A 57,671-nucleotide genomic window follows, 5' to 3' on the forward strand; every position below is an offset into this window, starting at 1 on the left:
GATGGTACCACTCTGATCATGTATTTTTCAAACCTCAACCAGATGATTGTTGCCCCTGCAGATACCCTGCAGCAGGATATAACCTATTCCTTTTTCACCGGACAAAGCGATCTGCACCATGACTTTATCGTCAAGGAAGGACCCGAGCTTGAGGAGACCTCGGAGATAAACGATTATGCGTCAATACTGCTCGTTCCCCGGGAAACCAGGTCGCAGATCAAGGATATTCGCCTGTGGTTTTTGGATACTACTCAAATTAAGCGGATTGAAATCAGGGACACTTTCGATACCGTCACCCTGCTGAATCTCAGCAATATCAAAGAAAACAGTCTCACCGCAAGCGGTAAGCTGATTGATGAGGATTTCTTTCAGTTCACCCCACCGGAAGGCACCGAAATCATCCACCAGTAAGATGGCCGTCAGCGACACATCCTCGACTATAGCCCTGATCTCCATGCCCTGGTCCTTATTTAACCGACCATCCGTGCAACTGGGGGCGCTGAAGGCCTATATTGAAAATAACAGCGATATCGCTGTTGACTGTTTTCATCCCTATCTCTCCACTGCCAAACATATTGGAACTGATATCTATACCTATCTTTCTAAAAACAGCTGGTCAGGTGAAGCCATCTATGCCGCCATTCTTTTTCCGGAAAGGCGCGAGCAGGCCGCCAGGCTTTTCCACAGGAGCTGTGCAGACAATCCCGAAATCGCCGGGAAGTTCGATGCCATTTACAATTCACTGGAGAACCAGCTGAATGAATGGACCAGATCAACCGAATTTAAGGGTTACCGGCTCCTCGGCTTCAGTGTCTGCTTCAGTCAGCTCTTCGCTTCCCTGGCGGCGGCAGTCAGGATCAAAGAGATAACACCTGCTACTCCTGTGGTCTTCGGAGGTTCCTCCTGCGTCGGCAATATGGGAGATTCGATGAGCCGTGCTTTTTCTCAGATAGACTATGTCATCAAAGGAGAAGGCGAAAAGAAACTTCTGAATCTTTGTCGTGCCTTGGAAAAAGGCAATGCACCGCCTTCGCAGACGAGTGTTGCGGCAGCCGACGGAAAAACCAATGCCATCGCTGATTTGAATACCTTGCCAACACCTGATTACCATCCCTATTTTAATGAACTTGAACATGTCTTTCCCGGCAAACCCTTCAGTCCGGTGCTGCCGATAGAATTCTCCAGAGGGTGCTGGTGGCGGCACTGCACTTTCTGCAATCTCAACCTGCAATGGCATGGCTATCGTCGTAAATCTGCAGCTAAAATGAGCTCTGAGGTAAAGCAGCTGCATGACCGGCTCCACTCTCTTGATTTTACTTTCTGCGACAATGCCCTGCCTGTTTCGGAAACTGATATATTTTTTTCCACCATTCGGAAATGGGATATCGATCTGCATTTTTTTGCCGAGATTCGAGCGATTAAGGATCCGCAAAAACTTTCACTGTATCGCAGCGGCGGACTTACCACGGTCCAGGTGGGAATCGAATCTTTTTCCAACTCCCTGCTGGCGAAAATGAACAAGGGTACCACGGTTATCGAGAATCTGGCAGTGATGAAGCACTGTGCGGAAAACTCAATAACCCTGGATGGTAATCTGATCGTTGAATTTCCGGGTTCATCAGAACAAGAAGCAGCTGAGACCCTTGCAAATCTTGAGTACGCCCTACCCTTTCACCCACTTTCCGCAGCGACGTTTTTTCTGGGCTCGGGCTCTGCTATAGACATAAATCCCTCGGAATTCTCCATCCGTGCCGTAACTGCACATGCCCATTACAACGAGCTCTTTCCTTCAGCGATAATGGAGAAAATGGATCTGCTTATAAAAGATTATCGTGGTGATAAATCAATTCAGCGCATGCGGTGGCAACCGGTGCGGGAGATGATCCGGAAATGGCAGGATGTCCACAAAAAACGCTGTAAAGATTCCCCTCTCTTAAGTTACCGGGATGGAGGCTCGTTTCTTGTCATCAGGCAGGTTCGTTCCGAGGAAGCGCCACTGCTCCACCGACTGCGGGGAAAGTCCCGCAAGATTTATCTTTTCTGCCGAGTGATACGAAATTTAGATGAAATTACCCGGCAGTTTCCGGAACTGCCGCGGAAAACCCTCTTGAATTTTTTCGATGACCTCAGTAAAAAACAGCTTCTTTATCAGGAAAATAAACAATTTCTGGCTCTTGCGATTCGCTCGCATTAGCTTCAATAGAAAAAAATCTATCGGGTAAAAAACAATGGAAAATTTTAGTGACAGCTTTGAAGAGCTCTTTAAATCAGAAGAAAGCAGGAATCTGAAAAAGCTCTCCCCCGGAGAAAAAGTCAAAGCCGTTGTTGCCGGAGTGAGCGGAGAGAATATTTTTCTTGATGTAGGCGGAAAAAGCGAAGGAATTCTCGAAGCTGCCGAGCTGACCGATGAAGAAGGCAACATCACTGTTCAGCCCGGCGATACCGTCGAAGTTTATTTTCTTCAGGCCAAAAAATCGGAGCAGGTCTTCACCACCAGGCTCGGCTCAGGCGCCAGCCTGGCCCATCTTGAAGAGGCCTGGCGAAACCATATCCCCGTTGAAGGATATGTTAAGGCGGAGATAAAAGGTGGTTTTGAAATCACTTTATCCGGCAATGCCCGAGCTTTCTGTCCTTATTCTCAGATGGGACTACGCCGGGTTGAAGATGCGGCCGCTGCTTATCTCGATACCCGCATGACTTTTCTTATCACGCGTTTTGAAGAGAATGGACGCAATCTGGTAGTTTCCGCCCGCGCCGTTCAGGAAGAAGAGAGGGAGCGGCAGAAAGCGGCACTCCGGGAAACCCTTGAGGAGGGACAGATCGTCCAGGCCACTATCACCTCGATTAGAGATTTCGGTGCCTTTGCCGATATCGGCGGGGTCGACGGCCTCATTCCCATCTCCGAGGTCGGCTGGAGCAGAGTGGAGAACATCGACGATCATTTTTCAGTAGGCCAGCAAGTCAATGTTATGATCAAAAGCATCGACTGGGAAAAAGATCGTATTTCCCTGAGCCTGAAAGAGACCCTGGAAGACCCATGGGACAATTTCATCAAGAATTTCCCGGTCGGCTCAAAAATCCAGGCAAAGGTTTCCCGCCTCGCCCAGTTTGGCGCTTTTGTTACCTTGGTTGAGGGAGTAGATGGCCTGCTCCACATCTCCAAACTTGGCGGCGGTCGCAGAATCAACCATCCCCGGGAGGTTCTTGAGGAAGGGCAAGATATCGAGGTGATCATTGAGGGAATTGATGAGGATGAAAAACGAATAAGCCTTACGCCTTCGGATTACCAGACGCCGGAGGACGAGGCGGAGATCGAAAGGCAGGAATATACGAAATATAAAGCGGGCAGCAAGAAGAATGATGCGGATACAGGTAGCCTGGGAGCTCTTCTCAAGGCGAAACTCGAGGAAAAAAAGAAATAAGAAAATAAGAGGGCTCTTGCCGGCTTTCGAACCGCGTTACTTCTTGGCCATATTCTGACGCATCGCTTCAAACATGATAACAGCAGCGGCAACGGATGAGTTAAGTGAATCAAGCCGGCCGATCATGGGGATGGCGATCAGGAGATCACATTGTTTTCGCACCAGCGGCCGGATACCTTTGCCCTCGCCACCTACGACAATACAGGCGGGCAGGCACAGATCTGTTTGATAAAGCGACTGCGACTCGCTCTCCTTAACTGCCCCAAATACCCAGGCACCGGCGTCTTTCAGCTGCTGCAGTGCTGTGGCCAGATTTGTCACCTGACAGATATCGATATGAGATATGGCCCCGGCCGACGATTTTGCCGCTATGCCGCCGAGTGGCGCAGATTTCTCCCGGGTTATCACGACACCGGCCACACCCGATGCATGGGCTGAGCGGATGATGGCTCCCAGATTGTGAGGATCCTGCAGAGTGTCACAGGCCAGCAGTCTGGGCCGCTCACCCCGACTCACCATTTTCCTGAATTTTTCCACCAGTTCTGCAAAGGGCAGTAATGGTGTATGGCTCATTCTGGCAACAATTCCCTGATGACGAATCTGTGAGCTGTTTTCACCGGCAAGCTTGAGTGTTGAAACGAAGGAAAGCTTAATCCCATGGAGACGTGCACTTTCAATTATCTCTTCCCATTTTGTTCCCCGCTTCTCCTTGACCAGTATCAACTCGGCAATCCGCTCTGGTTCCTCCTGAAGTGCCTCAAAGACCGGATGAATTCCCCAGATAAGATCATCGCTGAGCGTTAACCGCCTCTCTCTATCGCCTGCGCCTGCTTGCCGGGATCGTTGATTTTTCATGAGCACCACGTCGTATAAGGTAAAGGTGATCCGGTGATATGCCGGCGATCTCTCGACCTCTGAGCAAGAATGACAGCTTCAAACATCCGCGCGGCCTCATCTATTTTTTCATTGATGATGACATACTCAAATTCATTAATGGCCTGCATTTCCCGGCGAGCGTTTTTAAGGCGCGTGATAATAGTCTCATCATCATCAAGTCCCCTTCCGCGAAGGCGTCTTTCCAGCTCCTCAAGGCTCGGCGGAGCAAGAAAAATATACAGCGCTTCGCTTTCCCCGGATTCACGAATGATCCCGGCACCCTGAACGTCAATATCCAGAATCACATCCAGACCTGCCGCTCTCTGCTCCTCGACCCCTCGCCTGCTTGTGCCATAGAGGTTTCCATGGACATTGGCGTCTTCGAGAAAATCCCCTTTCTCCTTCATGGACATGAAAACGCTGCGATCAATAAAATGGTAGTCCACCCCATCTTTTTCACCCTTGCGCGGCTCCCGCGTAGTATGGGAAATGGAAAAGGCTACGCCCTCCAGATCATTCATCACTTTTTTCAGGATGGTGGATTTTCCGGTCCCTGAAGGAGCGGACAATATAAAAAGTTTTCCAACGTTCATGACTAAGCTGATACCTTTTGTTTATGCGCAGTAACAAGGTCCTCGAGATGATAACGGGTTTGCAGCGCCAGCATGCGCTGACCGATAGTTTCCGTCTGCACGGAAGAGAGAACGATATGATCGGAATCCATGATGATGATTGAACGGGTACGTCTCCCTTCGGTCACATCCAGCAATTTTCCATTTTTCTTGGCGAGCTCCTTGAGCTTACGGGCAGGCGAAGAACCTGTGTTGATAACCGCAACGATTCTGTCGGCCATGACCGTGTTCCCATATCCCACATTCAGCAATTGCATATCTTTCTCTCTCACAGTCCTTATTCTATATTCTGGACCTGTTCACGTATCTTTTCAAGTTCGCTTTTCAGGTCGACGGTGAGGTGCGCCGTTTCAGCATCGTTGATTTTCGATCCCAGGGTATTGACCTCACGTAAAAATTCCTGGATAAGAAAATCCAGCTTTCTCCCGACACTGCCGTTTTCTTTAAGAAATCTTTCGAACTGATCAATATGGCTACGCAGTCTGACCAACTCCTCGGTGACGTCTGTCTTATCCGCCATTATCGCCACTTCCTGACTTAAACGCAGAGGATCAAGGTCAACATTTGCCAGCAGTTTTTCCAGTCGTTGACGCAGACTCTGTTCCCTTTTTTCAACCAATGTCGGTACTATTATCTCGATTCTGGCGATGTCGGCAACAAAAGCTCCAATCCTTTTTTGTAAATCGGCGCGAAGACTCTCCCCTTCCTGCTTTCGCATCTCCTCACATCCCTGAAGTGCTTCAGTCACGGCCTGCTCAATGACTACCCAGACACTCTCAAGGTCCTCGCTCTGCTGTTCCCTGACCAGAACATCGGGATATGAGGCAAGCTGAGAAAGGGTAGTATCATCCTTAATCTTGAGTTCTTTGGCCATTTGCGCCAGAGTCTCCCTATAGGATGCAGCAAGTGCGGCATTGACGGAGAGTTTCTGCAGATCGGAAAAATCTCCCTGAACATTGAGGACGAGGTCTACTCTGCCGCGCTGGTGATAGTCAGCAACTTTTTTGCGTATTCTCTCTTCCAGGGCAGTATACCCGCGCGGTAGCTTGATTTTAACGTCAAGAAAGCGGTTGTTGACACAGCGGATTTCAGTAGTCCAGACCCTTCCGCTTTTCTCAGACTCTCCCCGGCCGAAGCCGGTCATGCTTTTCACTGTCATCAGTTATACCTGCAGTTATTTATAATATCGTTAAGTGGCAATATTAAAACTCCCGATGGAGAGAAGATATAAGCCCGGAGAAAGGTAAGCCATCATAATCCGATGTCCAAATGGGATATGTATCTTCGTATAGAGAACAATTCACAGTTATCAGATACATTCATTATTCGTTTTTCTTTTTTTTCTGACAGTCTTCCAGGAGAAAGGGCTAAACATGGTTTTCCCTGCTCGAAACGAAACTATCAGCAATGAGCTAAAAACCAGCAGTTTACCATGAACGGTAACTGTTCAGATAGGATCCTGCTGAATAATCACCTCGAAACAACAAAACGATGCCGGAGAAACTCTCCGGCATCGTTTTCTGTTGGCGATTCTCTGAGCTGACCTCTGTCAGAGGTCATCTACTATTTCATAGCCTTATTCAGCTCTTCGATAAGAGCGTCACTGATATCCAGGTCTTTATTATAAAAAATAACACCATTCTTGGAATCCAGGATCATGGAGTAGCCATTTTTGTCACCGTATGTATCGACAACACCCTCAAGCACTTTAATAATGGGTTCAAGCTCTTTGTCCTGCAGTCTTTTCATTTCCATGCCGGCATCTTCGGTTTTGGTCTGCAGGTCACGGCGCTTTCTGTTAAACTCAAGAATTTGTTCTTCCTTCTTTTCCTTACTCCAGACAGAACTCTTCTTCTCTATCTCTTCCTGAAGTTTCTCCAACTCTTGCTGGTCCCCTCTGAAGGCAGCCTCCAGCTCGCTCTTTTTCTTCTCAAAAACCGCTTTCGCCTTTAAACCGGGCTCTGATTGAACCAGAACCTTCTGGACATTCATTATCCCAACTTTTAAAGCATCACCTTGGGCAGCAAGAGCACCCAAGCTGGTACAGAGGCTTAAGGAAAGACAAACAACAAGAATTTTCAGATACTTAAGGCACATATTTATCTCCGGCTTTGCTCTACTTTTTTTTAACTTCATCAAGCTATTTTTTTTCTTCAGATCCAATCAAATTATACGCTTCCAGGGAGCTTTCCGTTATTTTTCAAAAAAAATATCGTATTGCAGCTCACTCCCTGGCATGTCTGCCTGTTCAGCAGCTCATATGTTATTGGATCTAAAGAACTATAATTTACTCGATTATAACAAAATCATCTCTTCTGTTCTGGGCATAGGAAAGTTCATCATGACCATGAAGAAGAATTCTTTCCTCGCCGTAACTAATGGTGGTCAATCTGTTCTCATCAATACCGAGGTTTTGCAGATAATTTTTGGCACTGAGTGCACGGCGTTCACCCAAGGCCATATTATACTCATTGGTACCACGGGGATCGGTGTTACCTTCTATGCGGACGCTGACTTCATTGTTTTCCTTCATGAAATCACCATTAGTCACTATTCTGTCCACTTGATCGTCCCGGATGCTGGAATCATCAAAATCAAAATAGACCGGCAGCATAGGAGCGGATGTACGTCCTTCGGAAATGGTAGGATTCTCCGGGGAATCCAGCGATTCCGGTTGGCCCATGACCTGGCTTTCCGGATCTGTTGGAGCAAGCTCTTCGCCGGTACGGCTATCCGATCCACAACCTGAAAGAGTAAGAAAAGAAAAAACCACACCAGCGAGCAGCAACACCTGAATCCTGTTTGTCATAGTTAAAACCTCCGTTTGCTTAGTAATATATGAACAAAATCAACCAAGCCGATTAACTTGCTGTAGCATTATTTTTCAGATCAGTCAGCAGATTAGTGAGCGGCCTTCAGCCCACTAAATATAAAAGAAAACGTACTAATTTCAAGTACTATTTTCCGTTTGGACTTTTCTAAATATAATACCGTCTACCTCGATCACTCTAAATAAAAGATCATATTAGGAATTTCAAAAAAACTGAATCGTCCACGATGGACAACTTACCGCTTCATTCAACCCGCAATACCACCATTCTCTTGTAATTTGAGTATATTAAGTTTTAAACAGGCTATATAGTACTCATACCTTAAAAAATTACAATGGCTCACCGAAGGATTTTTTTATTGAGCAGCAGATCAGCCGTGTTGGACATTGCCGTAACTCTTTTTTTAAAAAAAGCACGGTCCCCGATATATTGAGTACCTCTTACGTAAAATTCTCTGTCCAGGCAGATTATCTTTACCGAGAAACATTTTGCAATATCACTTCCTGGTTTTTCTGGACAAAGGTATCTGATTTCTGTTAGTGAACGTACCAATTTTGTTGGTTTCGTAAAAAGTTGCCACGAAACTCTTAAATTGCTGGATACCAAATTCAATGATTCTAGCAACGACATCAATGGAGAAGCTGTCAGGAACTTCAGGAAAAATGAACTCCTGGGTTCAACTTTATTGTAGTGATAATTTTTCGATCGGTATAGAATGATTTTGAAGAAATAATTTTAACAATCTGCTAGGTAACCGAACAAAAATGGAGCTCGGCAACCTCAGGAGGAGATATACATGGCAAAAGCACACGTCAGTCATACACGCACCACAGATAAAACAATTCGGGCAATCGACAGGAAGCGGGAACAGGAAAGGCGCAAGATGTTCATTCTGGCGAGGGATAATTCGGAAACACTTGCCACCAAAATCGTACAGCGTCTTATTGATCGAAAAAATATTGAAACAACATCAGTCGAGTCTATCCAGAAAGTCTTTGAGAAACAACTGCGCAAGCTTGTCGACCTTGAGGATTTCGATCTGCAACTTAAACTTGCCCCCGTCAGGACGCTGGTTCAGGATCCCAATATAGTAAGTCTCTATCTGACTCAATTTATTATTGAAGATCTCATTGAACATGGTGATATTCAGGATATTTTCGGTGAAGATCTCGATATTTACAGATCACTTGATTCAGTACTTAAGGTCTTACGTCCCTAGGAGGCTGTCCAAGAATGCCCTTTTTTTCCGCCTCCGAGTTATTTTATAAAAACAATACTCGCAATGTCAAATACATAGCTGTGCTTATTTTTCAAAGTGGCCCCGGATTCTTACAAGTTCGCACCTGATCTGAGAAAAAATGCCTATTCTCGGACAACCATCTAATATGCATCCTGCCGTCTCTCCTTTTCTTGTTTTTGCAGACGGAAAAGGAAATATCTCCGATTTTTCCCCACTTGCCATGGCTGGCATGAGCAATGGTCGCTTCTTGTCTCCTGCCTTAGAAGATTTAATACCTCTTCCCGAAGGCAGCGAACTATTTCTCCTGCCGGATCGCCTCCCTGTCGGTATCGATCCTCAAACCGGTGAGCCGCTACTGCTTGAAGAAAATCCTTTTGATGCCGATCTTGGAATACAAGCGGTTGCCGCGTTCATGGCGCCGGCACATACAGCTATCCTCAACAGCGCCTTTCGGGAAAAGCAGGAAAACCTGGAACCATTGCCCCTCTTCGCCTACACGGCAGTAGGCTGGTATGACGGCAGATTCTGGGTCAGCGGATTTCGAAGCGACAGCGATATACGCCAGGACGCAGGGCAGTTCAAACAGTCGGTCCTGAATAAAAAGACACCAAAACTGATGGCGCAGTACCCTGATAATAGATTAATACAGCACTTGGGTAAATGTTGTTTAACCTATGCCTGCCCAGCGGCACGCAACTATTTTCTGGGACGTTGGGAGGCTCCCCTGCCGACGTCCCCCACCTGCAACGCCCACTGCATCGGCTGTATTTCACTGCAGCCGTCCGGCTGCTGTCCCTCTACCCAGGAACGCATCCGCTTTGTTCCCACTGCCGCTGAAATCCACGAACTTGCCGTGGAACATATCAAAAAGGCGGAACGGCCAATCGTCAGCTTTGGCCAGGGATGTGAAGGGGAACCGCTTCTTCAGGCGGAAACGATTGAAAAGGCTATCCGCAAAATACGCAACTCCACGAGTAGCGGCACAATTAACCTGAATTCCAACGCCAGTCTTCCCGCAAAGGTTAAAGTATTGGCGCAAAGCGGCCTTGACAGCCTTCGGGTCAGCCTGAATTCTGCCCAGGAAATATACTATACATCATACTATCGACCTTCTAATTACAGGTATGAGGACGTTGAACTCTCAATAAAAATCATGAAGGATGCCGGAAAATTCGTCTCCCTCAATTACTTTATCCTCCCGGGATTCACCGATTCTGTCACTGAATTCGATGCCTTAAGCAGACTGATTGAGCGCTGCTCACCAGACCTTATCCAACTGCGCAACCTGAATATGGATCCCTTATGGTATCTGCGCTGCATCAGCTTTCCTGGTGAGGCGCAAACCATGGGAATTCGGGCGTGGAGAGATGCGTTGCACAAAAGCTTTCCCTCTCTTGGCTTCGGCTATTTCAATCCATACCTGCAATAAACTAATTCGGTAATATCAGAGGGATCACTGTTGGCAGCATCGCTGACTTTCGGACGGAGACTCAAATTTATGGTTGAAATTTCCACTTTTTGATATACTATGCCATGTGATAAAGCTTATTACTATTCCCACCTTTATCTGGAAACACTCGGTTTTTTATCTCAAGGGCTGAAAACTGACGGAGCAATATCATTTGTGATTATCACATGAATCAGCGTTCAAATCCAGCCTTAGATAAACACACATGATTACTTCCGGATGAAACAGCCAATCAGAAGCAGGAAGAAATTCTATGGACCATTTACCCAATATGCGACTCACCACACAAAGGCAGATCATCCTGGAAGAGCTGAACAAAGTCACCTCACACCCTACGGCAAATGAAGTCTACGATATGGTAAGAAAAAGACTGCCGCGCATTGGCCTGGGCACTGTCTACAGAAACCTGGAGCTTATGGCCGAAAGCGGAATTATTCTCAAACTTGAAGTTGGTGGGACACAGAAGCGTTTCGATGCAACTACTGAATGCCATTACCATATTCGCTGCAATTGCTGTGACAAAGTAGATGATATTGATATTCCCGTCCAGCATCATATAAATGAGGGGGCCGCTGTGGCAACCAATTATCAGATTCTCGGGCACCACATCGAGTTCTCAGGGATCTGCAGTGACTGCCGGAAGAACAACAAGCTGCAGGAGGAAGATTCCATCAACTGAAATCAATCATCTTCTCATGATGCTGACAACCGGCCACTCCATCATGACTCCATGGGGCCTTCAGGCAAGAATAAAGGTATATCACTGAAAAAGAATTCTACAAAACCTTCTCTTGCCGACTCGGAGAAGTACCGCTCCCTCAGGTTCAACATTGATATTCATGTCCTGTATCTTTTCGCCATCTAGGGAAACAGCGTTCTGCTTTACCATCCTCCGCCCTTCGGAAGTCGATTTAACAAGCTGAGCATCAACCAGCAGCTGGGGCAGCCATACCGGTTCACTGCTGGTCACATGTACTTCCGGAATTTCATCGGGCAATCCTTTCTGCTGAAATACCTTCTCAAAATTTTCCTCCGCCCGGCGAGCCTCGCCTTCGGAATGAAACCGTGCCGTCAATTCCCGCGCCAGCTGCTTTTTCACCTCTTTAGGGTGAATGTCACCTCCTTCCATCCGCTGCTTCAGTTCCTCAATTTCGGCCGCACTCAAGTCACTGAGCAATTCGTAATAGCGGAACATAAGCTCATCCGAGATAGAAAGCACCTTGCCGTAGATATCATTGGCCGGTTCGGTAATACCGATGTAGTTCCCCAGGGATTTGCTCATTTTATTGACGCCATCCAATCCTTCCAGCAGAGGCATGGTCAGGACAACCTGTGGTTCCTGACCTCTGGAACGCTGCAGATCCCGGCCCATGAGAACATTAAAAAGCTGGTCCGTGCCGCCAAGCTCGACATCGGCCTCCATGGCCACGGAATCATACCCTTGAATCAACGGATAGAGAAACTCATGAATCGAGATTGGTTTCCCGGTATCAAAGCGATTTCTGAAATCTTCTCTTTCCAGCATGCGGGCCACGGTCAGCTCTGATGCCAGACGAATCATTTCGAAGGAGCTCAGCTTGCCGAGCCAGGTACTGTTGAAAACTATCTTGGTTTTTTCAGGATCAAGTATTTTAAAAACCTGTTCCTTATAGGTTTCCGCGTTCCTGGCGACATCCTCCTGGGTGAGCGCTTTCCTGGTCTCGGATTTGCCGGTCGGATCACCTATCATCCCGGTAAAATCACCGATGAGAAACTGAACCTCATGCCCCAGGTCTTGAAAATGCTTGAGTTTCTGCAGTAAAACCGTATGGCCGAGATGCAGATCAGGCGCTGTCGGATCAAAACCTGCCTTGATCTTCAGAGGGATGCCGGTCTTCGCTGATTTTTTAAGTTTTTCCAGCAGCTCCTCTCTGGAAATGCAGTCAACCGCACCACGTTCTATCAAGGCAATCTGTTCTTCTATGGAGCTCATTTCTTCTCTTTATTGATTATTTTGGTATTCATATCCTGTCCGGTAGATACAACGTCTACCTTGATTTGAAACAACGGCAATTCTCTGAAATTGCTCTTTCCCTGGCACTATGCTGCTCAACAGGACTCATTTAGCATATTCCACAGCTCTGGTTTCTCTGATAACCGTTACCCTGATCTGTCCGGGGTAAGTAAGCTGCTCTTCAATTTTTCTGGCAATATCCTGTCCCAGAAGAGTTGCATCACTATCTTTGATTTTGTTTGAATCGACAATAATACGCAACTCTCTACCCGCCTGAATGGCGTAGGATTTTTCAACTCCGTTGCAGGAGTTGGCTATTGCTTCAAGATCTTCAAGCCGCTTCACGTAGCTCTGCAGCATTTCTTTTCTCGCTCCCGGTCGAGCACCGGAAAGGGCATCAGCCGATTGCACCAGAACGTCAAGAACACTTTGAGGCGGAATATCTTCATGATGTGCGCCTATGGCATAGACTACCTCATTGACCTCGCCGTATTTCCTGGCCAGATCACGTCCGATGATAGCATGTGAGCCCTCAACTTCATGGTCGACGGCCTTGCCAATATCATGGAGAAGGCCGGCACGTTTGGCAATTTTTACATCAATACCCAATTCAGCAGCCATTATTCCACAGAGGAAAGCGACTTCGAGAGAGTGCTGCAATACATTCTGACCATAACTGGTCCTGTATTTCAATCTGCCGAGGATATTAATCAGATCAACGTGAACACCGTGGGCGCCGACATCGAATGTTGCCTGCTCACCTGCTTCACGCATGGTTATTTCAAGCTCCTTGGTTACCTTTTCGACAACCTCTTCTATTCGTCCGGGATGTATGCGGCCGTCGCTGATAAGCTGCAGCAGTGCCAGTCGCGCAACCTCCCTCCTGACCGGATTGAAACCCGAGAGAATAACAGCCTCGGGAGTATCATCTATGATGATATCAATGCCGGTGGCCGCTTCGATAGCCCGAATATTTCTTCCTTCACGGCCTATAATCCGGCCCTTCATTTCGTCGTTGGGCAACGGCACCATGGAAACGGTTTTATCGGCCACGTAATCTCCAGCATAGCGTGAAATGGCAAGAGCCAGAATGTTCTTCCCTTTGCGGTCCGCTTCCATTTTCATTTTGTTTTCAATCTGCGCCAGTTGTTTGCCGGCAGCAAGGCGTGCCTCGCTCTCAAGAGATTCCATCAGCATTTTTTTGGCATCTTCCTGACTTATCCCGGCAATACGGGATAGCTCATAACGCCGCTTCCCCACGAGCTGCTCAGCTTCCTTCAGGCAATTGCTTATATCCGTCTCGCGTATTTTTAGCTGTTTGTCGAAAATATCCTGTTCTTCACGCTTTTTATCAAATGAATCCCACTCTGCCTTGAGCAGTTCCCGCTTCTTGTTGAGCAATCTCTTTTCGTCCTTTAATTCCGCTCTATCCGCTTTCAGTTCTTTTTCAACCGACTGTTTAAGTTTGTATGCCTCTTCCTTGCTTTGCAGAAGGGCTTCCTTTTTGCGCTGCTCCGCCTCCACAATAGCATTTTCAATAATCTGCTTTCCCTGGGTCTGCAGATTTTGAAACTGGTTTTCTGCAATCTTCTTGCGCAGCAGAAATCCGGCGATCAAACCAGCCACCAGTCCACTAACGAGAAAGAGAGCAGAATACGTTGTCAAATCCATATATGATCCTATTAAGTAACGATTGCACAACAGATGAGGGGGAGGGAGATGGCCGCAGGACAAAATATTGTCTGCGCAGTAGAACAATCAGAGAAAAATCGGCCGTCGGCCATACCCGGCCAGCTCCCGGCAGGGTATCATTCAGCAGCGTGAATTATAGTCACACTTTAACGGTCGAAAAGAGAGCAGATCGTGGCAAAACAGTTATTCTAAAATTACAGATATCAAACGAGCGCTCTACATCCTTTATTATGAGATATTCTGTACTTGATATCGCTCCAATTACACCCTTTCATGATAGTCAGGGATGAATTATCATCAGCTATACCTGAAACCAATCCGAAAAAATGCACAACAGAAGACATTGTACGTCTTCATGGCACCTCGCTGCACAGCAGCGCGAATTCCAACGTTCCCCTTGCCGGAGCATGGTAGTGGAATCCAATTCTTTCGAACTGATAGAATAAAAAGCAGATCCAGCTTCACTTTTCCTAAACTTGTTCAATCAGCACCCCAGCTGTAATCAATCTTCTTTTCCAACCAAGTCGAAACCCCCACTATCCTGTTTGTTGTCTTGCAGGCCTAGTGAAAAACCTCGATATATAAAAAACAGAACTTGTACAAACCCAGCTGAGCTGGATGAGAACCTTGAGACAGACTATTTTCTCGCAAAGAAAAACATCTGTAAGGTACTAAATTCTGTAGAGCACGAAGGATTCCCCACCCTGCCGTGTCTTCGGGATAGTTAAACCTATCGAAATAGGTGGGCTGCTCGTATCAACCTCTGGTGAATCGCGTACGATTTTCCATTGGATGAAAGTGGTGCTGCCCTTTTTAAGAGAGTTGGCTCAACAAACACAGAAGATCACCAACAGCGCAGGGAAATATTCAATTTTCAAACCGGCTCGGGGACTGATCCTTCCTCGTTCCGGAGAAGAGAATACAGAACAATAACTACATATTTCCTGTTGTAGTTTTTCTCCTCTTCCTGTGGTGCATTATATCAGATATTCCATCAAACAAAAGCGTTTTTATACACCCTCTGATCATTTTTCAGCTGGGAGAGCAGCGCCTATCTTTTCTATCAGATCCGCCATCCTGGCATCGTTTTCCTTTCTATATTCATCATATTCCTGCTGCAGTCTGATATATCGTGATGCAATATTCAAACAGGCCATAATGGCCGCCTTACTAACCGGAATGGTACCACTCGTTCTTTCAGTTCCACCCTCGACCAGTTCCCGGACCAAAGCCAAAATTCGATTCATCTCCTCTTCCGGCGCCCCGGTATAAAAGGCATGATTCTGCCCAAGCAATGTAAAACTGACCAGACGTTCTTTTTCCGACATAACTTGTTCAGTCAGCCCCCGGGGTAAGCAACTTAGTTCCTTACAGATTGTTCTCTTGTTTTTTTTGCAGGAAAACGATCTGCCTCAAGGTTCTTATACCCCTCAAAGGGGTACTGTAAAGAGTTCAACTCAGCAGGGTTACACCATGATCTGAGGTCAATCACCGGACTCGCCATTTCCCCGCTGATCAACGTGAAAGAGATTCCTCTGCAGATTCGCCTCCCGATCTTCTTCCTGCATGTCATGTGAAACAGCATCCTGACCATATACAGCAGATTCTTCCACAACATTTTCGACATCTTCTTCGGATTCGAGGACGACGGATTGCCATTCTTCAATCTGATCAATCAGCCCTTTGATGCGACTGGAAATATCACCACGTTCCGAATCAGCAGTATTCAGTCTGTCCTTCAATTCCTGAATTTCATCTTCTTTTTGCTGCACCAACCCCTTTAGCTGTGTATTCTTATCAAGCAGTTGGTCATACTGTGTTAACAGTTTTCCGACAAATTGCTCAAGACGTTCAAACTCGCTTCCCTGGCTCATTCCCCACCTCTCAATATGATATCGGCAAAGCTTACCTGTTCAAAATTCATCCGGAAGAATATCCCATCTGCACAATTCCAAGGGTTGCACTTTGCTGTTCTTTTTCTGTAACAATCACCTTTCCATAAAAACCAACTATACCATGCTCGATCTTCTCTGCAACTCTTAACCTGCAGGCATTATTTATATGTCGTGGATATATGAGCGGCGAAATGTCCCGGCTAGATCCTGCTATACTGCCAACTGCGTGGTTTTCCATCGGCATAAGGCATTGACCCGTGAAACACTCTGGGATCACCATCAAAAACCAGGGGCAGAAAGAAGCGGTCTCCTTCCCACATCGGCAGGCTGGACAACCGGCTCACCTCCTGCCACATTAACTCCCCTTCATTGTTGCTGGTATACGGCGAACCATCGTAATTCTTGACGAGGAAGATAAAACCGAACCAGTCCTCGCCTTCTCCACCGAACCCCGACCAGTTCACCGTCCCCCGCAGGATAACATTGTTGGCTTCTATGCCTGCCTCTTCCCTGATTTCTCTTTTCAGGCAGGAGACAATATCCTCACCCGGTTCCAACTTACCGCCCAGACCATTAAATTTGCCAAAATGATAATCATCACGCCTTTTGTTCCTGTGCACCAGCAGCGTCATTTTCTCGTCCGGTGAAAGAATAAATCCCAGCGTAGCCAAAATTGGAGTGTACATCCTCTTCCCCTTATGCTTAAATAAAAATATTTATGGTATATACCTGTATCGCCAACAGGAGCATCCGGATATATATTTATTTGAAGATTTTTCCGGCGAACGACGATACTAAAAACATGATACAGATTGCAAGATATTCGATACCCGATAATCAGTAATTAGTGGGTGACTGGAAAGCAAAAGGCAATCAGCGGTAACCACTTCAATCTTAACCTCACAAGTAAGCGGTTTTATGTTATATTGGCGAAGCACTCCTCGCAACTTCAAGAATTACACTCTCCTACTCCTGTTTCTCACTCTTTTGCCTCAAGCCGTAAACAGCACTCCTTATAAAAATTATTTCCCTGAATTTCAATGCATAGCCGACAATGTCATCTTCTGGGAAAAAGTATATGGTGAATATTCGATCAATACAGCTGTTTTTCATGACAGAGAGAATCTGGCCATTATATACGAAGCCGTACATTTGCTGGACGGCTCTCTTCCAGGGGCCTCCAGAGTCAATCGGGTCTACCTGAAGACCATCAGAAATAAATATACTGTTATCCTTGACCGACTGGCCGATGGCAAAAAACCGGCAACATCCGAGGAAGAGCGTGTCCTAAAGATGTTTGCTCCCCCGGATATCAAGGAAAAACTGAAAAAGGCTTCGCAAAATATTCGTATCCAAACCGGCCTTAAGGAACGCTTTATCGAAGGCGTTGTTCGCTCCGGCGCCTATATGAAAGAGATGAAGCAGATTTTCAGGTCGTATAACCTTCCTGAAGAACTCGCCTACCTGCCCCACGTGGAGTCTTCTTTCGACACAAGGGCCTACAGCAAGTTCGGTGCCGCTGGGATGTGGCAGTTTACCCGCGCCACCGGCAAGAATTTCATGACCATCGACCATATTATTGACGAGCGGCGCGACCCTTTGACCTCCACCCACGCTGCCGCCCAGTATCTGAAAAAGAATTTTGACAACCTCGGTACCTGGCCCCTTGCCATCACTGCCTACAACTACGGGCATGCCGGTATGCAGCGGGCCGTACAGCAGGAAGGCAATTATACTGCTATCTTTAAAAATTACCGACAGGGTCACTTCAAGTTTGCCTCGCGCAATTTTTATGCCGAATTCCTCGCCGCCCTTCGTGTCGCCAAAAGACTGGAAATTCATCCAGCCGTCCTAAAAGAATCCTCGATAGCAAATTTCAGTATTGCCTTACCCGGATTCGCCAGTGCAGCAGCTCTTGCCGATCATTTCAATCTCAGCCACACAGAGATGCTGCGGCTCAATCCCTCGCTGGGCCAGCCAATCTGGCAGGGAGAAAAATATATCCCGAAAGGTTTTCATCTCCGCCTCCCACAAAATGCCGAAACAGTCCGATTAGCCGCAACTCTTCCCGGAACCATCTTCCAGGCAAATCAGAAGAGATCTGAGTTGTATCTGGTAAAACAAGGAGATACGGCAGGGAAAATAGCCCAGCGCTTCGGCATCTCTTTACAAAGCCTCATCAGTTCCAATAACCTGGACCGCCAGGCACTGGTTTATACCGGTCAGTCGCTGCGGATTCCTTCAGCGTCAACCACCTCAATCGTTGCCGATGCCAGCTCGCCCCGTCCCGGTTCGTCCGTGGAAGGAAGCGGTGCCATCATTCTAAAAGACGGCAAAAAGACACCACCAACCTGATATCCTTACCAAGACAAATCCCTGCCATATGGGTTATACGCCAAAAGCAGAGCCTTCCATGCCTGCCCCAAGAACGGCAGAACCAAATGCCCCTGCTTTTAACAGCCTCACCCATTTCATCTGGATAAAATTAAACCTGATTCCCCTAATCCTCAACTCAAGTTCGGGCCCGTGCTCTTTTCACGGGTCTCTGCAGCCCGGACAGCTGCAGCGGAGCCCCCAAGGACTGGGTTATGACGTCCAGATGAAATGAGGAATCCCGGTCTGGATCAGAAAATGCTGAATTTCAGGGGCAAATCAGAAAATTAAATATTTTATACTCTCCAGGCCGATGAGTATGTATAATGAGCCAATTGGTTATTCTCGCGAATAATTACCGCACTCACATTTTCTCAACGGGACCTTCGGGAAAGATCCGTATCCCGATTTCTACTCTTTGCTTAGACGGAGTCATCCATGTTCTCTGCAGCACAAAACCTTATAAGCAGATTTAATGAAATCAAAACGCTGCCTCATGTGGTGACCAAACTTTCAAAGCTTATCAATGATGAAGATTCCACCATGAAGGATTTCGAGGATGTTATCAAAATGGATCCTACCTTGGTGGTACGCCTTCTTCGGCTTGTAAACAGTCCGTATTACGGGCTGGCCCAGAAAGTGGATTCGATAAGCAGGGCTGTTGCTTTTATCGGCATGAAGAATCTGTACAACCTGGCTGTCACCGACGCCCTTAAAAATATGTTTACCTCTTTAGATGATTGTGGGGGTGGCGCATACTCCAGAAAAAATCTGTGGATGCATTGTGCCGCCGTCAGCATCTGCAGCAAGGTTCTGGCGGAGAGACTTTTCGGCATAAACGGCGACGATGCCTACCTCTGTGGAATTCTCCATGATTTCGGCATAATCGTTGAAGAACAGGTGGCCAGGGAAGAATTTATCGCAGCCTGCGAAACCGATGAGGACTCCATTGTCACTTCTGAACGGCAATACCTCCGCACTGACCATTGCGAAGTCGGCTATCTGCTGACCCGGGAGTGGCAAATGCAGGAAGATATTCAAAGGGCGATACGTGATCACCATCAGCTGCTCGACGTGGTGGCTCCTGACAGCCTGACTGGAATTCTGCAGATCGCCGAATATCTGGCGGCCCGGCTTGGCTATAGCGCTATCGCCGGTACGACGGTGATCCTCTCGCAGGATCTGGTCGATCATGTCAATGAAAATATGGAGGAGTATACCGTACTCCTGGAAGACCTTCCCGAGGAATTGGAAAAGGCCCATGATCTTTACGGGAACAACTGACTATGACAGATCCGCTCTCGCTCTTCAGCAAGGATTCGGGGTTTAAAGATGAAATTCAAACTCTACTGCACTATCTTGAAAAGAATCTTCCCGGTGGAGTCTGCCACTGCCTCGATAGCAATGAAAATTTAATATCTATCACCTCGGCTGCAGAAGCGGATACGATGCAGCGGAAGCTGCTGAGAAGCTTTGTGTCGCCTCGAATACCTGTCACTCCGGTTGAATCGGCACCAGGAGGATTTCTCTGTGTGGGAATTCCCGCCTACAGGTGTCACCTGTTTTACCGGGAACCTGATGGCGTGCCGATCTCGCCGGATCGGCTGCTGCTCTTCAAGACCATTCTTTCCCTCTATTTCACAACACTGGAAAGAGAAAAGCTGAGTCGCAAACTGACAATACAAAAAACGCAGTTTGGCAGAAAATTCCAGGTTCTCGATAATAAATATCAGGATATGCTCATCGAAACCCAAAAGGGTCATATGATGATCCAGGAGCAGCAGGAGAAATATTCAAGGACCTTGCAGTCGGAAATCGAACAGCAGACACAGCAACTCAGGAAGGCCAAAAGCGCTGCCGAAGCCGCTAATGTCGCCAAAAGTCAATTTCTCGCAGCCATGAGTCATGAAATCCGCACACCGATGAACGGAGTAATAGGATTTACCGATATCCTGCTCACGACCGAACTCGGTGAAGAACAGCAGGAAAGCGCACTGATCATAAAAAGAAGCGGAGAGGCACTACTCAATATTATCAATGATATTCTTGATTTTTCCAAGATCGAAGCGGGCCAGATGGAGCTTGAAAGTATCGATTTCGATCCCGATGTCATTGCCCATGACGTCTGTGAACTCATCAAGCCCCGCCTTGTCGGCAAACCCATCGACCTGCTCTGCCGTATTGATGACCGTCTTCCCTCCCAAATCTGCGGCGACGCCGGCCGATATCGCCAGGTGCTGCTCAACCTGCTCGGCAATTCAGCAAAGTTTACCGATAAAGGGGAGGTGGAACTAAGCATTCAGGTGGAAGAGGAAACCGAGAGTCACCTCACCTTGCATACCGCCATCCATGATACCGGTATCGGCATCGCAAGCGATAAACTCGACATCATCTTTGAACCATTTAAGCAGGCTGACGGCAGTACAACCCGCAAATATGGGGGCACCGGTCTGGGTCTGTCCATCTGTAGAAGAATTGCGCGACTGATGGACGGAATGATCTGGGCTGAAAACAATGCCGAGCAGGGAACTACCTTCCATTTTACAGCTCGACTGAAGAAGGCCGACGTAAGGCCTGAATCTGCCCCAACCTTTTCTGATTTACAGGATATCCGGGTGCTCATCGTTGACGACAATGCCCGAGGCTCAGCTATTATTGCCGATATGCTCAATAGTGCAGGCTTAAAGGTGGATGTTGCAAGAGACGGCAGCGCGGCTGTGCAAATGTTGAATAAAGCACATCGACAAAATGCTCCCCATGACCTTTGTATTATTGACCTGGAGATATCCGGTATGTCCGGCTATGAATTCGCTGAAAACGTCAGAGACCTTTCTTTTGGAGGCAAGACGATTCCACTGTTGGCCTATACATCCGCCACGGAAAATATCACCAAAAGAGGCAGGGAGAGCGGTATTACCGGTTTTCTTACCAGGCCGTCAAGAAAACAGGTAATGCTCAGGACAATTTCCCGGCTGCTGGGCGAATCCGACCTGGAGGAGAAGGATCGAAAAAATACAGCAGCCCGGTATATCGCTCCGAGGGAGCTCAAGCAACCGTTGAAACTGCTGCTGGCGGAAGATAATCCAGTGAACCGGAAACTTGCCAAAGTAATTCTGACAATGGCGGGATATTCTCTTGATATCGTCAATAACGGCAAAGAGGCGGTCGAGACCTATACACGATCACCCAAAGAATTCGATGCCATCCTTATGGATATCCAGATGCCGGAGATGGACGGTCTCACAGCCACCAGGAAGATTCGGCAGGCGGGTCACGATTCTATACCCATCATAGCGATGACGGCCAATGCCATGAAAGGGGATCGTAAAATTTGTCTCGAAGCCGGAATGACCGATTATATAACCAAGCCGATAAAACGGGAAATCGTCTATTCCGTGTTGGAAAAATGGCTCCTTGATAAACAGGAAAATTCTTTCTTAAATTAACCATGGTATCAAAATTCTCACCATCCCGATTGATCATTTGGGCGGATAAAGTACCCGACAAAAAATCTCTGCACTATAGAGTTATTCACACTTTCTGCCGTATTTTTCTCATAACTCTCCAGGAATTCAAGAGAAACGAGCTTGCCCTCAGAGCGGCGGCACTTACCTTTACCGTCATGCTCTCACTGGTACCCATACTTGCCATGAGCACTGCCGTGGTCAAAGGACTCGGAGGAACCGATCAACTGAAAGAAGTTATCTACAGTTATGTGAGAACGCTCGAGAGAGACCAGCCGACATCCCATCTCGATCCTGAACAGGGTATATCGCAGGACATTGAAATGCTGGAATCAAGCCTTACCCAACACCTCTACTCCGCCGTTGACCGGATCTTCGACTATGTAGAAAGAACAAATTTTACCACTCTGGGCACGGTTGGAGTTGCGGGAATACTGTTAAGCGTTGTTTTGGTTCTGGGCAACATCGAGATGGCCATGAATGCCATCTGGCATGTGGAGAGCGGTCGATCGGTGATGCGGAAAATATCCGACTACCTCGCCCTGATCGTCCTCATGCCTATCTCCATGAACATTGGTCTGGCAGCCAGTGCCGTACTGATGAACGAGTCTCTTCTCATCAAATTCTCAATTTTGATGCCTATGGACTGGATCCAGGCCATCATTCTCAACCTGATACCCATATTTTTTCTTGCCCTGACCCTCTATGTTATTTACCTCTTTTTTCCCAATACCAAGGTAAAAACCATACCTGCCGTTATCGGAGCCCTGTTTGCCGGATTTTTCTGGTTTGAAGTACAGAATCTTTATATGAGCCTGCAGATCGGTGTTTCCAAATACAACGCCATTTATGGCTCTTTTGCTACCCTGCCCCTCTTTCTGATGTGGATCTATTTCGGCTGGATTTTTATTCTCTTAGGCGCTCAAATTGCCTTTGCCTATCAAAACAAGGATGTCCTGCGATTAGTAGATCTCCAAACTCAGCCGAGCCTGAAGCTTGCGGTGGCTTTTGATCTTCTCGACTATGCCTATGACAGCTTTGATGAGGGAAAATCCGTCTCCGTAGAACTTTTTTCCAAACGATATCCGATGCATGATCTCACCCTGGTGCAGGATATTCTGGACCAGCTCAAGAAGAACAATCTTCTGCACACAGCCGCAGACAATTCCTCTATCAGACCTTCCATCCCCAGAGAAAAGCTTGATCAGCGCAGGATCATCAAAGCGATCATCGGTACTACCTACAGTGAGACAGAGGGTGGCAGAAAAAGCTGCAGAATATTGGAGAATGCGGCAAATTCGGCCGCAGGAGCTCCCGGAAACGAGGAAGCGAAAAAGATGTAAATTGCTTAACTTTCTGCCTGTTCAAGCCGAAAATACTGTAGGACAGATCATTTAAGAATATTATTCATCTTTGATGGACTCGTAAAAATTTCGACCTTCGTCGTTGTAGATCTGAAACGGTGATAACACTACCGTATGCGTATGTACTGCTAAATCGCCATTTCAGTTATAACACCAGAGATATTGAGCTTTCTCGAAGTCGGAATTTATGCCCGTATGGGTGCTTATCGCGGAGTCCATCTCGGCCACTTCGATGGTTTTTTTTACGAGATCATCATCTTTGGCTACAGGGACGGGCAGGGATAAAAAACCTATGGCAATTACTGTTTCAGTTGGTTCCGGAAAAGGCGGCACGGGGAAAAGCATGGTTCTGGCAAATCTGGCCTTGCTGCTCGCCAGGGAAGGCAGACGCGTATGTGTGGTCGATCTTGATGTCGGCGGGGCAAACGCGCATATATTCTTCGGTCTTTTTGAACCACAATACAGCCTAACCGACTTTCTCACCCGCAAAGTCGACAACTTAAATGATGTTGCTTATTGCCTCGATGCCTTTTACGATCTCAAGCTCATACCCGGCACGGGAGATACCCTGCAGAGCGCCAACATGAGTTATCAGGAGAAAATGAGACTGCTTAGAGGAATAAAGGCAATTGATGCCGATATTGTTCTGATAGATGTCGGTGCGGGAACAAATTACCACTCCCTTGATTTTTTTATGGCGGCCGATCTGCAGATCTGCATTACCATGCCGGAACCCACGGCAATTATGGATTTTTACAGGTTTATCCAACTGGCCACTCTGCGCAAAGCCCTCACCAGTTTTCTCTCCCAGAGTGAGGTCAGCAAAACCCTGAAGCAGCACAATTTCCAGACAATCACGGAAGTATTTGAGCTGGCGGAGGAAATAGAGGAAGGTTCCCGCGGGAAAATCCAGGATGAACTCCAGTCATTCCATCCTCTTCTCATTATCAATAAAGTCGTCCCGGGCTCCAAGCTCAACAGTTTGAAATTAAAAAAAATGGCCTCGAAATATCTGGGAATCTATCTTCCTGAACTGGGTGAGATTCCCGCCGATGCACTTGTGGGTGAATCCCTCCAGGCCTATATGCCGATCTGCGAATATTCTCCGAAAGCCGACGCCTCGCTGGCGCTTCTGGTAATATGGCAGAAATTGACAAAAATTATCGATCTCTGCAAGAAGTAACAGCGGCTGACGTCACTGCCCGGTCAAAGCCTCGAGCCGCTTTCGAAAATGGCGCAGCATCGAAGCGGCACCGCCCTGAAAGAAATAGTCACTATGTGCACTACCATTCCCTTGCACATTGGTCAGGGCAGTTTTGACGATATTGAACTCATAGATCATGCCTCCTGAAAGCTTGACCTGCTCCGGCAGAGCCGCGGCGGGGTAAACCTGTGCAGAAGTTCCAATCACCATGAGCAGATCGCAATGATGAAGAAGGTCATTGATTTCTTCATAGCAACGCACGTCTTCTCCGAAGAGCACCACATCGGGTTTTAGAATATGCCCACACCACCGGCAGCGCGGCAGACTGTTGTCCTCCAGCAATGATGCCGCAGGCTTACTGGTATCACCGCAGTTGAGGCACTGGAGATAACGGTGATTCCCATGAATCTCCAGAACATTTTCGCTACCGCTTTCCTGATGGAGATTATCTATATTCTGGGTTATAACACCGCGAAGAAAACCTTTTCTTTCCAGATCCGACAGGACCAGATGGGCGTGATTGGGCTTTTTCCCGAGAAGACCCCGGCCCAAAGCCCGGAAAAGTTTCCAGGACTTCTCTGGATTACGTCGAAAAACGGCGATGCTGCCATACTCTTCAGGCGGATATCTGGACCACAAGCCTCCGGGACTGCGAAAATCATCAATGCCGCTCTCCACGGAAACTCCCGCGCCGGTCAAGGCTACGGCCTTTTTGGCTTTGATGAAACAGTCAACGGCTTCATCGCAAAAGTTCTTCTCTGAAGATGTAATTATTTTCATACACGGAATACCGATATTTAGTTACAGGCGTCTTTTACTCACGATATCTTGTTCAATCCTCAGCGAATCGGGCTAAAACAGAAAAGAGCTCAGCCTTAATTCGCGCATGATTGTTATGAAGCAATCAAATGATGATCTCGTAAAAAGTCATCGAAGTTGCCGAGATGGACTCTCTCTCAATCTCCAGCCACATCGTTGTATCGTGCTGTTTACGAGTTTTTCAATCAATGACGATTGCGCAGGATGCGCATGCTCAGGACTCCAATTCCCGACAGTGCCAGGCCGACACAGAACAGCAGATAACCAAGCGGTGCCCCCTCACCCAATCCCCACAGGTTTTTAGTCTTCATAAAAAAGATAAGCCCGATACCGCTGAAAACAGCCAGTCCTCCAATAATATAAACGACGATGGAGACGGCCGATAAAATAATCACCTTGTCCATTTCCCACCCTGAAATCTCAGGACTGACAGAACGAGCCGACAGTCCTGATAATCATTGGCCACTAGAGATGTTGTCCACCTGCAACGAAGGCATAAAACATCAGCAAAAGCAGGATAATACCGACGAAAAGGGCCAGAAAACCAAAGCCTTTGATAAAGAAATCGTAGGCTATTCCGCTTGGCTTTTCTTTGATGTATCGATCCAAGATGCCCATTTCTTCGTAGCGTTTCCACTGATCCGTCCGTTCTTCGATAAACTCCTCCTTACTTATCTCACCGTTGAAGATGACAAAATCCATGGGAAACTTCTCAGGCCGCATATGAGTATTGAAAAAATGAATGGTAAAGATAAAGCCGGTTGCCAACAGGGCTTCATCCGAATGAACAATGGTTGCCACATTAAGCGCCCAGCCGGGCAGAACGGTTGCGAAGTACTCTGGAAACCAGAGCATCAGTCCTGAACCTCCAATAACGAACATACCCCAGAAGACGGCGAAGAAGTCAAATTTTTCCCAATATGTCCAACGCTCAAAGCTGGGTTTGGGACCGAGAAAGAAAAACCAGCGAAACATAGCGGAAATGTCGCGAACATCACGCATATTCGGGAACAGGGATTCCGGTCCGAAAAGCCGCTCCAGGAATTCAGCCGGTGAACGCAGCCCGCTAAAAAGAAATTTAGTGCTCATCACCAGAGCGCTGAAGAAGTAAAGGAAGGTGATAATTACCCCGACCCGGTGGAGAAGTGCCGCATTGGCAGCCCCACCAAAAAATCCCATCAGCAGCGGCGCCCACTCCTGTCCCGCGAACTTGAGGGGGATTCCGGTCAACGCCAGCAGCAGAAAACTGATGATCACCAGCAAATGCAGAAATATATGAATGCTCCTAAAGCGGCGATACATTTTGTGTGCTCCTGCTATCACAGGTGCCCGTCCGGTCGCCAGCAACCGTTTTTTCTCCCGATTCTCGACAAAACCACGAAACATCCAGAGCAGAGTATGAATCCAGAACACCGCAAAGGTGGCAACCAGCAGGGTGGTCATGCCGACATAGGTATAGTAGAGGATAGGATATTGCTCCCTGTTGGTCATATCGCCATGGGCATGAAATTTGACAAACTGCGCCGACGAGTTGGGATGGCACTGGCCGCAGGTAGTTATCAGATTATCAGGATGTAAACTCGACTCAGGATTTTCCTCGGCCAGAATTGCATGGGAAGTGTGGCAATCCGAACAACCGGCTACCTGCTCCGGATAACCAAGCATATAGTTCTTTCCATGATAGCTGTTCAAATATGTAGCAACGGCAACGGTGGGAACACCATTACGCTCCATCATGTCTTCATCGGCATGGCATTTCAGGCAGACATCGGTATGGAAATCCCGGGACTCAGGGTGTTCCAGCTCGTCGAATCCCTTAACCAGGTGGAGATTGTGGCAATCCATACAGGAGGCGGAATCGCTATTATCCGCCTGAACCGCCGTGCCGTGAACGGATTCTTCGTAAACTTCGAGAATTTCATCATGGCACTCGCCACATTTAGCCGCGGCAATGCTCTTGTCTCCCTGCCATGGGGTCACGGTATGAATATCGCTGTGACAGGTTGAACAATCAATTCCGTTGAGTTGGTGCACACTCGCGTAGTGTTGCGCTGTTACTTCCTTATGGCAGCGGACACACTCGACTGGCTCCGGCATAAGTTCGCCTTCCATATGGGCTTCTTCATCAATCAAATCGGCATGGCAGGAGACACAGCCATTAGGTCCATGAACAGAAGCTGTGAATTCTTCGGCGGAAACCACATCTTCGTGACACATCAGGCAGGTTTCGACCGAGGCTGGAACAGCGGCGACCCCAAAGGAAGGCAAACTCCAGAGCAAAAGTGCAAGAAGTGCATAACGGAACGGAACCTTAGGCATAGGGAATCTCCTTGGAAAGGTTTTTTAAATCACTCACTCCAAACGGGAAAACCACAATAAAGCACTCTTTGAGCAGCATTGTAGCTGCAAAAAGTCAGCCGAAATAAAGAAAAGACTTTTCTACGCCGCCTGCCACACCTTAACAGCCATCCCCCTTGCTCTGAGTTCTGAAGGGACATCAAACGATCGAGTTCATGGAGATTGACTCAGAGCTGAAGAACAACAAAAATCATTGTTACCTCAACCTATTAACTTATACAGAGAGTGATAGTCAATCGAAAAAAAAATTGCATAGGCAACAGATAACTCGGCTTTTCCATCCTCCCCACAAAAGTGGTATAATTCGACAGGCGTTGAGAAATGCTACCACTAAGATCAGTTACTTTACGGAAATGCTTTGTTATTTCAGGAAGGCACCCGGACTGCTCAAAACTGGAAATATCTCGAACACGCGTTATGTTGATGATCTCCTAAAAAGTCATCCAGACTGTCGAGTCCATCTATGTAGTTTTTCTACTGAGACGAGATTACATAGATTTTGCATAATATGTGCACGATGGTATACTTTTAGTTTAGATAATATTTTTATTTTGAAATGAATTGTGCCACATGGTAGTATCTGGTCTGTTTTTACTCAACAAAACGGGTGTAATTGATTACATCGTATTCCGGTTGGTCAACGCATAAATTGATAATTAATACAGTGAGGACAAAATATGGCGGAGAAAATACCTGAATCACCTGATCAGTCGGAAAAGCAAAAATACCGGGACGAGCTCCCCCTGCTCGACAAATTTGGTCTTTCCGTGCAAACACCGCTTGGCCTTATCGGAATTGCCCTGACCACCATCTGTTTTTTGCTGACCCTGCTCGGCATGGTTCTGCATGCGACAGGGTTGATGGAAAACGCCTATGCAGCGATAGTAACTTTTCTGGTATTTCCCGCAGGTGCGGTCCTGGGTCTTTTGCTCATCCCCGTTTCCGCTTATTTCCGCCGCAAGAAATGGTTTGGCGACAGCATTAACAAACCAAATCTCATCATTGACTTCGGCAAGAAAAAACATCGGCAGATGGTCATTCTTGTAATCGTACTCTCTTTGGTAAATATAGGAATTTTTTCCCTGGTAATATATCAGGCCTATCATTTCACCGAGTCGGACTATTTCTGCGGAGTTGTCTGTCACTCTGTCATGGAGCCCGAATATACAGCATATCAGCGTTCCCCTCATGCTAAAGTAGGCTGCGTCTCCTGCCATATAGGCTCCGGTGCCGAATGGTACGTCAAGGCAAAATTATCAGGACTTCGCCAGGTTAATGCTACTATTACAGGAGATTACAACACTCCTATTCCGGCACCCGTTGAACATCTTCGACCGGCTCGTGATACCTGTGAAGAATGCCACTGGCCTGAGAAGTTTCACGGCAAGATGGTAAAGGAATTCGTAAGCTTTTCCAATGATGATCAGCAGGATCCCTTGATCGATGAAGTCGCGCTGCATATAGGCGGGAGGAATCCCATCACTGAAAGATTCGAGGGAATCCACTGGCATGTTTCCGACAACGTCAAAGTTGAATATGAATCTCTCAATGAGAAACGGACAGAGATAGGCAGGGTGAAAGTCACGAGACCATCGGGGATCACGGAAGAATTCTCCAGGGGTGACACGGAACCCTCGGAAAATCAGGATGTGGAGTGGCGTACCATGGACTGTATCGACTGCCATAATCGACCGGCGCATATCTACGATAATCTTGAGGAGACGGTGGACTTTGGATTGCAGAGTGAACAAATTGAACCGTCGATAGAGGGTATTCGCGAAGACAGCATCACTGTACTGCAGGCAGACTACGTTTCAAGGGCTGAGGCCAGGGAGCAGATTATAGAAAACCTGCTCTTACTACAGGCTGAGCGTAACGGTTCCGATTTTGTCACTGATAATCGCCAGGCTCTTCTTGATTCCGGAGCATATCTTCTCAAGTCCTATCTTGGCAATATCTGGCCAAGAATGGATATAACATGGGGCACCTACAAATCACACCTTGGCCATCAGTTTGAAGATGAAGGATATGGATGTTTTCGCTGTCACAATGAGGAGCATGAAACGGAGTTTGGGAAAACTATATCCCAAAGCTGCGATCTCTGTCATGACTATCCGGAGTAAACAGCTGTAATGGACACGTAAAGAAACAAGGCTGCCGCGGGAGAGAAGAACACCACGGCAGTCTCTTTATTCCTGTCTACTCTGCCTGTGTTTTTTCGGCGGCCCATTGCCCCAGAGATTCCCTGGGGTTAAAGCGGGAATGCTTATGCAGTTCCTGAAAAAGTTTGCGCTCTTCCTCGGTAGGCTCACTGGGAACGTGGACCTCTATGACCACTAACAGATCTCCGGCTCCGCCATGTTTATGAGGCAAACCTTTACCCCTGACTCTTAATTTCCTGCCGGTGCGGCATCCCTTGGGAATGGAGAGATGTATCTTGCCTTTGATGGTTTCAACTGTAATTTTTGCTCCCAAGACAGCTTCCCAGGGTGAGACCGGCACTGTCGTTAGAAGATCGTACTCCCGCAGCGTGAACCGGGGATCCGGCCGCACCTTAATCTGCAAAAGCAGATCACCCGCTGGACCACCTCCCACGCCCTTTTCTCCTTTACCGGCAAGCCGGATAACCGATCCGTCTTTCAGCCCCCTTGGCATTTTTAACTGAACCGTATGTTCTACCGGCCGCAGTGTTCTGCCCGAACGCTCCATGGAACTCCAGCTTATGTTTTTTGCCGCACCATGGATGAGTTCATCCAGGCTCACCTCCAGCTCAGCCTCGACCGTCCTTCCCGTTGAGCGGTAAGCCCTGCTTTGCTGGCTTCCGCCAAATATGTTGGAGAAAATATCTTCGTATTCTTCTCGACCAAAAGGATCCCCCCTCTGGGCATCTCTGAAGCCGCCGCCATATTCCCTCCACTGATTCTGTGATGCCCAATCTTCGGATGGTTCGGCTTGGCGTCCGGCCTCCTGCCATCTGGCTCCGTAACGATCATAGAGTTTCCGCTTTTCCGGGTCGGATAGAACGCTTTGAGCCTCATTGATTTTCTTAAAGAGATCCTCCCCACCTTTTTCCTTATTCACATCCGGATGGTATTTTCTCGCAAGCTTACGATAAGCCTTTTGTATTTCCTCCTTGGTGGCCGAGCGGGAAACACCTAATAATTTATAATAATCTTGCGAATTCGACATAAGCAGATGAACCCGGTTGTTTTTCTACTTTTTCATCACCACCCGTTGCCTAAAAAAAATAAGACAGCGCCATCGTTCTGTCAAAACATTACCATCTAAAAATAATTCATGTTTTTAGTTATTTAAGCTATCACTGGCACTCTCCGGCAAAAACTGCCAAAGTCGTGCTTCATCTCATCACATATCTAACCCGATACCTGAGGATGTTTGAATCCTTTGCATCGACCTTTACCTTCCAGGATACGGTTGTTGCATTTTCTTTCTGGTGACTCAGTGTTTCTTCCAGTATCTCCCAGTCACCGGGAAGATTTTCCTTTACGTTTACAACAACCGGCTGATCCTTTCCATTCTTCAGGGTGATTTCGTAACCACTTTCGAAAACTCTGCTTTGATCGTTTTCGCCCTTAATGATAGTAAAATCTGTCTGAATTCTATCGGCGGTAACATCAAAGGATCGGCCGAGCTGAATTTCGATGAGTTCGTTTTCAGGTGTATGGTCGATACCATCTTCACCAATGAACTGCGCAAAACCGGAACTATCCTGCTTATAAACCCTCACCGTTCCGGCTGGTTTTGGTGAACCGAAGTTCGATTCAGCATCGTTTTTGATCTGCAGGAAAATCTCGACACCTACATCTTTTTCTATTTGACCGATTCTGGACCAGTAATAATTTTGATTAGGAGACTCCAGCACCATTTCCTTGGAAACAACACCATTCTCCCGAAGCAGGGATATCTGTTTAGACTGATTAGCCAGAAGCGAGGTCATCCGCTCGATGGTATAGAGGTGATACTCAAACATGGATTCGCGTCGCATCTCCTTATTGTTTTCAGCGCGACGCGGCTGGGCCATATCGGCGGCAGCAAATGACATCATCTCCCTTTGCGGCTCCGCTCTATGCACTTCACCCGCTATAAGCTGCAGCTCGGCATCTCTGTAATCGATACCGCTGTTGTTGATCACAGTCACCCACCCCTGCAGGTCGACTCTGTCCTCGGCCTCGTTAAGCTCAGCCACATAGTCGGCTTTCCACGACAAGCCCTCAGTAAGATACGAAAGCTCGACTTGCTCCAGAGTTACCCCATCACCGTCCAGCAACATTGTAAGAGTTGGTTTATCCCGTAAGGTCTCGGGAATTCCAGGATAAAGAATACGGCCGTCGATATCCGTCTCAATATGATCCTCCACCTGCAACACCACACCATTTACGTTGCTTAAGATGACAGCTTTTACATGGTATTCCTCACCGGTTTTCTCATTCTTCCGGACAATTGTTACCTCACTGCCGACGTATTTCTGCAATAATGCCTGCGGAGAGAGTAAATCAAATTCATAATTCTGCTCGATTACATTCAGACCTTCGCCTTTCAGGACTGCCGTAGCCGGCAGAATCTTTGGGCTTATCCCTTCAAAAGACAGTCTCTTTTCCCCGTCAAGCAACTCAACCCTGCGCACATCCCTGATAAGCGCCAGATTGGAGCTATAAACAGTCAAACTGAGTGCCTTCTGATCATCGCTTGTGCTTACCATGGCAGCAGCATCGCACAACAACAGAGATACTACAAAGAGGGGCAGATACACCAGAACTCGACATAACATAATTTTTCTCCTGATTGGACCCTATGTGCTAATTTCCTTCTTCCAAATAAGAGCAGTACATCCCTCAAAACCTGTCCTTCTCATAAAAACGATAGTTATTTTTACCCATATTCTTTGCCTGATACATTGCGTTATCGCTTTTTTTCAAAAGTTCCGAGGAGCTCACACTATCCTCCGGACACATGGCCACTCCTATGCTGGCGGTGACCAGGAACCGCTTTCCTTCCACCTCAAATGGCAAGGAAAAGGCATCCAATACCCTCTTCACAATAGGTTTTACATCCTCACGCCCCTGCAGTTCAGAGAGAATTAAGAGAAACTCATCTCCGCCGAAGCGTGCTGCCGTGTCACAGTCCCGTAGACAGCCATGAAATCGCTCCGCGGCTCTTTTCAAAACATAATCCCCGCATTCGTGCCCCAAGGTATCATTTATCTGCTTGAAATTATCAAGGTCGACAAAAAGCAGAGCCACCGCATCTCCTCTCCTATGCCCCTGAAGTATCGCGTGCTTCAGCCGATCCATAGCCAGCATCCTATTGGGCAACCCGGTCAGGCTATCATAATTTGCCTGCTTCAACAACTGCTCTTCATACACCTTTTGTTGTGAGATATCCTCCTTGATTGCCAGATAACCGACCGGCCGATCATCCTCATCTTTGATGGGAGAAAAGGAGACAAGCTCCCAGAAGAGTTCTCCGTTTTTTCGCTTATTACATATTTCTCCTTTCCACACACCTCCGGAATGAGCAACCTGCCACATTTGCCGATAGGTTTGATCGGAAGTCAGACCCGATTGAATAAATTTTGGATTCTGACCGACTGCTTCTGCAGAGGTATATCCGGTTACCTCGACAAACCGCGGGTTCACATACGCTATGTTTCCTTCAAGGTTGCAGATTATCACGGATATCGGGCTCTGTTCAATAGCCTGCGACATCTTCTTCAGGCTTTGATTACTCCCCTTCAGTGCGGTGGTTCGCTCCTGTACTTTGTCTTCAAGAGTATGGGTCAGCTCGCCTAATCGATATTGGTTGCGCAGCATGATGACAAAGAGAGCCGCGCCGGAGAGAAATATTGCCGACACCAAAAAGATAGTGAGTCTGCCGGTAATTTTGAAGGAGTGGCGATTTTTCTCATGGAGTAGCATATAGGACTCTGAAGCGTTCCCGGCAACCTCGGAAAAACTCTGTACGACGGGATCGAGATGAGCAAGAATTTCATCCCGCCCTTCATTATCTCCGGGTAAAAATCGAGACAATAATCGGTCAATATTCGGGAGCATTTTTTCACATAGTCGCAGAGCTTCATCTGCACCCTCCAACTGGAGATAGTTTTTCTCCAGCAGGTTTTCCGTGTCCATGTCCTCAATGCGGCTCCTGAAAACCTCAAAGCTACGACGTACATCATTGAGATCTATCATCCCGGAATTTATCGAATACAGAAAGAGATGATACCTGAAATTTCTGGCTTCACGATCTATTTTATTGGCGATCTTGACACTTTCGCCGTGTATCTCCATTCTCTGCAGGGCCAGTTTTTTGTCCAGATCATGCAGAAGATATACCAGACTCAGCACTGCCGCCAAAGCTATAAGCATCAGCCCAATGACGGGAATCGTTAATTTCCGGCTGGCCTCCATACTTACCCTGTCTCTTTGAGTTGAATACTTTAATCCAGCTCTGCTGGGTTAAGTGATTTGCTCCTGTAAAACAGGAAATACTTTTAAAATACTCAAATTACCACCCAGGCTCTTATCCGTACCATTGGGTGCCATGAGCACTGGAGCCGCCGGGCTGTTTTTTTCATTTTTGCGGGATATTTTCCAGACAGAAGTCACAGACTCAAGATCGCGTTATCGAAACCTGACTTATAGTGTGGCAGGGGATTTAACGATCAGGTTTCGATGCTCCGGTTAAGCTGACTGCTTGCCGACAAATTGATGCTCGTTTGAAGGCTTTGCAAAAGCATCTTTTTTTTTTGCCGTCTTTCTGAGGATTCGATATCACCCTCCCGCTTGTTTAACCTTGTAGCCAAGCTGAGATATAACATCTGCGAGAACGATCCTGTGATCCCCCTGTATCTCTATAACTCCTTCTTTGACGGTGCCGCCCGAGCCGCATTTCTTTTTCAGCTGTTTGGCGAGGTTATTCAATTCCTTCCCGGCCAGCGGAAGACCTGTTATAACAGATACGCCGCTTCCTTTGCGTCCTTTAGTCTGCCTGCTTATTCTAATAATGGAATCTCCCGCCGGCCCGCTTTTCATGGTGCTGCAGCAGCATTTCTTCATGGGGTGTCCGCAACCCGGACAAATCCTGCCACCATCTGTTGAGTACATTACTCCTGTTTTCTCTGCTTTCTTCATTCCTTCTCTTTATGCCTTTAATATTATAAATATGTCGGTTTAGCCCCATGGCAGCAACCAGTTAACTTCTTCCACACTTGTTCTTGAGATTGTCGGCTGTACTGATTTCAATATAGGATGCTCCCTGCTGCGGCCCGAAACTTCCGGCAAGGACGATGATTAAGTCATCTCCGGCAAAAAGCTTGCCGTCAACGAGACGGCAAATCGATTTTCTCAAGGGGTCGTCCGAGATAGGATCCATTAGTGTGTAATCGGCATACACTCCGTAGGAAAGAGAGAGTTGCCGCATCACCTGTTTGTCATAGACCAGTGCACGAATGATGTTCGACCCTCTATAGGCTGAAAGGGCAAGTATAGTTTTACCGCTGAGTGAATCAGCGACAATACCTTTGGTGTCCAGTCTCAAGGAAGCTTTTACCGCCGCTTTGGCAAGATACGCAGTGACTCTGTTTTCATGGCTGTAGGGGATGTCGATATACCTGTTACTTTTGCCCTCCACTTCTTTTATAATCTTTGCCATTGTTCTGACCGCTACTTCCGGATACTTCCCATTGGCGGTTTCTCCGGAAAGCATCAAGGCATCGGCATGATCGAGACAGGCATTGGCTACATCGGAAACCTCGGCCCTGGTCGGTCGTGGCGACTCTATCATGGAATGCAGCATCTGTGTGGCGACAATTACCGGCCTGCGTCGAATTATGCAGGTTTCAATGATTTTCTTCTGGATTAGAGGTATCTGTTCGGTGGGTATTTCAACAGCAAGATCACCGCGTGCGATCATTATGCCATAGGCTTGATCGAGTATTTCATCGATGTTCTTTACTCCGTCGGCATTTTCGATTTTTGCAATTATCTTGATGGAAGACTTTTCCTCATCAAGAATTTCCTGCACCGCGATCACATCCTCTCTGTTGCGGACAAAAGAGTGGGCAATAAAGTCGAGGTCGTTAACGGCTGCAAAACGTATAAAGTCTATGTCTTTTTTACTGAGGGCCGGAAGTTTAACGTGAACAGATGGAATATTAATGCTTTTTCTCGGCCAAATAACACCGTCATTTTCCACAAGACAGTGCAGAACCCCTTCGCTTTTTCCGGTAACGACAAGTGCTACGTGCCCGTCATCAATAAGAATGGAACTTCCTACCGGAACATCATCTACAAAATTTTGGTAAGAGACGAAAATAAGATCGCCCTGCGAGCGCTCACCGGGCGCCCCTTTAATCCGTATGGTATCTCCGAATTTAACGGATAAAGGCATAAGTGCGTCTTCAGTCCGAATTTCAGGGCCTTTGGTATCCACAAGAATGCCGATTTTATCAGAAACCTGACGTGTGGCTTTGACAACGTGGAACGCATCTTCATGGGTCATATGCGCGGTATTGAGACGAACAACGCTCATTCCTGCCTGGTAGAGTTTTTCCAGAAATGGCACGGAACAGTTCAAACTGGAAATTGTAGCAACAATCTTTGTATTATTGGGCATGAGTGAACCTTGTGATGGTGTTCTCTTAAAATCAAATGAAAAAAACCGATACCACAGATTTCTTCGCTCCTCTAACCCGGACAGAGCCTCCGACCACCTTCCATTGAAAAAAATATCATCAAATATCTAGAATATGATATACATGTTCGGTCGCGGTGCAATAACCATATAGGCAGCATCATTTTCGCACGAGGATTTTTTTTGTTATGTTTCAGAATACCACAATGAGCATGGTTAAAACATTCAAGAATTTTATCATGAAGGCTGGTGCTAAAGAAATTTCCCAGACAGTGTTCCGCTCGGCAGGCTATATGAGAGATGATATGAAAGAAATCTCATCGCTTCTGCAGGAGTCCACCGGCGACGTCCAGCTTATTTACTCTGCAGTGGAACAGCTCACCGGAACGGTTTCCGAGATTTCAGAAACATCTGGAAAGGCACATCTCAATACCACAAACGCCAGAAAGAAAATGGAGCTGCTGGAAGAGGATGTACACAAACAGGGAGCCGCCAGCCTCCGCGGTTAATGAAATCGCCGGCTCACTTTCCAGTGCCTTTGAAAAACTTGAATACTCAAACACAAAAGTATCGAAAGCATCCGAACATTCGGACGAGATGGCCCGAATGGCAAATTCCGTTACCGATTCAATCATTGAAGTCGATCAGGCGATGAGTTCCATTATCAAGACCTCCGAGACTCTTAAAAAACTGGCCGAAGATTCGGCGGCAACTTCCAGGCAGTTCCGCACGGTTTAATCTGTTGACGGCGTCTTTCAAAGATGGATCTTTTGTTTAAGGATCTTTTAAAACCGGGCCCGACTATGATACAACAAAACAAGGTCTCTAAAAAAAGACTGCATCCACCAATGGTTGGGCTAGCGCCTGCACCATTTTTCAGAGTTTTTATATTTAAAATTACTCTCAAAATGCTGACTGAAAAATAATTAAGGAGACAATATGAGTTTTTGCGTAAAAAATAATATCAGCTGGGTTGGTAAGATTGACTGGGAACTGCGCAAATTTCATGGAGATGAATACTCCACCCACAGAGGCTCTTCCTACAATTCCTACCTTATTCAAGAAGAAAAAGTCGCCTTAATCGACACCGTCTGGAATCCCTATGCCGACGAATTTGTCGAAAACCTGGCCCAAAAAATTGATCTGAAGAACATAGACTACGTCATCGCCAATCATGCTGAAAGCGACCACAGTGGTGCCCTGCCGGAACTGATGCGTCATATTCCTGAAGTTCCTGTTTATTGCACCAAAAACGGGGTTAAATCACTGCAGGGGCTCTATCACCAGGATTGGAATTTTCACGTTGTCAAAACCGGGGATAAGCTCAGCCTCGGCAGCAAAGAGCTCATTTTCGTGGAGGCACCCATGCTGCATTGGCCGGACAGCATGTTCTGCTACCTTACCGGAGATGAAGTCCTTTTCAGTAATGACGCCTTCGGCCAGCATTATGCTACGGAATTCATGTTCAACGACTTGGTTGATCAGGCTGAACTCTTCCAGGAATGCATAAAATACTATGCTAATATTTTGACTCCTTTCAGCCCTATGGTCACCAAGAAAATACAGGAGGTTCTGGGTTTCAACCTGCCTCTGGATATGATCTGCACAAGTCACGGCATTATCTGGCGAGATAATCCTGGCCAGATAGTTGAAAAATATCTGCAATGGGCAAACAGCTATCAGGAGAACCAGATTACTTTGCTGTACGATACCATGTGGGAGAGTACCCGGGTAATGGCCGAGCAGATTGCTGCGGGCATAAGAGAAAGCGATAACCAGGTAACGGTCAAACTTTACAATCTGGCGAAAACCGATAAAAACGACGTCATCACCGAGATTTTTAGATCAAAGGCGGTTCTGTTTGGATCACCGACCATCAATAATGGCATCCTTGTCTCCGTAGCGGGCGTACTTGAAGAAGTGCAGGGTTTGAAATTCAAAAAGAAAAAGGCCGGCGCCTTCGGCAGTTACGGCTGGAGTGGTGAATCAGTCAAAATACTCTCCGGAAAGCTCGCCCAGTCTGGACTGGATGTAGTTGATGAGGGACTGCGACTGCTTTGGGCTCCAGACCAGGAAAGCATGCAGCGGTGCAGGGAGTATGGCAAGGCTTTCGCGGAAAAACTGTAACTGTCACTGCAGACTGCATGACCATCATAGAAAAAACATCACCTGCGCGATCCGGTGGCGGGTGATGTTTTCTTCAAGCAATTATTCCGACAATTTCTTCTGCGTTTCTCAGGGCTCTTTTTCCTTCCCCTCTTCTGCTACAGCTTCAAGAACATTTGCAAGTTCTTCAAAGCTGGAAATGACTTCTTCCGTATCTTCGCCGATAGCCGCCTCAATATCATCAAGAGCGACATCCGGGTTCAACGAAGCCGTCAAAGGACTTGTTGCCATCACCACAAAATCACCCTGCTCTTCGGCATCCAGGGCAACTCTCTGCGTTGAACGCCACAAGGCAAATAGGGTCAGAGATGTCAGCATCATTCCGACGCTGCCATAAAACGCCTGGGGACCGAATATATCCATGGCCAAAGCGGTTACTGGCGGGCCTGCCGTCGCCCCCAGCGAACTGAGAAGCACCAGGGTGCCGCTTGCCGCCACCATCTGGGTCGGAGTGAGATAATCATTGATATGAACTCCGCAGAGAGCATAGAGTGGAAGAGAAAATCCCCCTACCACGGCAACTGCAGGAAGGAAGAAAATCTCATTGCCGGATAATCCCATGCTCAGAAAAGAGAAAACAGCACCACTGGCACTGCATAACAAGATAATTTTCCGTCGTCCGATGCGATCGGACAACCAGCCCAATGGATATTGAAAGACAAAACCGCCCAGGATCAATGCCGTCATAAAAAGAGAAACATCCCTGACCGACATGCCTCTGTCTGTGGCATACACTGCCCCCATGCCATAAATTGCTCCCATGGCCATGCCGACCACCACCATTCCGAAGACGCCCAAGGGAGAGACCCTATAGAGCCTCAGAATTCCGACATTCTCCATGACTTCAACATACGGCGCCCTGGTTGCTGAAAGGAGAATGGGAATCAGGGCAAGGCTTATCAGCAGGGAAACCACAACAAACAGTTCAAAACCGGTTGGTTCGGCAATATTGAGGAGCAGCTGTCCTCCTGCCATTCCACCAAGGGAAACCAGCATGTACAGACTTAAAATCTTGCCGCGGGAGGAGTTGTCTGCCGAATCATTGAGCCAGCTTTCCGCAACGATATAGAGACCGGAATAGGCAAAGCCCGTAACTATCCGCATAGCCCACCACACCCAGGGATCAACAAATATAGCCTGAACAAGAATAGAGGTGGACGCCAGTGAGGCAAGTGCTCCAAAGGTACGAATATGGCCGACCTGGCCAACCATTTTGGGAACAAAGTTGCAACCGAAGATAAGTCCGAGAAAATATCCCGACATCATCATCCCTGTGATGATCGTACCGAAATTCTCCAATGAGGCACGTACACCCAGAAGAGTTCCCTGAAGACCGTTTCCCAGCATGATAAGCCCCATCCCCAGGAACAGGCTCCAGCAATTAGATATGACACTTTGCATTTTACAGCGATACCTCAAAAGAAAGAAATTCTAGCTCCACCTTATGCCTCTCTCGGCTCAGAAAGTCAATGCTTTTACAGCTGTCGGCTTCGCAAAAAAAGCGCAAGAAATACCGCACCGGCAACCTCTATATCATCCGGTTTCTGGTCACAATCTTGCATGCAAGTCATGATAATGCCTGAACATAGTCCACAACATGCCTTTACCGGGAGAATGATATGACACTTAAGCTACGACCGATATTTTTCCTCTTAATGCTGTGCTGGTTGACTGGAGGGTCGCCATCGGCAGGCGCGGCATACAACAATGCGAATTCTGCCGCCAGGGAAATGGGTGAATCAGCAGACGCTGACCGGGAAAAAAATCTTCTTCAGCAGATCAATCAGGAACGATCCCGAAAAAATCTGCATCCTCTGGTTGTTGACAGCCGCTTAAGTGAGGCGGCATATTTTCACAGCCTCGATATGGCGCAGAATGATTTTTTCAGCCATCAGGGTTCTGACGGGTCAAATGCCGCCCAAAGGATCGAACAGCAAGGATATGATTGGCGTTTTGTAGCTGAAAACTTAAGCTGCGGCCTGGCAGAGCCTGCTCTGATCGTTCAGGAGTGGATGAACAGCCCTGAACACAGAAAAAACATCCTCCATCCGCAGGCTGAACATATCGGCATCGGCATTGTCGTTGCTGATACCAGAGAATGCAGTCCTTACTGGACAACCGATTTCGCTTCCGGACAGTGATTGACCGGCAACTTCCCCTAAATCAACGACACTGCATTACCGTGGTAAGATTATTTGCCGGACACCGTAGAGAGCAGCTTTTTAAATGGCATAAAATATGCAGTACCTTTAACTACATCGGAAGTTTCAGAAAGTATCAGGAAGTACCAAAACATTAACTTCAAAAAGAGGACTATCACAATGTTAGGATGGGCACTAGGTTTTTTTATAGTCGCGTTGGTCGCCGGCATTCTAGGCTTTGGCGGGATCGCCGGAGCCGCCGCCGAAATTGCTAAAATTATCTTCTTTATTTTTATTGTGCTGCTGGTCATCTCTTTAATAGCAGGAGCAGTTCGGGGAAGGCCTCCCAAAGTATAATATCTTGTTTTGCCGATGCCGCCAATGATCCCGGCAAAGCAGAAATATGCAGCGCATGCTCTACTGCACCTTTCACTCACAAGCAAACATCAAAAAGGAGAATAATATGAAAACACTGACAATTCGCGCATTGCTGCTAATCGCCTTAACCTTGTTCATCGGTTCGATCAGCGTTGGATGCAATACCATGGAAGGAATGGGGGAAGATATTCAGAGGGGCGGTGAAGAAATAGAAGATGCAGCTGATTAGACAAAACTTTTTCAACCAGGAGCCTGCAGGCTCCTGGACCATGTATCTTATTCACCGAGGCAATCGATTAATTTAGCCACACACATACGTTGATCCAGGAACTACAACTCGAAAGCTACAACCGGTTAGGTACGAGTGATAATTCATCTATACCGTAAAATGAGAATCCTTCGCCGATACCGAAAGCCTTGGGGAAGGTAAAGCATTCAGCAGCTCACTCAGAGAGAAAGGTTTGTAGAAGAAATTATCAGCTCCATTTTTAAGAGCTTCAGCTTTGTTTTCCTCCTTACAACTCCCGGTCATCATGATCAGAGTTGTCTCCGGAGCCACTTTCTTTGCATATCGGATAACATCTTGCCCATTGACTTTGCCCATTTTAAGATCAGTGATGACCGCATGAAAATACTCTCTTTCCAGCATCTCTACAGCCTCTTCACCGCTGAGGGCATTGGTCGCTTCAAATCCGTGATGTTGCAAGTAGGTGACAAGCAGCTTACAGATAATGCTATCATCATCAACAACTAATACTTTTATGGGGTTCATTCCTGAAATTCTCCCTTTTTTTGTATCATTCTCAGATTATACTCGTCTCTTCTCATGCCCGAAGGCTTCCTCTAGGCCAGATAAATAAATATCAAAGCAGGTATCCAATCAGTACCGCCGTCAGCAGAACGGCTATCAAGATCCAGAAGGTTACCCCAGCGGCATTTGCCTTGCCCTGGGCTGCAAGATTCTGCTTGGCCTCCTCATGAGTCCTCGATGGAGGCCGCAGAGTAGCGGCAAGCAACAAAAAAACAAGGACGACCAGCATAAGGCCCTGTGCCCAGTAGATCCCAAAGATCGGCGGGCCCACAGGTCTGAGCCACAGCCCTCCAACCCAGGCAAACAGGAAGAAGAGGGTAAACAACGGTATGATGCCGGGCAATTCTCGTGAACGAAAAACCGCCCCAAATACCATTGCAAATAAAAATCCCAGAATCATCGCGATAATGATATCACCAATCAGCATCTTTACTCCGCTCTGATTTTTTTCAACTTAAAACCTCTCTACCCTTAATAGCTGACTTGCAAGTCTTATTCCCAATCCTGGATCTGAAAAAAAAGGTCCATGCCTATACTCCACACTCACCTTTATCACAGCCGGGAATCCAAGCAGGTGGTGATGATTCTCTGCACATTTGCAGATGAAAGTATTACATCTCCCAGGGAGAAGATCTCGTCCAGCGTTTCAGGATTTGTCCAATCTGGCTGGATAAGACAATTACATTTTTGGCTTCACGACTGAGAAGCGGTATTGATTTTTCCTCAAAATTCATTCTCCCCGGCCCCCGTGATTGTCCTATCAGATTTCGGAGAAAAAATAGTCGAGATACTGCAGCCACGCGTTCATGACGACTTCGGAGCTTTCATGAAACTTCTGCATGACCCACACCGCCGAGCCCAGACCCGTCAGAATATGGGGATCGTAATGTCCGTTATAGTTTTCCAGTACACTTAAAATGACATATCTTGCCAGCAGCCCGCGCTTTTCTTCAGAAGACAGGCTCCCGGCGATCATAGGTATGAGTTGCTGCGTATCATGCCGGGAAAAAATAGTGAAAAAGTGCTCGAAGTCCGGTATATCGATAGCGACAACCTCATCGACCGGATGTATATTTTCCTCCTTTTCTCCCATCATTGCTGTCCACATGGCTAGCATATGGTTATACTCCTGCTGCTCAAGAAGATGACGGCTCCTTTCAATGGCATAGAGCGTTATGGTATGATGCAGAGGCACGAAGCCTGTCCCGCTCACTGCTTTGCGCAGCTTGGTAAAATATTCTCCGCGGTCATCCCCTGTCTTTGTACCAAGCAGCTCGGGCGTGGTATCAAAGCCTCCTTTACAGAAGTAGTCAGCAAGTAAAACCAGAGTCGGCCAGGGATTCTGGTCTTTGCGCCGCATCATTTCCTGGAGAATAAAGGCACTACAGGAAATGGAGTGCCCCAGGGATTGATCAAGGTAGCCACTACCCAGGAGTAAGAGCTTGCGGGAAAATTCCCGTGGGCCTGTCGCCATAAGGAATGCCGCCATTGTTGCTGCAGTTGCGGCACTGTCCCTGCTCGAAATTATTCTCACAACATCGTCAAAATAGGTGGTCGATACCACATCGACAGGTTTTTCAAGAGCAGGGAGTTTTTCTCTCCTGGTATATTCCTCCAGCTCAACTCCAACAAGAAGAGCCGACTCGGCAGGCGTCAAATATGCAGCGAGTTCCCTGTTTATGGAATACATCTTAGAGAGATGCGGATTAATAAAGGGAGGGTTGAGAACCTGCTGAACCACCGCATAAACGGCATCGTGAATACCCCACGGTTCCTCTTTGCCGCTGCGAAGAAGCGAAGCGTAGATTTCTCGCGTTGCAGTGATATCCGATTGTTCTATGGCGGCGTTCAATTCTCGTATCATAGGCGCCTCTGATTATTAAAGGACTTCGATGATTGTTCATTACCGCAAGGGTGCATATAAAGCTGGAGAAGCCGAGAAATGGATTTTGTTTGTACTTTTAATAGGATTTGTTTTATTTTGTGCTACTTCAGCTATTCTACAGGCAGGTAACTGGTTTTACAAACAGGAAATAAAAAATGTCCATTGGACAACCTGGTTTTTTCTTGCTCTGAAAACACCTTCTGTGTTCTATATGCATGTGCTGAAGCAAGATGCGCAAAAATCATGTTCCAACTTGTCCTTCGAAAAATCTATGTGATCCTGGTGCTATTATCTCCTGATCAATCGGCCGAACCGGGCAAATATTTAAACGTATTTATACTAACACCATGAACATTTCCAATCCGGACCTCGAACTGGCTGAAGAGTATATTCACGATACAGGATCTAATATTTTCCTCACCGGCAAGGCCGGAACCGGTAAAACGACTTTTCTCCACACCCTGAAGCAGAACTGTCCCAAGCGCCTGGTAATCACGGCACCCACTGGGGTTGCCGCCATCAATGCCGGAGGGGTTACTCTCCATTCATTCTTTCAACTGCCTTTCGGACCGTTTCTGCCCGGCAGTCAGAACTCCAGGAACCATTTCCGCTTCAGTAAGGAAAAACAGGGCATCATTAAGAGCCTCGATCTACTGGTGATCGACGAAATCAGCATGGTTCGGGCCGATCTTCTTGATGGTGTTGACAACGTTCTGCGCCGACTGCGTCGCAGCAGCTTGCCCTTCGGAGGCGTGCAGCTGCTGATGATCGGTGATCTCCATCAATTGCCGCCGGTGGTAAAGAACGAAGAATGGCGTCTCCTCCGCAACCACTACGCCTCGGCCTTTTTTTTCGGCAGCAATGCTCTTGCCTCAACCGAAATGGTGACTATCGAGCTTAAAAAGATATATCGCCAGCAAGACAGCAGTTTTATTGATATTCTCAACCAGGTCAGGAATAACTCTCTCGACGCTTCCTCCCTTGCAGCACTGAACTCCCGGGTCATTGCTGATTTTTCCGCTGAAGATGAGAGTGGCTGTATTACACTTTGTACCCATAATCGCAGTGCGGATGTGATCAACAGAACAAAGCTTGAGGAACTTCCGGGTAAACCCAGAACATTCGCAGCAGAGATCGAAGGCGAGTTCCCCGACCATACCTATCCGGCCGCAGAAGCCCTCACCCTGAAAAAAGGCGCGCAGGTAATGTTCATCCGCAACGATCTCTCCGCTGACAAGAGATATTTCAATGGAAAAATCGGCATAATAACCTCTGTCTCCCCCAGTACCATCCGGGTCAAATGTCCGGACGATCATGAAGAGATAGAGGTGGAACCGGCTACCTGGGAAAACATAGAGTACTCCCTCAACAAGGAGACCCAGGAGATAACCGAAAAAATAATCGGCACTTTCAATCAGCATCCCCTGCGGCTGGCCTGGGCCATCACCATTCACAAAAGCCAGGGGCTGACCTTCGACAAGGCAATGATCGATGCCCAGGCCGCTTTCGCTCACGGACAGGTGTATGTGGCCCTGAGCCGTTGCCGGACCCTTGAAGGGATGGTGCTTTCCACCCCATTATCGGCCAAAGTGATGAACATCGATCAGGCAGTTCTTCGTTTTGCCGATGAAGCCAGGAGCAACCCACCTACCCCGGCAGATCTCAGAACCGCTAAGACAAAGTACCAGCAGCGACTCATCCTGGAATGCTTCGACTTCGGGAGACTGCGATCATTACTGCGCCGTATGGTATCATTGATCCTTGGCAACCGGGGAAGTGTCCAGGTCTCGGGGATCAGCGATATTGCCGAACTGCTGCAAGTTAGCGAAGAAGCGGTCTTTACCATCGGCGGCAACTTCCAGAGACAGCTTCGCACCCTTTTCAATGAATCGGTTCTACCCGCCGAGGACCACATTATTCATGAACGGCTGACCAAGGCCTCAGCCTATTTCCAGGAAAAGATTACATTACTTGGCACACCGGTGAGCAGCCTCCAGGTGGATACCGACAGCAAGGAGCTGCGCAAAAAAATCCGTAATACTTTGCAACTCCTGGAGGAGGAAATCGGCGTCAAACTGGCCGCGGTCTCCTGCTGTAAGGATGGCTTTGATGCAACACGGTATTTTCGGGCGATTTCCTCCGCCGCCCTCGATACTCTGAAAAAACCCGCGAAGAAAGAAAAGTCAGCCGTACCCGCTTATACCGAGTCGGACATCAGCCATCCCGAGCTCTTTCAGATTCTCAAAGAATGGCGCAGCAGCAAGGCCGCAGAGGAAGGGGTTGCCAATTTCCAGGTGCTGCACCAGAAAACTCTCATCCAGATCGCCGTCAAACTGCCTGAATCTCTGCCCGCCCTGAAAAAGATCAAGGGTATCGGAGCCAAACTCGCTGAAAAATATGGTGGAGAACTCGTGGAGATGGTTGGCAGGTATCGTAGTGAGCACAACATTGAAGAAGTAGAACTGCCGCGACTCCTTCAGGTAGAAAAATCCTCCACACCTGAAAAAAGGGTTGTCGACACCCGAAAACTTACACTTGAATTATTTGAAAATGGTTTGACGCCACTGCTGATAGCCGAGCAGCGGGAACTGACACTGGCCACGATAGAGAGCCATATCGCTCATCTGATTGAAGAGGGAGAGATAGCCGCATCTGCACTGATTTCTGCTGAGAGGCTGGAGGAGTTGCAGGATCGCATTGCCGCAATGAGCGAGAAGCCACTGAAGGAAATTAAACGAAAACTGACCGTCGAGGCCACCTACGGTGAGATCCGGTTTGTCCAGGCCCATCTCAGACACCTGGCCTCATCCTCGGCATAAAAAAGAACTGTCAATAAGCCCAATAGAATTGTATAATCTTCTGTTTACAGAAGCATCGTATGAGGAAAAACAATGGAACTACCCGGATTGGAAATCATAGGTATGCTGCATTGCGATATCAAAGCCCCTGAGGATGCTCCTAAAAATTTCGATGAATCGGAAATCGTCGGAACCCTGGAAATCTATCCTCAGTATCAGGAAGGACTTGAAGGAATTGAGTCCGGACAGACTATCGTCGTTCTTTTCTGGCTTCACAAATCAAACCGGGATACTTTGAAGGTCTATCCGCGGGGAGATACCTCGAGGGGACTTCGTGGCGTTTTTGCCACCCGCAGCCCGGCGCGACCGAATCCTATAGCTGTTTCCGAACTGAAGGTCCTGTCAATCGATGAGAACTCCATCAAAGTATCGGGCCTGGATATCTTAAACGGCACCCCAATAATAGATATCAAGAAAAAGCTCAATGGATGACCACTGAGAGCAGAAGCAGGTATTCTACTATTTTCTTTGGTAATAATTGATCATGCCACCAGCTAAAACAACGACAAATGCCGGCAGGAAACGTGTTTCCTCGGGTATTCCTGAACTCGACACCTTTCTTGGCGACCTCTATATCGGCGATAACGTACTGTGGTACGAAGACGCCGGAAGCTTCTCCTCGGTTTTCTGTCTTAACTTCATCAGGGAATCGCTGGCCGAAAAGAAACCGCTGATTTATGTAACCTTCGATCGCTCTCCCAAAAATGTCGTTTCTTTTCTCGGTCCACTGGCGGAAAGCCAGAACCTGACCATTCTCGACTGTTTTACCAATGGCAAGGGGGACGGCTCGGAGGTTTTTGAGAAATTCTATGAAAAGGACGGCGCTCTCTGGCCCTATCACGTCATCAAGGTCAATGATCCTGCAACCCCATCAAATGTTGGTGAGGCAATATATGGCCTGCACGGCAATCTCTCCGGGGAGGTTCATTTCATCCTCGACAGCCTGACCGGCATGCAATCTCTCTGGGGAGGAGAAGAGCATGCGCTGGCATTCTATGCCAAAACCTGCCCCCGGCTGTATGAACTCGACACTATTGCGTACTGGTTGATCGAGAAGAAAGCTCACTCCAGCAGGCTAAAAGCCAATATTAACAAAATAGCTCAAGTTGCAATCGACCTCTCGGTATATCGCGGTAAATCTTCCCTGAAGATTCTCAAAGCAGAAAAACGCAACTCCAAATACCTCAATGAGCATCATAGGTTCCTGTGCGATAACATAGATATCGTCTTCGAAAGTCAGGGACAGATACAGGGCAAGTTTGATCTGGGTGCAAAGATAAAGAATATTCGACTGACAAGGGGCATCTCCCAAAAACATCTGGCAGATCTGACCGGGGTGACTCCCAGCACAATTTCCCAGGTGGAGAAAAATCTTATCTACCCTTCTCTGCCGGCACTGTTCCGCATGGCCGAGAGCCTTGCCGTGGAAGTTGGCGCTTTTTTCCGCGGCCATGGTCTTGAAGAGAATATGTATGTCTATCCCGCTGAAGGTAGATCACCAACTTCCTTAACTAATATAAGCGCCAATGACGCCGAGGCGCAATTACTGTTGCCGCTGGATGTCAATTCACCAATAGAAGCCGTTATGATTCGAATTCAGCCGGGCAAAAAGCTGTCCACTCACTTTTTCGCTCACAAAGGCGAGGAGTTCGGATATCTCCTGGCAGGCCGGTTGGAAATGACTATTGATCAGCGGTCATATGAAGTCAACGCCGGGGATACCATTTTTCTGAACAAAAACATACCCGGACAGTGGTACAATAGAGCGGAGACTCCAGCGGAACTTCTCTGGATAAAAATGATGACGTCGCGATAAGCACCCGTACGGGCATAGACCGACTTCGAGAAAGCCCGATCTCCGGCGTTGCAGGTTTTTGGCAGGCCTTCTACATACTACTTGTATAGTCGAAGACCTGCCAAAAACACGGCGCCTTGTATATCGAACTTTTTATCTAGCCTTCTGACATCGTGGCGGTTTTTACGAAATTATCAAAAATCAGCAGGTAAAAAAAATAACTCCGGCTGCCATTTCGGCGGCCGGAGTTGGTAACAAGCTGCAGCCTGAAGCGTTCAGGCAACAGGCTGAGTATTTTATCAGGCGGCGAGAATTCGCATGGCACTCTCGTTATTGGCATCGCTAATATGGACGATCCCGGTCTCCTGGGCCGTTTCCCTGTTGGCTGCAAAAAGATCATCGCGGCTTAACTGATCAATCCTGAACTTGCGCGCACCGGCCAGCAACTGCTGAATTCCGCAGCCCAGTTTATCGGCCATTGTCCACATTGCAATGGCGCCATAGGGAATATTCGCCATTTCCTTTTGACCTACTTTTTCCTGGACATCAAAATAGGAAGCGAAAATTTCCTCAGGCGAATTGCCAAGAGCGGCTATGGACTTCGGCAGGTTGTTCCAATTGCCGTTTACCTGCTCTTTTCTCTCAGGGTGAAGAACACCCTCTATATTTGCTCCGAGAAAACCGGGAATCATTATCCCTCTGCCCATACAGATCAATTTTGTAAAGGGAGCTCCCAGCGCCAGACCCTTGAATATGCTGTCTTCAAGGGCAAATCCGCCGGCAAAGGAAAGATCAACAACCTTCTGTCCCTTTGCTGCCAGTATTGTGGCGTATTCATATGCCTTGGAGTGCAGGTTGATGGAGGGTACACCCCAGCTTTGCATCATATTCCAGGGGCTCATGCCGGTACCACCACCCGAGCCGTCGATGGTAAGAAGATCAAGACCCGCATCTGAAGCGAATTTGATGGCCATGGCAAGCTCTTCCATACCGTAGGAACCTGTTTTCAGTGAAATACGATCAAATCCGAGGCTCCTCAGATATTCCACGGATTTCATGAAATCTTCCCGAACCATCTCGACGGTGCTGAGGTTTGTTGCCCCCAGGCGGCTATGTCTGGCGAAGGATTTAATGGCCCCTTTGGCGAAAGCCTCTCTTACCTCAGGTAAGGCGGGGTTCGGATCAACCACATATCCTCTTTCTTTGAGGAAAATAGCATAATCAAGGCTTGTCACCTGAATTTCGCCGCCAATGTTTTTTGCTCCCTGCCCCCATTTAAGCTCGATGATACATTTATTACCGTATCTTTCCGCAACATATTCGGCAACCCCATTGCGGGTATCTTCAACATTGAGCTGGACGATTATGGCACCGTATCCATCATAATAGCGCAGATAGGTATCAATCCTTCTATCAAGCTCAGGCGCCTTTAGGATTTTACCGCCGCTGAGTGTAGATTCTTTATCGACTCCTACGACATTTTCACCAATGACAATGGGAATTCCGGTAAGTGCGCAGCCGATAGCAAAAGAATCCCAATACTTGGCTGCGATAAAAGTGGAACCAAGAGCACCGGTCATCAGGGGAAGCCTGCTTTTGGTCTTGATTGTATTGCCGAATTCAGTAGCTAAATCGACATTTGGGAAAATACAATCGTCGGGATCGCTGGTCATTTGCTCGGAAAGTCCGCTCGAGCCGTAGGCATATCCCTGAATCCTCAGTGAGTTATAGGATACCCCGACATGGGTGTTGTTGTTAGCACCTGCCGTGACCAGTCCGAAATCACGGGGGTACAGAAGTTTCCGGCCTACCAGGCTCGATTTCCAGGTTTCACACTTTCCGGTGCAATCCGCCCGGCAAAGGGTACACAGTCCGGACTCCGCTGGATTTCCACGGTTTGCAGTTCCCAGAACATCGTTAATTTTTTCAAAACGCATACAGCAACCTCCTTTTCAGATTCATTTTACCCTGGGAGCAGATCTTAACTTTGCAGGCTTTTCGAGCGGGCAAAAAAAAACATCTGTTCCCAAAAAATTGGAGAAAACAGACGTCTTTGTCTAAAAATGAGTTACCGCACGCCATTGTGCAGCAGTTAATTTATAGATATTTTTTTAGTACAACTTAAAAGTTCTGTCAAGCAAAATATAGACGAACCCCGCAGCCACTAATGATTAGAGCTCGTCGGCCAGTAGGATTGCCTCAGCTATCTCAAGCATGCTTTTTCGCGCATCCATGCTTCTCTTCTGCATCCAGCGGTAGGCCTCTTCGCCGCCCATGCTCCTTCTATTCATCAGGACCTCTTTGGCTCTTTCAATAACCTTTCTGGATTTTAACTCCTGTTCAATTATGTTGGTCCTGATAATCAGGTTAGTGTTATAGATGGCAACCGCCGCCTGATTGGCCACAGCCGTCAGCATATTGACATCGGTTTGTGTAAATTTGTATGGCTTGCTGGTAAAACAGTTCAAGACCCCGAGAACTTTACTTTCCTTGCCCTGAAGCGGCACGCTCACCAGGGAAACCAGCCCCAGTTTTCCAGCCATATCCTTTTCCTTAAATCTCTCGTTCAAAAGCACATCATCTATAATTAAAGGCTTCTGCGTGGTGACGACATAGCCGACAACACCCTCATGCAGCTGCAGCTCACGGTCCTTGACATAGTCCGGATCAAAAGATTGAGTGGCCTTCAGCCTTACTACAGGAGGAGAGGTATTTTCATCGACAAGCCAAAGCGAGCAGATCTCGACCCCTGTCACTTTGGCGGTAACCATAACAATCAGTTTAAAGAGATCCTCGAGAAAGAGATCCGAGGTAATCGCCTGGCTTATATCCACCAGCGCCTTAATATAATGGTCATACGTTTGTAAATTAGATTTTTCCATACCGAATAAGCAAAAAATTGTGAAGATACTAAAGGGGAATACCACCGACGCCAATTTACCACCCTTAGATGATATTGGCAAAGACTAACTGCGGAGGGAAAACGATCAAAAAGTATAGCTCATGTTCAGAGGGCTTCTGAACTGCACGCCCCCCACTCTCCCATGCAGTGCGGCATGTGCTTGACTGGAATTTGGCTATCAAGCCATAAAAGTCCTTTCTGCGTAATAAGATTGTACTGGAGATCGGGATCTGTCTCAATAACTCCCATTCCTTCCATGCTCTTGAGTACCTGTTTGGTCTCAGCCAGGCTTACATTCATCTGTCCGGCAATGTCTGCAGAGGGGACAAGTTGAGGCTGGGAATTACTAAGGTTCTTAAAAAGAATGGTAAGAATATGGATTTTTTTGTTTTTCAAAGACATACGCTACCCCTTTTTCGAGATGATCAAGCGGCTGCAAGCCTATATTCGGGCCTGACGAAATTTAACAAAGCTTGTAATGGCATTACAAGCGGTGATCTGTAAATTCTTGACAGAAATTGCTTAGCTCCAGTCCGCAGCACAACAGGATTCCAGGACCGAGCGGGCGTTTTCTGTCCATATTTCTTCAAACTCTATTTATTATATATTGAGATTTTCTTCAAACATAAAGTTATTTACAATTAAATAAAATCTCATAAATAAAGTGCAACTTAATTCTTTAAACCTGATTACCCCTAGGAGTGTGTCGGAGAATTGCAATTTTCCTCAGATTAAGGCGCTTTTAGGAAATCAAGCACAGCCATATACTTAATATCGGAGTCTGCGCTTACCTGCGAGCATTGATTTTCTAAAAAAACAACGCCTTAGTGCTTTCTCCGACAGGCTCCTATTCCTTAGCTCAAGGTCGGAGACTACTCTAGGGCCTGCCGATGTAAAGAGCGGTCCCTCCCGTGCTATGCTGAGTTTCTGGAGTAATCAGGATTTTAAATTATGGCGACAAGGATAGCACTCGTTTATAACGATTCTATTTATTCAGCTGCAATTTCAGCCTGATAGAGTTCAGGATATTCTCTCAGAAAGCGCAGCCACTCTTTGTCCATTTGCGAAGTTGCTGCTGCCTTTCCTCGAGTTACCTGGAAAAAATGCTCCTGTTCGGGAAAAATGGGCTTGAGCCTACCCGCAGTGACAGCCATAAAATACCTGCCAACCGAGCCGATAGAGTATTGGCCGACCGGACTATAATCCTCCGGCAAATTCAGATTGTATCCACCGCTTTGGAGTATTGCGAGATGGTCCGCAGGAAAAATGTTTTTTATCCGGTTCATTCTGGTAAGGACAAGCCGTATCATTTCCTGGTTCTCAAGAATGGCCGTGTGGTTATCATTGAACCCGAACTGCTCACTGGATTCCTGTTGAGCGGGGTGATGCAATTGACTGGAGAGGGGCACCACCCCATCGCTGTTTTCACCTATTTTCCAGGTATCAGGGTTGTGGTATGCATAAATGAGCAGATGATGCACGGACTTCGGCAATGGCTTGCGATAAAGCTCTCTGATAAAACTATTGTTGGGATTGACATCCCGCCATGCCGGCAAAACCATCAAACCATGTTTTACCGCTGAAGCGACTGCCGGATGACCTCCCCAGGGACTGGCGATGCTGACGAATAATTCTATTACATTTTCACACGGACTCTCGCCGCACTTATTCAAGGCCTCCCGCACAATAAGCCCCCCCATGCTGTGCGCCACTACGACCACAGGCATCTTATGGAGAGGGATGGTTTTCCCGGAGAGAAAAACTGTGTAGAAGAAATCAGCCAGCTGGTTTAAGTCGCCGCCTGAGGGATAATAAAAAAGCCAGGGTTTATAACGGGTTCTATCCAGTTGCTCAAGAATCGGCGCAAATACCCTGGAACTACCTCCTATTCCATGCACGAAAATGACAGGGATTTTATATCCCTGATCCTCTTCCAGTGCATAGAACATGGTAGGCGCCGTCTCCAGAAATGAAGCAGGATCATACATACCTAACACTGCAATCTCTTCATCGAATATGGGATCATCGAGAGCGCGAATTGCCCCGGCAGGGTAAAAAAGGGACCTTTCCAGTTCTGGTCTTTCGGGTATGGGAAAGGGTACAACCCACTCCAATGTCTCTGCCTCTACTAATGGAATATTGACTTGGCTTAAAACCTTTTCCGGTGCCGATTCTTTACTGAGAGTGATCGATCTTCGACCTACTATTTCGGATTTTGAGAACATATTATCCGCATCAATATCGGCAAGGGCCAGTAATGTATATTCACCCTCCGGCAGGTTCAAACCAAAATATGTTCCGGCACCTGCATGAAAAAGTATGTCTACACATTCATTCTCCTTGAATTTATTCGAGTAGGCCGCTACAGCCAAATTCGCTTCGGAGTATCGAACCGATGCGTCAATGGTTTTGCCGAAAAGAAAAAAAGTGTCCCGGTCAATCATATGTTTGACATTCACCTGTCCTGGTTCTGCACTTTGAATACGTGCATATTCAGCCTGGATGAGAGAATACTTCAGGTACGAACAGGAACATAGGGGCACAATCAACAGCAGGCAGATGAATGGATTTTTCATTGTCAGCAACTCTCGCAAAAATCACCCAATGAACTGTAATAGACTGTAATATTTTTCAAAAGCTTTTGCAGGTGTCCATCTTCACTTTCTTATGCAACTTTCCTGCCTCCTTCCTAACTTTAAATTGACTTACCCAGCATGTCTCTTTTCATAATACAAACTCCAGGCAGATTGCAAAAATATCGAACCAGTGAACTGAAGGTAGCAGCACAATAACAAACAGATCAGTCCGAAAAAGAAGGACATCTCGTCCTATATAATGAGACAGAAAATGGATATAAAACCAAGATTGCCCGATTACAATATTGATTGTATCTGTTATGCCGTCGACACAAGCACAATCTGAATGGAATCTTCGCTCCACTTCTCCTGGCATGAAAATTGCTGAAAATTACTAATTTTACCGATTCTTCCAAGAAGGGTGTAAGAGTTGTTTTTCAAAAGAAAAACGACTTCCAGGCACTACCTATCCTGTCACTTCGGATCAACGCGAACCGGATAAAAAATGGGAGGAAATCACATGGAATCCCCGTCTCCACGACGAATGATAACAGTTGACGCCAATGAGGCAGTGGCAGCAGTAGCGTACCATTTAAGCGAAGTGATCGCCATCTATCCCATCACTCCCTCCTCTCCCATGGGAGAGCACGTTGATGAATGGTCGGTAAAAGGAGACAGGAATATCTGGGGCACTGTCCCGCTGGTTTCACAAATGCAGTCGGAAGCCGGAGTTGCAGGCGCCGTTCACGGCAGCCTGCAGGCGGGATCCCTTTGTACCACATTTACCGCATCCCAGGGGCTCCTGCTGATGATCCCCAACATGTATAAGATTGCCGGTGAGCTTACCCCTTTTGCTATGCATGTAACAGCCCGAACTATTGCCACCCATGCCCTGTCTATCTTCGGAGATCATTCCGACGTCATGGCCTGCCGGCAGACGGGCTTTGCCATGCTGGCGTCCAGTTCGGTTCAGGAGGCCCAGGATATGGCGGCGATCGCCCACAGTGCCACACTGCGCTCACGAATCCCCTTTCTCCATTTCTTTGACGGTTTTCGGACCTCCCATGAAGTAAACAAAATTGAGGAGTTGATTACAGAGGAGATCCGCCAAATGGTCGATGACGACCAGGTCCGGGCTCATCGCCAACGTGCCTTGAATCCCGACGGGCCGTTGATACGTGGAACCGCTCAAAATCCGGACACTTTTTTTCAGGGACGAGAAGCATCAAACCCCTTCTACCTCGAATGTCCCGGAATTGTCCGTGAAACCATGAAGCAGTTCGGCAAGATAACCGGCAGAAGTTATGATTTGTTCGAATATGTGGGCGATCCGCAGGCTGAGCAGGTAATAGTCATAATGGGTTCAGGGGCCGAAACCGTAGAGGAAACGGTAAAACGGCTCAATAACCGGGGCGACAAAGTAGGCATGATAAAGGTCCGCCTCTTCCGGCCTTTTGCAATCGATCATTTTGTCGATATCCTGCCCGAATCGGTTAACTCCATTGCGGTTCTGGACAGAACCAAAGAGCCCGGAGCCATCGGCGAACCGCTCTACAAGGATGTGGTTGCGGCAATCTGGGAAACAGGACGGCAGCACAAATCCCCTCTGAACGTTATCGGCGGGCGTTACGGCCTCTCCTCCAAGGAGTTTACCCCGGCCATGGTCAAAGCTGTCTTTGAAGAACTGGGCCGCAAAGAACCCCTGATCCACTTTACCGTCGGCATCGAGGATGATGTCACCAGCCTCTCACTGCCGTACGACGATGAATTCGAGATCGAAGACCGGGAAGCGGTCCGAGCCCTCTTCTTCGGCCTCGGTTCAGACGGCACCGTCGGCGCCAACAAGAATTCGATCAAGATCATTGGCGAAGATACTCCCAATCATGCCCAGGGCTATTTTGTCTATGACTCGAAAAAATCCGGTAGTGTCACCGTCAGTCATCTTCGCTTCGGCCCCAGTCCCATTCGCGCCCCTTACCTCATCCAGCGCGCCAGTTTCATCGCCTGCCACCAGTTCGGTTTCCTCGAACGCATACCCATGCTCGATCGTGCGGAACAGGAAGCGGTTTTTCTTCTTAACGCACCCTACGGTCCCGATGAAGTATGGGAGAAACTTCCCCTGGAAGTACAAATGGAGATTATCGACAAGAAACTAAGCTTTTATGTCATCGACGCCTATGACGTTGCCGATAAAACCGGCATGGGCGTGCGCATTAACACTATTATGCAAACCTGTTTTTTTGCTATTTCGGGAATCCTCCCCCGGGAGGAGGCGATCGGCAAGATCAAGGATGCAATCCGTAAGAGCTATGAAAAGAAAGGAGAAGAGATTGTCAGACGTAATTTCAAGGCGGTGGATGACACCCTGGCAAATCTGCACCAGATTAAGGTGCCGGCTGAGGCTGCTTCAGAGATCCACATGCGCCCGGTGGTGCCGGAAGAGGCTCCCGAATTTGTGCAGAGGATCACTGCCCATATCATGGCCGGCAAGGGAGATCAGCTCCCGGTCTCGGCCTTTCCCGTAGACGGTACCTGGCCGGTAAGCACTACCAGGTGGGAAAAGAGGAACATTGCCCTGCAAATTCCCATCTGGGCCCCCCAGGTCTGCATCCAGTGCGGGAAGTGCTCCTTTGTCTGCCCGCATGCGACCATCCGCACCAGGGCCTACGATCCTTTGCGGCTCGAAGATGCTCCCGAGGGGTTCCGTCATGTAGATGCGAGGGGCAGTGAACTGAAAGGAATGAAATACACCGTCCAGGTGGCGCCCGAAGACTGCACCGGCTGCCGTCTCTGCGTCATGGTCTGTCCGGGGAAGGACAAGTCTAATCCGCGGCGCCGGGCCATCAACATGGAACCACGACTCGATCACCTGGAGACGGAGAAGGAAAACTACCGGTTTTTCCTGAATCTGCCTGAGGTTAACCGGTCTTCCCTGAAGATGAATGTCAAAAACTCGCAGTTGCTCAAACCGCTGTTTGAGTATTCCGGATGCTGCGCCGGCTGTGGCGAGACCCAGTACATTAAGCTGCTGACTCAGCTGTTTGGAGAGCGGGCGCTTATAGCCAATGCTACCGGCTGTTCCTCGATTTACGGCGGCAACCTGCCCACCACCCCCTACACCACCGGGAGCAGCGGCCGCGGCCCGTCCTGGTCCAACTCCCTCTTCGAGGATAACGCCGAATTCGGTTTAGGTTTCCGGCTCTCCCTCGATAAGCAGAAAGTTCAGGCCGAAGAACTGCTAAGCAGACTTGCCACGCAATTAGAGGAAGGACTGGCCGAGCAAATTCTGACCGCATCCCAGCTGGGTGAACGGCAGATAGAAGACCAGCGCGAGCATATCATGGAATTGCGAAAACAGCTTGAGAAGATTGATTCCGCCCAGGCCCGCGAACTTTTGGCCCTCATTGAAAATCTGATAAAAAAATCGGTATGGATTGTGGGAGGCGACGGCTGGGCTTATGATATCGGCTATGGCGGGCTTGATCATGTACTGTCCCTGGGCCGGGACATCAATGTGCTGGTTCTGGATACGGAGATGTATTCCAACACCGGCGGTCAGCAGTCCAAAGCCACTCCACTGGGTGCTGCAGCAAAGTTCGCCGCAATCGGCAAGTCCATCGCCAAAAAGGAACTGGGACTCATGGCCATGACCTACGGCGGCATCTATGTCGGCAGGGTCGCCTTCGGCGCCAACGACAATCACACGGTCAAGGTATTCGAAGAGGCGGAGTCCTTTCCCGGAGCTTCACTCATCATCGCCTACAGCCACTGTATCGGCCAGGGATTCGATCTGGCTTATGGTGCCAGGCAGCAGAAACTGGCGGTGGACTCGGGCTACTGGCCGCTGTACCGCTACGATCCACGAAAATCCGCTGT

The 57,671-nt window shown here is 47.7% G+C and carries 51 protein-coding genes and 1 other RNA gene (2 of these 52 cut by a window edge); 24 read left to right on the plus strand and 28 right to left on the minus strand.

Translation table 11 applies throughout. From position 1 onward, the window contains the following. The 3 genes in view from JWG88_RS13275 to rpsA are tightly spaced (at most 34 nt apart) and all read left to right on the plus strand, a layout consistent with a single transcriptional unit that may run on beyond the window. Nucleotides 1-411: the 3' portion of a LolA family protein gene (locus JWG88_RS13275; RefSeq protein WP_205234274.1), read on the plus strand. The gene continues 324 nt to the left of window position 1, outside the view; the window shows 411 of its 735 coding nt (coding positions 325-735); its start codon lies beyond the left edge, outside the window; it ends in the stop codon at nucleotides 409-411. Then, nucleotides 356-2,194: a RiPP maturation radical SAM C-methyltransferase gene (locus tag JWG88_RS13280; protein ID WP_205234275.1), complete on the plus strand. Its 1,839-nt coding sequence runs from the start codon at nucleotides 356-358 to the stop codon at nucleotides 2,192-2,194. Before JWG88_RS13275 ends, JWG88_RS13280 begins: the two co-directional genes overlap by 56 nt. A gap of 34 nt (nucleotides 2,195-2,228) precedes the next feature. Beyond that, entirely contained in the window at nucleotides 2,229-3,422 is a 1,194-nt protein-coding gene (gene rpsA, locus JWG88_RS13285) for a 30S ribosomal protein S1 (protein ID WP_205234276.1), read from the plus strand. A 36-nt stretch (nucleotides 3,423-3,458) separates the two neighbouring features. On the opposite strand, the gene rlmB is transcribed toward rpsA, so the two are convergent. The 6 genes from rlmB to JWG88_RS13315 all read right to left on the minus strand — a co-directional run bounded on the left by rlmB (nucleotide 3,459) and on the right by JWG88_RS13315 (nucleotide 7,739). Further along, nucleotides 3,459-4,277, minus strand: coding sequence for a 23S rRNA (guanosine(2251)-2'-O)-methyltransferase RlmB (gene rlmB / locus JWG88_RS13290; protein ID WP_205234277.1), 819 nt, complete (start codon nucleotides 4,275-4,277; stop codon nucleotides 3,459-3,461). After that, nucleotides 4,274-4,891, minus strand: a complete 618-nt coding sequence (gmk, locus tag JWG88_RS13295; protein ID WP_205234278.1) for a guanylate kinase — start codon at nucleotides 4,889-4,891, stop codon at nucleotides 4,274-4,276. The genes rlmB and gmk overlap by 4 nt, the downstream gene beginning before the upstream one ends. Before the next feature lie 2 nt (nucleotides 4,892-4,893). Continuing rightward, nucleotides 4,894-5,187 (minus strand): DUF370 domain-containing protein, encoded by a 294-nt coding sequence (locus JWG88_RS13300; RefSeq protein ID WP_205234279.1) that lies wholly within the window; start codon nucleotides 5,185-5,187, stop codon nucleotides 4,894-4,896. 20 nt (nucleotides 5,188-5,207) lie between these two features. After that, the gene (locus JWG88_RS13305; protein ID WP_205234280.1) at nucleotides 5,208-6,089 is read right to left on the minus strand and encodes a YicC/YloC family endoribonuclease; all 882 of its coding nucleotides are present in this window, start codon (nucleotides 6,087-6,089) and stop codon (nucleotides 5,208-5,210) included. A 404-nt stretch (nucleotides 6,090-6,493) separates the two neighbouring features. After that, a complete protein-coding gene (locus tag JWG88_RS13310) occupies nucleotides 6,494-7,027 on the minus strand; it encodes an OmpH/Skp family outer membrane protein (protein WP_205234281.1) in 534 nt (177 codons plus the stop codon). Nucleotides 7,028-7,217: 190 nt separating this feature from the next. Further along, nucleotides 7,218-7,739, minus strand: coding sequence for an OmpA family protein (locus JWG88_RS13315; protein WP_205234282.1), 522 nt, complete (start codon nucleotides 7,737-7,739; stop codon nucleotides 7,218-7,220). A gap of 818 nt (nucleotides 7,740-8,557) precedes the next feature. On the opposite strand from JWG88_RS13315, the gene JWG88_RS13320 reads away from it, so the two are divergent. The 3 genes from JWG88_RS13320 (at nucleotide 8,558) to JWG88_RS13330 (ending at nucleotide 11,148) form a co-directional block, all read left to right on the plus strand. After that, the gene (locus JWG88_RS13320) at nucleotides 8,558-8,980 is read left to right on the plus strand and encodes a hypothetical protein (RefSeq protein ID WP_205234283.1); all 423 of its coding nucleotides are present in this window, start codon (nucleotides 8,558-8,560) and stop codon (nucleotides 8,978-8,980) included. 139 nt (nucleotides 8,981-9,119) lie between these two features. Further along, on the plus strand, nucleotides 9,120-10,430 hold the full coding sequence (locus tag JWG88_RS13325; protein ID WP_205234284.1) for a radical SAM family protein: 1,311 nt from the start codon (nucleotides 9,120-9,122) through the stop codon (nucleotides 10,428-10,430). 292 nt (nucleotides 10,431-10,722) lie between these two features. Further along, a complete protein-coding gene (locus tag JWG88_RS13330; RefSeq protein WP_205234285.1) occupies nucleotides 10,723-11,148 on the plus strand; it encodes a Fur family transcriptional regulator in 426 nt (141 codons plus the stop codon). 81 nt (nucleotides 11,149-11,229) lie between these two features. On the opposite strand, the gene tyrS is transcribed toward JWG88_RS13330, so the two are convergent. The 6 genes from tyrS to JWG88_RS13360 form a co-directional block, all read right to left on the minus strand. Then, nucleotides 11,230-12,441: a tyrosine--tRNA ligase gene (gene tyrS, locus JWG88_RS13335; protein ID WP_205234286.1), complete on the minus strand. Its 1,212-nt coding sequence runs from the start codon at nucleotides 12,439-12,441 to the stop codon at nucleotides 11,230-11,232. A gap of 126 nt (nucleotides 12,442-12,567) precedes the next feature. Continuing rightward, nucleotides 12,568-14,133 carry a ribonuclease Y gene (rny, locus tag JWG88_RS13340; RefSeq protein WP_205234287.1) on the minus strand — a complete coding sequence of 522 codons (1,566 nt, stop codon included), beginning with the start codon at nucleotides 14,131-14,133 and terminating at the stop codon, nucleotides 12,568-12,570. Between the two features lie 713 nt (nucleotides 14,134-14,846). Next, nucleotides 14,847-15,019: non-coding RNA, 6S RNA (gene ssrS, locus JWG88_RS13345), on the minus strand. 160 nt (nucleotides 15,020-15,179) lie between these two features. Further along, nucleotides 15,180-15,482 carry a cell division protein ZapA gene (locus JWG88_RS13350; RefSeq protein WP_205234288.1) on the minus strand — a complete coding sequence of 101 codons (303 nt, stop codon included), beginning with the start codon at nucleotides 15,480-15,482 and terminating at the stop codon, nucleotides 15,180-15,182. Between the two features lie 156 nt (nucleotides 15,483-15,638). Then, a complete protein-coding gene (locus tag JWG88_RS13355; RefSeq protein WP_205234289.1) occupies nucleotides 15,639-16,028 on the minus strand; it encodes a cell division protein ZapB in 390 nt (129 codons plus the stop codon). A gap of 221 nt (nucleotides 16,029-16,249) precedes the next feature. Further along, nucleotides 16,250-16,735: an NUDIX hydrolase gene (locus JWG88_RS13360; RefSeq protein WP_205234290.1), complete on the minus strand. Its 486-nt coding sequence runs from the start codon at nucleotides 16,733-16,735 to the stop codon at nucleotides 16,250-16,252. A gap of 232 nt (nucleotides 16,736-16,967) precedes the next feature. On the opposite strand from JWG88_RS13360, the gene JWG88_RS13365 reads away from it, so the two are divergent. The 6 genes from JWG88_RS13365 (at nucleotide 16,968) to JWG88_RS13385 (ending at nucleotide 24,433) form a co-directional block, all read left to right on the plus strand. Next, the gene (locus JWG88_RS13365; RefSeq protein ID WP_205234291.1) at nucleotides 16,968-18,404 is read left to right on the plus strand and encodes a lytic transglycosylase domain-containing protein; all 1,437 of its coding nucleotides are present in this window, start codon (nucleotides 16,968-16,970) and stop codon (nucleotides 18,402-18,404) included. Between the two features lie 456 nt (nucleotides 18,405-18,860). Beyond that, on the plus strand, nucleotides 18,861-19,706 hold the full coding sequence (locus JWG88_RS13370) for an HDOD domain-containing protein (protein ID WP_205234292.1): 846 nt from the start codon (nucleotides 18,861-18,863) through the stop codon (nucleotides 19,704-19,706). 2 nt (nucleotides 19,707-19,708) lie between these two features. Further along, entirely contained in the window at nucleotides 19,709-21,868 is a 2,160-nt protein-coding gene (locus JWG88_RS13375; protein WP_205234293.1) for a response regulator, read from the plus strand. 2 nt (nucleotides 21,869-21,870) lie between these two features. Then, entirely contained in the window at nucleotides 21,871-23,229 is a 1,359-nt protein-coding gene (locus JWG88_RS13380; RefSeq protein ID WP_205234294.1) for a YihY/virulence factor BrkB family protein, read from the plus strand. A 183-nt stretch (nucleotides 23,230-23,412) separates the two neighbouring features. Further along, nucleotides 23,413-23,535 (plus strand): hypothetical protein, encoded by a 123-nt coding sequence (locus tag JWG88_RS21955; RefSeq protein ID WP_306793104.1) that lies wholly within the window; start codon nucleotides 23,413-23,415, stop codon nucleotides 23,533-23,535. Between the two features lie 7 nt (nucleotides 23,536-23,542). Further along, nucleotides 23,543-24,433 (plus strand): MinD/ParA family ATP-binding protein, encoded by an 891-nt coding sequence (locus tag JWG88_RS13385; RefSeq protein WP_205234295.1) that lies wholly within the window; start codon nucleotides 23,543-23,545, stop codon nucleotides 24,431-24,433. Between the two features lie 12 nt (nucleotides 24,434-24,445). Here the strand turns inward: JWG88_RS13385 and JWG88_RS13390 are convergent, their stop codons facing one another. From JWG88_RS13390 to JWG88_RS13400, 3 genes are all read right to left on the minus strand, one after another. After that, complete coding sequence (locus JWG88_RS13390; RefSeq protein WP_205234296.1) at nucleotides 24,446-25,234, minus strand: SIR2 family NAD-dependent protein deacylase; 789 nt, start codon at nucleotides 25,232-25,234, stop codon at nucleotides 24,446-24,448. Nucleotides 25,235-25,458: 224 nt separating this feature from the next. After that, complete coding sequence (locus JWG88_RS13395) at nucleotides 25,459-25,677, minus strand: hypothetical protein (RefSeq protein WP_205234297.1); 219 nt, start codon at nucleotides 25,675-25,677, stop codon at nucleotides 25,459-25,461. A gap of 61 nt (nucleotides 25,678-25,738) precedes the next feature. Then, entirely contained in the window at nucleotides 25,739-27,592 is a 1,854-nt protein-coding gene (locus JWG88_RS13400) for a cytochrome c3 family protein (RefSeq protein ID WP_205234298.1), read from the minus strand. 716 nt (nucleotides 27,593-28,308) lie between these two features. Here JWG88_RS13400 and JWG88_RS13405 point away from each other — a divergent pair. Then, the gene (locus tag JWG88_RS13405; RefSeq protein ID WP_205234299.1) at nucleotides 28,309-29,754 is read left to right on the plus strand and encodes a cytochrome c3 family protein; all 1,446 of its coding nucleotides are present in this window, start codon (nucleotides 28,309-28,311) and stop codon (nucleotides 29,752-29,754) included. A 76-nt stretch (nucleotides 29,755-29,830) separates the two neighbouring features. On the opposite strand, the gene JWG88_RS13410 is transcribed toward JWG88_RS13405, so the two are convergent. From JWG88_RS13410 to pyk, 5 genes are all read right to left on the minus strand, one after another. Next, nucleotides 29,831-30,820, minus strand: coding sequence for a DnaJ C-terminal domain-containing protein (locus tag JWG88_RS13410; RefSeq protein ID WP_205234300.1), 990 nt, complete (start codon nucleotides 30,818-30,820; stop codon nucleotides 29,831-29,833). A gap of 169 nt (nucleotides 30,821-30,989) precedes the next feature. Next, nucleotides 30,990-32,420, minus strand: a complete 1,431-nt coding sequence (locus JWG88_RS13415) for a DUF4139 domain-containing protein (RefSeq protein WP_205234301.1) — start codon at nucleotides 32,418-32,420, stop codon at nucleotides 30,990-30,992. 64 nt (nucleotides 32,421-32,484) lie between these two features. Next, complete coding sequence (locus JWG88_RS13420; protein ID WP_205234302.1) at nucleotides 32,485-34,059, minus strand: diguanylate cyclase domain-containing protein; 1,575 nt, start codon at nucleotides 34,057-34,059, stop codon at nucleotides 32,485-32,487. A gap of 363 nt (nucleotides 34,060-34,422) precedes the next feature. Continuing rightward, the gene (locus tag JWG88_RS13425; protein WP_205234303.1) at nucleotides 34,423-34,782 is read right to left on the minus strand and encodes a translation initiation factor Sui1; all 360 of its coding nucleotides are present in this window, start codon (nucleotides 34,780-34,782) and stop codon (nucleotides 34,423-34,425) included. Nucleotides 34,783-34,843: 61 nt separating this feature from the next. Next, complete coding sequence (gene pyk, locus JWG88_RS13430) at nucleotides 34,844-36,265, minus strand: pyruvate kinase (RefSeq protein ID WP_205234304.1); 1,422 nt, start codon at nucleotides 36,263-36,265, stop codon at nucleotides 34,844-34,846. 323 nt (nucleotides 36,266-36,588) lie between these two features. Between pyk and JWG88_RS13435 the strand changes: the two genes are divergently transcribed. From JWG88_RS13435 to JWG88_RS13440, 3 genes are all read left to right on the plus strand, one after another. Continuing rightward, the gene (locus tag JWG88_RS13435) at nucleotides 36,589-36,792 is read left to right on the plus strand and encodes a hypothetical protein (protein ID WP_205234305.1); all 204 of its coding nucleotides are present in this window, start codon (nucleotides 36,589-36,591) and stop codon (nucleotides 36,790-36,792) included. A 97-nt stretch (nucleotides 36,793-36,889) separates the two neighbouring features. After that, complete coding sequence (locus JWG88_RS21960) at nucleotides 36,890-37,021, plus strand: hypothetical protein (RefSeq protein ID WP_306793105.1); 132 nt, start codon at nucleotides 36,890-36,892, stop codon at nucleotides 37,019-37,021. 201 nt (nucleotides 37,022-37,222) lie between these two features. Beyond that, complete coding sequence (locus tag JWG88_RS13440; protein ID WP_205234306.1) at nucleotides 37,223-38,410, plus strand: anaerobic nitric oxide reductase flavorubredoxin; 1,188 nt, start codon at nucleotides 37,223-37,225, stop codon at nucleotides 38,408-38,410. Nucleotides 38,411-38,518: 108 nt separating this feature from the next. Here the strand turns inward: JWG88_RS13440 and JWG88_RS13445 are convergent, their stop codons facing one another. Next, nucleotides 38,519-39,850: an MFS transporter gene (locus JWG88_RS13445; protein ID WP_205234307.1), complete on the minus strand. Its 1,332-nt coding sequence runs from the start codon at nucleotides 39,848-39,850 to the stop codon at nucleotides 38,519-38,521. A gap of 218 nt (nucleotides 39,851-40,068) precedes the next feature. Between JWG88_RS13445 and JWG88_RS13450 the strand changes: the two genes are divergently transcribed. The 3 genes from JWG88_RS13450 to JWG88_RS13460 all read left to right on the plus strand — a co-directional run bounded on the left by JWG88_RS13450 (nucleotide 40,069) and on the right by JWG88_RS13460 (nucleotide 41,197). Next, the gene (locus JWG88_RS13450) at nucleotides 40,069-40,590 is read left to right on the plus strand and encodes a CAP domain-containing protein (protein WP_205234308.1); all 522 of its coding nucleotides are present in this window, start codon (nucleotides 40,069-40,071) and stop codon (nucleotides 40,588-40,590) included. Nucleotides 40,591-40,770: 180 nt separating this feature from the next. Further along, nucleotides 40,771-40,947: a DUF1328 family protein gene (locus JWG88_RS13455; RefSeq protein WP_205234309.1), complete on the plus strand. Its 177-nt coding sequence runs from the start codon at nucleotides 40,771-40,773 to the stop codon at nucleotides 40,945-40,947. A 106-nt stretch (nucleotides 40,948-41,053) separates the two neighbouring features. Then, entirely contained in the window at nucleotides 41,054-41,197 is a 144-nt protein-coding gene (locus JWG88_RS13460; protein ID WP_205234310.1) for an entericidin A/B family lipoprotein, read from the plus strand. A 147-nt stretch (nucleotides 41,198-41,344) separates the two neighbouring features. On the opposite strand, the gene JWG88_RS13465 is transcribed toward JWG88_RS13460, so the two are convergent. From JWG88_RS13465 to JWG88_RS13475, 3 genes are all read right to left on the minus strand, one after another. Then, nucleotides 41,345-41,740 (minus strand): response regulator, encoded by a 396-nt coding sequence (locus JWG88_RS13465; protein WP_205234311.1) that lies wholly within the window; start codon nucleotides 41,738-41,740, stop codon nucleotides 41,345-41,347. A 91-nt stretch (nucleotides 41,741-41,831) separates the two neighbouring features. Beyond that, entirely contained in the window at nucleotides 41,832-42,206 is a 375-nt protein-coding gene (locus JWG88_RS13470) for a hypothetical protein (RefSeq protein ID WP_205234312.1), read from the minus strand. 333 nt (nucleotides 42,207-42,539) lie between these two features. Continuing rightward, on the minus strand, nucleotides 42,540-43,643 hold the full coding sequence (locus JWG88_RS13475; RefSeq protein ID WP_205234313.1) for a hypothetical protein: 1,104 nt from the start codon (nucleotides 43,641-43,643) through the stop codon (nucleotides 42,540-42,542). 28 nt (nucleotides 43,644-43,671) lie between these two features. Between JWG88_RS13475 and JWG88_RS13480 the strand changes: the two genes are divergently transcribed. The 4 genes from JWG88_RS13480 to JWG88_RS13495 all read left to right on the plus strand — a co-directional run bounded on the left by JWG88_RS13480 (nucleotide 43,672) and on the right by JWG88_RS13495 (nucleotide 48,338). Beyond that, a complete protein-coding gene (locus JWG88_RS13480) occupies nucleotides 43,672-43,941 on the plus strand; it encodes a hypothetical protein (RefSeq protein WP_205234314.1) in 270 nt (89 codons plus the stop codon). 70 nt (nucleotides 43,942-44,011) lie between these two features. Further along, nucleotides 44,012-46,483 (plus strand): helix-turn-helix domain-containing protein, encoded by a 2,472-nt coding sequence (locus tag JWG88_RS13485; RefSeq protein WP_205234315.1) that lies wholly within the window; start codon nucleotides 44,012-44,014, stop codon nucleotides 46,481-46,483. A 72-nt stretch (nucleotides 46,484-46,555) separates the two neighbouring features. Continuing rightward, the gene (gene tsaA / locus JWG88_RS13490) at nucleotides 46,556-46,954 is read left to right on the plus strand and encodes a tRNA (N6-threonylcarbamoyladenosine(37)-N6)-methyltransferase TrmO (protein ID WP_205234316.1); all 399 of its coding nucleotides are present in this window, start codon (nucleotides 46,556-46,558) and stop codon (nucleotides 46,952-46,954) included. 52 nt (nucleotides 46,955-47,006) lie between these two features. Next, a complete protein-coding gene (locus JWG88_RS13495; protein ID WP_205234317.1) occupies nucleotides 47,007-48,338 on the plus strand; it encodes a cupin domain-containing protein in 1,332 nt (443 codons plus the stop codon). A 278-nt stretch (nucleotides 48,339-48,616) separates the two neighbouring features. Here JWG88_RS13495 and JWG88_RS13500 read toward each other — a convergent pair whose 3' ends face one another. From JWG88_RS13500 to JWG88_RS13515, 4 genes are all read right to left on the minus strand, one after another. Beyond that, on the minus strand, nucleotides 48,617-50,254 hold the full coding sequence (locus tag JWG88_RS13500; protein ID WP_205234318.1) for a glutamate synthase-related protein: 1,638 nt from the start codon (nucleotides 50,252-50,254) through the stop codon (nucleotides 48,617-48,619). Nucleotides 50,255-50,488: 234 nt separating this feature from the next. After that, entirely contained in the window at nucleotides 50,489-51,199 is a 711-nt protein-coding gene (locus JWG88_RS13505) for a GAF domain-containing protein (protein WP_205234319.1), read from the minus strand. 125 nt (nucleotides 51,200-51,324) lie between these two features. Next, the gene (locus JWG88_RS13510) at nucleotides 51,325-51,621 is read right to left on the minus strand and encodes a hypothetical protein (protein ID WP_205234320.1); all 297 of its coding nucleotides are present in this window, start codon (nucleotides 51,619-51,621) and stop codon (nucleotides 51,325-51,327) included. Between the two features lie 587 nt (nucleotides 51,622-52,208). After that, nucleotides 52,209-53,795 (minus strand): lipase/acyltransferase domain-containing protein, encoded by a 1,587-nt coding sequence (locus JWG88_RS13515; RefSeq protein WP_205234321.1) that lies wholly within the window; start codon nucleotides 53,793-53,795, stop codon nucleotides 52,209-52,211. 520 nt (nucleotides 53,796-54,315) lie between these two features. Between JWG88_RS13515 and nifJ the strand changes: the two genes are divergently transcribed. Beyond that, on the plus strand, nucleotides 54,316-57,671 hold the 5' portion of the coding sequence (nifJ, locus tag JWG88_RS13520; protein WP_205234322.1) for a pyruvate:ferredoxin (flavodoxin) oxidoreductase. 217 nt of this gene lie beyond the right edge of the window; only the first 3,356 of its 3,573 coding nucleotides appear in the window; the start codon lies at nucleotides 54,316-54,318; its stop codon lies beyond the right edge, outside the window.

This window comes from Desulfopila inferna, assembly GCF_016919005.1.
GTDB lineage: Bacteria > Desulfobacterota > Desulfobulbia > Desulfobulbales > Desulfocapsaceae > Desulfopila_A > Desulfopila_A inferna.

Coding starts and splice junctions, on each gene's coding strand:
- JWG88_RS13510 (WP_205234320.1), bottom strand. CDS start 51,621: ATGTCTTTGAAAAACAAAAAAATCCATATTCTTACCATTCTTTTTAAG.
- JWG88_RS13480 (WP_205234314.1), top strand. CDS start 43,672: ATGATTGTTCATTACCGCAAGGGTGCATATAAAGCTGGAGAAGCCGAG.
- JWG88_RS21960 (WP_306793105.1), top strand. CDS start 36,890: ATGGCAAATTCCGTTACCGATTCAATCATTGAAGTCGATCAGGCGATG.
- JWG88_RS13415 (WP_205234301.1), bottom strand. CDS start 32,420: ATGTTATGTCGAGTTCTGGTGTATCTGCCCCTCTTTGTAGTATCTCTG.
- rpsA (WP_205234276.1), top strand. CDS start 2,229: ATGGAAAATTTTAGTGACAGCTTTGAAGAGCTCTTTAAATCAGAAGAA.
- JWG88_RS13330 (WP_205234285.1), top strand. CDS start 10,723: ATGGACCATTTACCCAATATGCGACTCACCACACAAAGGCAGATCATC.
- JWG88_RS13325 (WP_205234284.1), top strand. CDS start 9,120: ATGCCTATTCTCGGACAACCATCTAATATGCATCCTGCCGTCTCTCCT.
- JWG88_RS13370 (WP_205234292.1), top strand. CDS start 18,861: ATGTTCTCTGCAGCACAAAACCTTATAAGCAGATTTAATGAAATCAAA.
- JWG88_RS13445 (WP_205234307.1), bottom strand. CDS start 39,850: ATGCAAAGTGTCATATCTAATTGCTGGAGCCTGTTCCTGGGGATGGGG.
- rlmB (WP_205234277.1), bottom strand. CDS start 4,277: ATGAAAAATCAACGATCCCGGCAAGCAGGCGCAGGCGATAGAGAGAGG.
- JWG88_RS13310 (WP_205234281.1), bottom strand. CDS start 7,027: ATGTGCCTTAAGTATCTGAAAATTCTTGTTGTTTGTCTTTCCTTAAGC.
- JWG88_RS13360 (WP_205234290.1), bottom strand. CDS start 16,735: ATGTACACTCCAATTTTGGCTACGCTGGGATTTATTCTTTCACCGGAC.
- JWG88_RS13485 (WP_205234315.1), top strand. CDS start 44,012: ATGAACATTTCCAATCCGGACCTCGAACTGGCTGAAGAGTATATTCAC.
- JWG88_RS13390 (WP_205234296.1), bottom strand. CDS start 25,234: ATGAAAATAATTACATCTTCAGAGAAGAACTTTTGCGATGAAGCCGTT.
- JWG88_RS13470 (WP_205234312.1), bottom strand. CDS start 42,206: ATGCTGATTGGTGATATCATTATCGCGATGATTCTGGGATTTTTATTT.
- JWG88_RS13280 (WP_205234275.1), top strand. CDS start 356: ATGAGGATTTCTTTCAGTTCACCCCACCGGAAGGCACCGAAATCATCC.
- JWG88_RS13410 (WP_205234300.1), bottom strand. CDS start 30,820: ATGTCGAATTCGCAAGATTATTATAAATTATTAGGTGTTTCCCGCTCG.
- JWG88_RS13395 (WP_205234297.1), bottom strand. CDS start 25,677: ATGGACAAGGTGATTATTTTATCGGCCGTCTCCATCGTCGTTTATATT.
- JWG88_RS13505 (WP_205234319.1), bottom strand. CDS start 51,199: ATGGAAAAATCTAATTTACAAACGTATGACCATTATATTAAGGCGCTG.
- JWG88_RS13460 (WP_205234310.1), top strand. CDS start 41,054: ATGAAAACACTGACAATTCGCGCATTGCTGCTAATCGCCTTAACCTTG.
- JWG88_RS13365 (WP_205234291.1), top strand. CDS start 16,968: ATGTTATATTGGCGAAGCACTCCTCGCAACTTCAAGAATTACACTCTC.
- JWG88_RS13450 (WP_205234308.1), top strand. CDS start 40,069: ATGACACTTAAGCTACGACCGATATTTTTCCTCTTAATGCTGTGCTGG.
- tyrS (WP_205234286.1), bottom strand. CDS start 12,441: ATGAGCTCCATAGAAGAACAGATTGCCTTGATAGAACGTGGTGCGGTT.
- JWG88_RS13350 (WP_205234288.1), bottom strand. CDS start 15,482: ATGTCGGAAAAAGAACGTCTGGTCAGTTTTACATTGCTTGGGCAGAAT.
- gmk (WP_205234278.1), bottom strand. CDS start 4,891: ATGAACGTTGGAAAACTTTTTATATTGTCCGCTCCTTCAGGGACCGGA.
- JWG88_RS13475 (WP_205234313.1), bottom strand. CDS start 43,643: ATGATACGAGAATTGAACGCCGCCATAGAACAATCGGATATCACTGCA.
- JWG88_RS13500 (WP_205234318.1), bottom strand. CDS start 50,254: ATGCGTTTTGAAAAAATTAACGATGTTCTGGGAACTGCAAACCGTGGA.
- JWG88_RS13320 (WP_205234283.1), top strand. CDS start 8,558: ATGGCAAAAGCACACGTCAGTCATACACGCACCACAGATAAAACAATT.
- JWG88_RS13380 (WP_205234294.1), top strand. CDS start 21,871: ATGGTATCAAAATTCTCACCATCCCGATTGATCATTTGGGCGGATAAA.
- JWG88_RS13455 (WP_205234309.1), top strand. CDS start 40,771: ATGTTAGGATGGGCACTAGGTTTTTTTATAGTCGCGTTGGTCGCCGGC.
- tsaA (WP_205234316.1), top strand. CDS start 46,556: ATGGAACTACCCGGATTGGAAATCATAGGTATGCTGCATTGCGATATC.
- JWG88_RS13300 (WP_205234279.1), bottom strand. CDS start 5,187: ATGCAATTGCTGAATGTGGGATATGGGAACACGGTCATGGCCGACAGA.
- JWG88_RS13440 (WP_205234306.1), top strand. CDS start 37,223: ATGAGTTTTTGCGTAAAAAATAATATCAGCTGGGTTGGTAAGATTGAC.
- rny (WP_205234287.1), bottom strand. CDS start 14,133: ATGGATTTGACAACGTATTCTGCTCTCTTTCTCGTTAGTGGACTGGTG.
- JWG88_RS13420 (WP_205234302.1), bottom strand. CDS start 34,059: ATGGAGGCCAGCCGGAAATTAACGATTCCCGTCATTGGGCTGATGCTT.
- JWG88_RS13305 (WP_205234280.1), bottom strand. CDS start 6,089: ATGACAGTGAAAAGCATGACCGGCTTCGGCCGGGGAGAGTCTGAGAAA.
- JWG88_RS13495 (WP_205234317.1), top strand. CDS start 47,007: ATGCCACCAGCTAAAACAACGACAAATGCCGGCAGGAAACGTGTTTCC.
- JWG88_RS13425 (WP_205234303.1), bottom strand. CDS start 34,782: ATGAAGAAAGCAGAGAAAACAGGAGTAATGTACTCAACAGATGGTGGC.
- JWG88_RS13435 (WP_205234305.1), top strand. CDS start 36,589: ATGAAAGAAATCTCATCGCTTCTGCAGGAGTCCACCGGCGACGTCCAG.
- JWG88_RS13375 (WP_205234293.1), top strand. CDS start 19,709: ATGACAGATCCGCTCTCGCTCTTCAGCAAGGATTCGGGGTTTAAAGAT.
- JWG88_RS13465 (WP_205234311.1), bottom strand. CDS start 41,740: ATGAACCCCATAAAAGTATTAGTTGTTGATGATGATAGCATTATCTGT.
- JWG88_RS13400 (WP_205234298.1), bottom strand. CDS start 27,592: ATGCCTAAGGTTCCGTTCCGTTATGCACTTCTTGCACTTTTGCTCTGG.
- pyk (WP_205234304.1), bottom strand. CDS start 36,265: ATGCCCAATAATACAAAGATTGTTGCTACAATTTCCAGTTTGAACTGT.
- JWG88_RS13385 (WP_205234295.1), top strand. CDS start 23,543: ATGGCAATTACTGTTTCAGTTGGTTCCGGAAAAGGCGGCACGGGGAAA.
- JWG88_RS13355 (WP_205234289.1), bottom strand. CDS start 16,028: ATGAGCCAGGGAAGCGAGTTTGAACGTCTTGAGCAATTTGTCGGAAAA.
- JWG88_RS13315 (WP_205234282.1), bottom strand. CDS start 7,739: ATGACAAACAGGATTCAGGTGTTGCTGCTCGCTGGTGTGGTTTTTTCT.
- JWG88_RS13405 (WP_205234299.1), top strand. CDS start 28,309: ATGGCGGAGAAAATACCTGAATCACCTGATCAGTCGGAAAAGCAAAAA.
- JWG88_RS13515 (WP_205234321.1), bottom strand. CDS start 53,795: ATGAAAAATCCATTCATCTGCCTGCTGTTGATTGTGCCCCTATGTTCC.